Origin of the sequence: Agrobacterium tumefaciens, assembly GCF_009649785.1 — a bacterium.
GTDB lineage: Bacteria > Pseudomonadota > Alphaproteobacteria > Rhizobiales > Rhizobiaceae > Agrobacterium > Agrobacterium tumefaciens.
The window spans coordinates 56833-113686 of sequence record NZ_WJOK01000006.1; the positions used below are offsets into that span (position 1 = coordinate 56833).

Annotated in this window: 54 protein-coding genes (1 of these 54 cut by a window edge); 16 read left to right on the forward strand and 38 right to left on the reverse strand. The window is 60.1% G+C overall.

Features of this window, described 5'->3' with window-relative positions:
- Positions 1–24 precede the first annotated feature (24 nt).
- A complete protein-coding gene (locus GH784_RS08160; RefSeq protein ID WP_004430963.1) occupies positions 25–1047 on the forward strand; it encodes a LacI family DNA-binding transcriptional regulator in 1023 nt (340 codons plus the stop codon).
- Between the two features lie 33 nt (positions 1048–1080).
- Here the strand turns inward: GH784_RS08160 and GH784_RS27110 are convergent, their stop codons facing one another.
- Complete coding sequence (locus GH784_RS27110; RefSeq protein WP_162696553.1) at positions 1081–1299, reverse strand: hypothetical protein; 219 nt, start codon at positions 1297–1299, stop codon at positions 1081–1083.
- A gap of 48 nt (positions 1300–1347) precedes the next feature.
- On the opposite strand from GH784_RS27110, the gene GH784_RS08170 reads away from it, so the two are divergent.
- Positions 1348–2310: a 2-hydroxyacid dehydrogenase gene (locus GH784_RS08170; RefSeq protein ID WP_153793320.1), complete on the forward strand. Its 963-nt coding sequence runs from the start codon at positions 1348–1350 to the stop codon at positions 2308–2310.
- Positions 2311–2443: 133 nt separating this feature from the next.
- On the opposite strand, the gene GH784_RS08175 is transcribed toward GH784_RS08170, so the two are convergent.
- The 11 genes from GH784_RS08175 to GH784_RS08225 all read right to left on the reverse strand — a co-directional run bounded on the left by GH784_RS08175 (position 2444) and on the right by GH784_RS08225 (position 15038).
- A complete protein-coding gene (locus GH784_RS08175; protein ID WP_112291455.1) occupies positions 2444–3571 on the reverse strand; it encodes a Gfo/Idh/MocA family protein in 1128 nt (375 codons plus the stop codon).
- Positions 3572–3716: 145 nt separating this feature from the next.
- Positions 3717–4529 (reverse strand): 5-deoxy-glucuronate isomerase, encoded by an 813-nt coding sequence (gene iolB, locus GH784_RS08180; RefSeq protein WP_153793321.1) that lies wholly within the window; start codon positions 4527–4529, stop codon positions 3717–3719.
- A 100-nt stretch (positions 4530–4629) separates the two neighbouring features.
- Positions 4630–5538, reverse strand: coding sequence for a myo-inosose-2 dehydratase (gene iolE, locus GH784_RS08185; RefSeq protein WP_153793322.1), 909 nt, complete (start codon positions 5536–5538; stop codon positions 4630–4632).
- 1 nt (position 5539) lies between these two features.
- Positions 5540–7366, reverse strand: coding sequence for a 3D-(3,5/4)-trihydroxycyclohexane-1,2-dione acylhydrolase (decyclizing) (gene iolD, locus GH784_RS08190; RefSeq protein ID WP_065660226.1), 1827 nt, complete (start codon positions 7364–7366; stop codon positions 5540–5542).
- On the reverse strand, positions 7363–9279 hold the full coding sequence (locus GH784_RS08195; RefSeq protein WP_019566984.1) for a bifunctional 5-dehydro-2-deoxygluconokinase/5-dehydro-2-deoxyphosphogluconate aldolase: 1917 nt from the start codon (positions 9277–9279) through the stop codon (positions 7363–7365). The genes iolD and GH784_RS08195 overlap by 4 nt, the downstream gene beginning before the upstream one ends.
- 170 nt (positions 9280–9449) lie before the next feature.
- Entirely contained in the window at positions 9450–10265 is an 816-nt protein-coding gene (locus GH784_RS08200) for a MurR/RpiR family transcriptional regulator (protein ID WP_004430982.1), read from the reverse strand.
- A 187-nt stretch (positions 10266–10452) separates the two neighbouring features.
- Positions 10453–11169 (reverse strand): ABC transporter ATP-binding protein, encoded by a 717-nt coding sequence (locus tag GH784_RS08205; protein ID WP_004430985.1) that lies wholly within the window; start codon positions 11167–11169, stop codon positions 10453–10455.
- Positions 11150–11914, reverse strand: a complete 765-nt coding sequence (locus tag GH784_RS08210; protein WP_065660227.1) for an ABC transporter ATP-binding protein — start codon at positions 11912–11914, stop codon at positions 11150–11152. The genes GH784_RS08205 and GH784_RS08210 overlap by 20 nt, the downstream gene beginning before the upstream one ends.
- Positions 11911–12918 (reverse strand): branched-chain amino acid ABC transporter permease, encoded by a 1008-nt coding sequence (locus tag GH784_RS08215; protein ID WP_025595027.1) that lies wholly within the window; start codon positions 12916–12918, stop codon positions 11911–11913. Before GH784_RS08215 ends, GH784_RS08210 begins: the two co-directional genes overlap by 4 nt.
- A gap of 1 nt (position 12919) precedes the next feature.
- Positions 12920–13783, reverse strand: a complete 864-nt coding sequence (locus GH784_RS08220) for a branched-chain amino acid ABC transporter permease (RefSeq protein WP_013762353.1) — start codon at positions 13781–13783, stop codon at positions 12920–12922.
- Between the two features lie 82 nt (positions 13784–13865).
- The gene (locus GH784_RS08225) at positions 13866–15038 is read right to left on the reverse strand and encodes an ABC transporter substrate-binding protein (RefSeq protein WP_065688496.1); all 1173 of its coding nucleotides are present in this window, start codon (positions 15036–15038) and stop codon (positions 13866–13868) included.
- A 379-nt stretch (positions 15039–15417) separates the two neighbouring features.
- Here GH784_RS08225 and GH784_RS08230 point away from each other — a divergent pair, with 379 nt between their 5' ends.
- Entirely contained in the window at positions 15418–15789 is a 372-nt protein-coding gene (locus GH784_RS08230) for a hypothetical protein (RefSeq protein WP_019566989.1), read from the forward strand.
- A gap of 195 nt (positions 15790–15984) precedes the next feature.
- On the opposite strand, the gene GH784_RS08235 is transcribed toward GH784_RS08230, so the two are convergent.
- The 5 genes from GH784_RS08235 to GH784_RS08255 all read right to left on the reverse strand — a co-directional run bounded on the left by GH784_RS08235 (position 15985) and on the right by GH784_RS08255 (position 22976).
- Positions 15985–17718, reverse strand: a complete 1734-nt coding sequence (locus tag GH784_RS08235) for a M14 family metallopeptidase (protein WP_153793323.1) — start codon at positions 17716–17718, stop codon at positions 15985–15987.
- 5 nt (positions 17719–17723) lie between these two features.
- Positions 17724–18572, reverse strand: coding sequence for an ABC transporter permease (locus GH784_RS08240; protein ID WP_004430999.1), 849 nt, complete (start codon positions 18570–18572; stop codon positions 17724–17726).
- A gap of 6 nt (positions 18573–18578) precedes the next feature.
- Positions 18579–19502 carry an ABC transporter permease gene (locus GH784_RS08245; RefSeq protein WP_003499197.1) on the reverse strand — a complete coding sequence of 308 codons (924 nt, stop codon included), beginning with the start codon at positions 19500–19502 and terminating at the stop codon, positions 18579–18581.
- Between the two features lie 76 nt (positions 19503–19578).
- A complete protein-coding gene (locus tag GH784_RS08250; protein WP_153793324.1) occupies positions 19579–21114 on the reverse strand; it encodes an ABC transporter substrate-binding protein in 1536 nt (511 codons plus the stop codon).
- 41 nt (positions 21115–21155) lie between these two features.
- A complete protein-coding gene (locus GH784_RS08255; protein WP_111801971.1) occupies positions 21156–22976 on the reverse strand; it encodes an ABC transporter ATP-binding protein in 1821 nt (606 codons plus the stop codon).
- A gap of 522 nt (positions 22977–23498) precedes the next feature.
- On the opposite strand from GH784_RS08255, the gene GH784_RS08260 reads away from it, so the two are divergent.
- Positions 23499–23792 (forward strand): putative quinol monooxygenase, encoded by a 294-nt coding sequence (locus GH784_RS08260; RefSeq protein WP_153793325.1) that lies wholly within the window; start codon positions 23499–23501, stop codon positions 23790–23792.
- An 80-nt stretch (positions 23793–23872) separates the two neighbouring features.
- Here GH784_RS08260 and GH784_RS08265 read toward each other — a convergent pair whose 3' ends face one another.
- Positions 23873–25774: a bifunctional sugar phosphate isomerase/epimerase/4-hydroxyphenylpyruvate dioxygenase family protein gene (locus GH784_RS08265; protein WP_153793381.1), complete on the reverse strand. Its 1902-nt coding sequence runs from the start codon at positions 25772–25774 to the stop codon at positions 23873–23875.
- A gap of 121 nt (positions 25775–25895) precedes the next feature.
- Between GH784_RS08265 and GH784_RS08270 the strand changes: the two genes are divergently transcribed.
- A complete protein-coding gene (locus tag GH784_RS08270) occupies positions 25896–26591 on the forward strand; it encodes a TetR/AcrR family transcriptional regulator (protein WP_111801969.1) in 696 nt (231 codons plus the stop codon).
- Here the strand turns inward: GH784_RS08270 and aroQ are convergent.
- From aroQ to pcaD, 12 genes are all read right to left on the reverse strand, one after another.
- On the reverse strand, positions 26563–27006 hold the full coding sequence (gene aroQ / locus GH784_RS08275; protein ID WP_004431014.1) for a type II 3-dehydroquinate dehydratase: 444 nt from the start codon (positions 27004–27006) through the stop codon (positions 26563–26565). The two genes, GH784_RS08270 and aroQ, sit on opposite strands and share 29 nt — an antisense overlap.
- Positions 27003–27890: a shikimate dehydrogenase gene (locus GH784_RS08280; protein WP_410170278.1), complete on the reverse strand. Its 888-nt coding sequence runs from the start codon at positions 27888–27890 to the stop codon at positions 27003–27005. Before GH784_RS08280 ends, aroQ begins: the two co-directional genes overlap by 4 nt.
- A gap of 58 nt (positions 27891–27948) precedes the next feature.
- Positions 27949–28710 (reverse strand): amino acid ABC transporter ATP-binding protein, encoded by a 762-nt coding sequence (locus GH784_RS08285; protein ID WP_004431018.1) that lies wholly within the window; start codon positions 28708–28710, stop codon positions 27949–27951.
- A gap of 29 nt (positions 28711–28739) precedes the next feature.
- Complete coding sequence (locus tag GH784_RS08290) at positions 28740–29579, reverse strand: transporter substrate-binding domain-containing protein (protein ID WP_153793328.1); 840 nt, start codon at positions 29577–29579, stop codon at positions 28740–28742.
- A 34-nt stretch (positions 29580–29613) separates the two neighbouring features.
- Positions 29614–30450, reverse strand: a complete 837-nt coding sequence (locus GH784_RS08295; RefSeq protein WP_004431022.1) for a transporter substrate-binding domain-containing protein — start codon at positions 30448–30450, stop codon at positions 29614–29616.
- 43 nt (positions 30451–30493) lie between these two features.
- A complete protein-coding gene (locus tag GH784_RS08300) occupies positions 30494–31144 on the reverse strand; it encodes an amino acid ABC transporter permease (protein WP_004431025.1) in 651 nt (216 codons plus the stop codon).
- 10 nt (positions 31145–31154) lie between these two features.
- Positions 31155–31823, reverse strand: coding sequence for an amino acid ABC transporter permease (locus GH784_RS08305; RefSeq protein WP_004431026.1), 669 nt, complete (start codon positions 31821–31823; stop codon positions 31155–31157).
- Positions 31824–32191: 368 nt separating this feature from the next.
- Positions 32192–33253: a 3-carboxy-cis,cis-muconate cycloisomerase gene (locus GH784_RS08310; RefSeq protein ID WP_153793329.1), complete on the reverse strand. Its 1062-nt coding sequence runs from the start codon at positions 33251–33253 to the stop codon at positions 32192–32194.
- 18 nt (positions 33254–33271) lie between these two features.
- Positions 33272–33892, reverse strand: a complete 621-nt coding sequence (gene pcaG / locus GH784_RS08315) for a protocatechuate 3,4-dioxygenase subunit alpha (protein WP_112291436.1) — start codon at positions 33890–33892, stop codon at positions 33272–33274.
- Between the two features lie 2 nt (positions 33893–33894).
- Positions 33895–34635 carry a protocatechuate 3,4-dioxygenase subunit beta gene (pcaH, locus tag GH784_RS08320; RefSeq protein WP_060642656.1) on the reverse strand — a complete coding sequence of 247 codons (741 nt, stop codon included), beginning with the start codon at positions 34633–34635 and terminating at the stop codon, positions 33895–33897.
- Positions 34632–35054, reverse strand: a complete 423-nt coding sequence (gene pcaC / locus GH784_RS08325; protein ID WP_004431033.1) for a 4-carboxymuconolactone decarboxylase — start codon at positions 35052–35054, stop codon at positions 34632–34634. The genes pcaH and pcaC overlap by 4 nt, the downstream gene beginning before the upstream one ends.
- 3 nt (positions 35055–35057) lie before the next feature.
- Positions 35058–35855 carry a 3-oxoadipate enol-lactonase gene (gene pcaD / locus GH784_RS08330; protein WP_153793330.1) on the reverse strand — a complete coding sequence of 266 codons (798 nt, stop codon included), beginning with the start codon at positions 35853–35855 and terminating at the stop codon, positions 35058–35060.
- Positions 35856–35950: 95 nt separating this feature from the next.
- On the opposite strand from pcaD, the gene pcaQ reads away from it, so the two are divergent.
- Entirely contained in the window at positions 35951–36892 is a 942-nt protein-coding gene (gene pcaQ, locus GH784_RS08335) for a pca operon transcription factor PcaQ (RefSeq protein ID WP_153793331.1), read from the forward strand.
- Here the strand turns inward: pcaQ and pobA are convergent.
- Complete coding sequence (gene pobA / locus GH784_RS08340; protein ID WP_111804033.1) at positions 36889–38061, reverse strand: 4-hydroxybenzoate 3-monooxygenase; 1173 nt, start codon at positions 38059–38061, stop codon at positions 36889–36891. The genes pcaQ and pobA overlap by 4 nt on opposite strands.
- Before the next feature lie 119 nt (positions 38062–38180).
- Between pobA and GH784_RS08345 the strand changes: the two genes are divergently transcribed.
- Positions 38181–39128 (forward strand): helix-turn-helix domain-containing protein, encoded by a 948-nt coding sequence (locus GH784_RS08345; RefSeq protein WP_153793382.1) that lies wholly within the window; start codon positions 38181–38183, stop codon positions 39126–39128.
- Here GH784_RS08345 and GH784_RS08350 read toward each other — a convergent pair.
- On the reverse strand, positions 39074–39835 hold the full coding sequence (locus GH784_RS08350; protein ID WP_004431042.1) for an IclR family transcriptional regulator: 762 nt from the start codon (positions 39833–39835) through the stop codon (positions 39074–39076). The genes GH784_RS08345 and GH784_RS08350 overlap by 55 nt on opposite strands.
- Before the next feature lie 136 nt (positions 39836–39971).
- Between GH784_RS08350 and GH784_RS08355 the strand changes: the two genes are divergently transcribed.
- The 9 genes from GH784_RS08355 to GH784_RS08395 all read left to right on the forward strand — a co-directional run bounded on the left by GH784_RS08355 (position 39972) and on the right by GH784_RS08395 (position 49367).
- Positions 39972–40679, forward strand: coding sequence for a 3-oxoacid CoA-transferase subunit A (locus GH784_RS08355; RefSeq protein ID WP_112154176.1), 708 nt, complete (start codon positions 39972–39974; stop codon positions 40677–40679).
- Positions 40676–41371 (forward strand): CoA transferase subunit B, encoded by a 696-nt coding sequence (locus GH784_RS08360; RefSeq protein WP_004431045.1) that lies wholly within the window; start codon positions 40676–40678, stop codon positions 41369–41371. Before GH784_RS08355 ends, GH784_RS08360 begins: the two co-directional genes overlap by 4 nt.
- A gap of 10 nt (positions 41372–41381) precedes the next feature.
- A complete protein-coding gene (gene pcaF, locus GH784_RS08365) occupies positions 41382–42587 on the forward strand; it encodes a 3-oxoadipyl-CoA thiolase (protein WP_153793332.1) in 1206 nt (401 codons plus the stop codon).
- A 402-nt stretch (positions 42588–42989) separates the two neighbouring features.
- Positions 42990–44018 carry a LacI family DNA-binding transcriptional regulator gene (locus GH784_RS08370; RefSeq protein ID WP_038495107.1) on the forward strand — a complete coding sequence of 343 codons (1029 nt, stop codon included), beginning with the start codon at positions 42990–42992 and terminating at the stop codon, positions 44016–44018.
- 282 nt (positions 44019–44300) lie between these two features.
- A complete protein-coding gene (locus GH784_RS08375; protein WP_013762379.1) occupies positions 44301–45242 on the forward strand; it encodes a sugar ABC transporter substrate-binding protein in 942 nt (313 codons plus the stop codon).
- Between the two features lie 142 nt (positions 45243–45384).
- Positions 45385–46284 (forward strand): sugar phosphate isomerase/epimerase family protein, encoded by a 900-nt coding sequence (locus GH784_RS08380; RefSeq protein ID WP_004431052.1) that lies wholly within the window; start codon positions 45385–45387, stop codon positions 46282–46284.
- 10 nt (positions 46285–46294) lie between these two features.
- Positions 46295–47305: a Gfo/Idh/MocA family protein gene (locus tag GH784_RS08385; protein WP_111801961.1), complete on the forward strand. Its 1011-nt coding sequence runs from the start codon at positions 46295–46297 to the stop codon at positions 47303–47305.
- A 9-nt stretch (positions 47306–47314) separates the two neighbouring features.
- The gene (locus GH784_RS08390) at positions 47315–48100 is read left to right on the forward strand and encodes a TIM barrel protein (protein WP_076844714.1); all 786 of its coding nucleotides are present in this window, start codon (positions 47315–47317) and stop codon (positions 48098–48100) included.
- A 220-nt stretch (positions 48101–48320) separates the two neighbouring features.
- Complete coding sequence (locus tag GH784_RS08395) at positions 48321–49367, forward strand: LacI family DNA-binding transcriptional regulator (RefSeq protein WP_013762382.1); 1047 nt, start codon at positions 48321–48323, stop codon at positions 49365–49367.
- A gap of 10 nt (positions 49368–49377) precedes the next feature.
- Here GH784_RS08395 and GH784_RS08400 read toward each other — a convergent pair whose 3' ends face one another.
- The 6 genes in view from GH784_RS08400 to GH784_RS08425 are tightly spaced (at most 13 nt apart) and all read right to left on the reverse strand, a layout consistent with a single transcriptional unit that may run on beyond the window.
- Positions 49378–50436: a carbohydrate ABC transporter permease gene (locus GH784_RS08400; RefSeq protein ID WP_013762383.1), complete on the reverse strand. Its 1059-nt coding sequence runs from the start codon at positions 50434–50436 to the stop codon at positions 49378–49380.
- A gap of 2 nt (positions 50437–50438) precedes the next feature.
- Entirely contained in the window at positions 50439–51434 is a 996-nt protein-coding gene (locus GH784_RS08405) for a carbohydrate ABC transporter permease (RefSeq protein WP_004431062.1), read from the reverse strand.
- 1 nt (position 51435) lies between these two features.
- Positions 51436–52542 carry an ABC transporter ATP-binding protein gene (locus GH784_RS08410; RefSeq protein WP_004431063.1) on the reverse strand — a complete coding sequence of 369 codons (1107 nt, stop codon included), beginning with the start codon at positions 52540–52542 and terminating at the stop codon, positions 51436–51438.
- Complete coding sequence (pglB, locus tag GH784_RS08415; RefSeq protein WP_111801960.1) at positions 52542–53894, reverse strand: polygalacturonase PglB; 1353 nt, start codon at positions 53892–53894, stop codon at positions 52542–52544. The genes GH784_RS08410 and pglB overlap by 1 nt, the downstream gene beginning before the upstream one ends.
- Complete coding sequence (bglB, locus tag GH784_RS08420; RefSeq protein WP_013762386.1) at positions 53891–54985, reverse strand: beta-galactosidase BglB; 1095 nt, start codon at positions 54983–54985, stop codon at positions 53891–53893. Before bglB ends, pglB begins: the two co-directional genes overlap by 4 nt.
- 13 nt (positions 54986–54998) lie before the next feature.
- Positions 54999–56854, reverse strand: the 3' portion of a protein-coding gene (locus GH784_RS08425) for a hypothetical protein (RefSeq protein ID WP_153793333.1). It continues 670 nt past the right edge of the window; only the last 1856 of its 2526 coding nucleotides appear in the window; its start codon lies beyond the right edge, outside the window — the gene reads right to left on this strand; its stop codon occupies positions 54999–55001.

Here is a 56854-nt window from a genome sequence, read left to right on the forward strand (position 1 = left end):
GACATGGGTTTGGGGAGAAATGCCGTGGCACAAAAGATCAAACTGTCGACAATCGCCGAAAGCCTAGGTCTATCGACTGCCACCATCTCCCTTGCATTGCGCGACAGTCCGCTGGTCGCCTCTGACACCCGCGACAAGATCAAGGAACAGGCCCGAGCGCTCGGTTACATCTACAACCGCCGGGCCGCCAGCCTGCGCACCTCGCGCTCCGGCATCATCGGCGTGGTGTTCCATGATGTGATGAACCCGTTTTATGGGGAAATTCTCAAGGCCATCGAAACCGAGCTGGATCGCAGCCGCCAGACCTTCATTCTGTCCAACCATTATGATTCGGTTGAAAAACAGCGCACCTTCATCGAAACGCTGCTGCAACTTGGTTCTGATGGTATCATCATGTCGCCCGCCATCGGCACGCCGATCGAGGACATGACGCTGGCTGAGGAAAACGGCATGCCCGCCATTCTGGTGGCCCGCTCGCTCGAGGGCGTCGACATGCCGACCTATCGCGGCGATGACAGCTATGGCATTTCGCTTGCGACCAATCATCTGATCAGTCTTGGCCATCGCACCATCGCCATGGTTGGTGGTACCGACCAGACCTCGACCGGCCGCGATCGTTATCAGGGTTATGTCAACGCGCTGCGCAAGGCGGGAATCGAGGTCGATCCGAACCTGCGTATTCCCGGCCCACGCTCCAAGCAGGGCGGTTTCGAGGCCGCAGTGCATTTCCTGTCGCTGCCGCAGAAGCCCACCGCTGCCGTCTGCTGGAACGATCTGGTCGCCATCGGCCTGATGAACGGTATTTCGCGCGCCGGACTGGTGGCGGGCGTGGATATTTCCGTGACGGGTTACGATGATCTGGAAGAGGCGGCCATCGCCACGCCGGCGCTGACCACGGTGTCCAACGGACAGGCCGAGGTGGGGCGCCTTGCGGCGCGCGCGCTTCTGGACAGGCTGGCGGGCAGCCACGAGCCGGATGGCGTGCACCTCATCAAGCCGGAAATGCGCATCCGCCAGTCGACAGGGCCGGTGCGTCCGAGGGTTTGAGCAGCGTTTCCCTCTCTTTCGTCATTCCGGCCTTCAGCCTAAAGCCAGCCAGCCCAAGCCCTTGAGCTGGAAAGACTCTTTGCGCCGCGCCGACGCGCGCCTCAAGTGCGGCATGACGGAGGCGGGCGCGTTAAAAAAACGGCATGAAACTTCCGTCTGCCCCCATAGCTTCCCCTTATTGCCCTTTTCACGGCCGCCGTTGTTTGAAAAGATCGCGGCCCAGAAGAGCGGGATGGCGAGTGGTTCGCCCATGAATCCGTTCTGACGATATCGGAATGCAATCAGGAGGAATATCCACCCATGTCTGACAGACAAGCCGTCGTTCTCGTTCCCGGCAAGATCAACCCGCGCGTGCTCGAACGCCTCGAAGGCAAGGTCGAGATCGTGACAGTGCCCGCCGGTGCTGAGCCGGTTCTGCCTGATGGTGCGGCTGAGCGCATTAATGCCATCGCCGTTTCAGGCGTCGTCAACGCCAAATGGATCGATGCGCTGCCGAAACTCGAGATCATTGCCAATTTCGGCGTCGGTTACGATGGCGTTGATGCCAAACATGCCGCCACGCGCGGTATCGTGGTGACCAATACGCCCGACGTGCTGAACGACGAAGTTGCGGACACGACGATTGCGCTGCTGATCAACACGGTTCGTCGTCTCTATCAGGCCGAAACCTGGCTGCGTGAGGGTAAATGGGTTGGCGAAGGGCCCTTCGCGCTTTCGCCGTTTTCCCTGCGCGGCCGCAAGGTCGGCCTTTTCGGCATGGGCCGCATTGGCCAGGAAATCGCCAAGCGGCTGGAGCCATTCAAGGTGGAGATCGGCTATCATACCCGCAGCAAGCGCGATGGCCTGCCCTATACCTATTACGGTTCGCTAAAGGAGATGGCGCAGGCTGTCGACACGCTGATCTGCATCGTGCCCGGCACCCCGGAAACGCGCAAGGCGATCAACGCGGAAATCCTCTCGGCACTTGGTCCGCAGGGCGTGTTCATCAATGTCGGACGCGGCTCCAGCGTCGATGAGGATGCGCTTTTGCAGGCCCTCAAGAGCGGTGCGGTGGGTGCTGCCGGTCTCGATGTGTTCTACGCAGAACCGAAGGTGCCGGAAGCGTTCCTGTCACTGCCGAACGTTTCCCTGCTGCCGCACGTCGCCTCTGCGTCCATCCCGACGCGCAACGCGATGGCCGATCTGGTGGCCGACAATATTCTCGGCTGGTTTAGGGATGGCAAGGTGCAGACGCCGGTGCCGGAAACGCCGGTTAAGGGATAACACCTCTCCGCCGTCATCCTCGGGCTTGTCCCGAGGATCCAACCACGTAGCGTTAAATCAATCGGTTGCAGATGCTCGGGACAGGCCCGAGCATGACGAAAGAGGCGAAGTTCCGCGCTAACCCCGCCTCTGCCTATTCCGCAATCTCACTCGTCGCGACCCATCGTCCCTCGGCGAAGGACCGGGCCATGGCATGAATGCTGCGCTCGATCTTCAGGCCTTCCTCGAAGTCGATGATATGCGCCTTCTTGCCCTCGATGGCCGCGATCAGTTCCCGGCACTCGATCACCTTCAGATCGTTGAAGCCGAGCCCGTGGCCGGGTGCGGGGATGAAGCGGTCATACGGCTTGTGGTGAGGGGCGGCGAGAACGGTTCTGAAACCCTGCTCCTCCGGGCGCCCGTCCGTGGTGTAGAGCTGGAATTCGTTCATCCGCTCCTGGTCGAAAAGGATCGAGCCGGTGGAGCCGTAAATCTGGATGGCGATACGGCCCTTGCGACCCCAGGCCGAGCGGTTGGCGATCAGCACCGCCGAAATGCCGCCTTCGAGCTTCAGAAGCACGCTGGCAAGATCATGCGTTTCCACAGCGCGCTCGCCGCCGCCACTTAGCGGCCGCGTCTCGTAAGGCTTCACCATATCGGTGATCGCGCTTTCAGCATGGCCGAAAAGGGAAAACAGAAGTGACAGCGGATGAACAGCGAAATCATCCAGCGCGCCATAGCCGGAGGAGGCTTCGCTCTTCCAGTAGAAGGGCTGGGTGGCATCCGCCATGAAGTCCTCATCCATTTCCGCACGGACATGGTAGACATTGCCGATCGCGCCTTCGTCGATAAGGCGGCGCATATGGCGGATGACAGGGTTCTGGATATAGTTGTAGCCCATGGCCGCCGCCTTGCCCGAACGGCGGGCCGCATCGCGCATCTTCACGGCATCCGTGAAGGCAGGCGCCATCGGCTTTTCGCACCAGACGTGTTTGCCGGCATCAAGGGCGGCAATCGCCATTTCGGGGTGAAAGGCATTGGGTGTGGTGACCGAGATCACATCGATTTCAGGATCGGCAAGCAGATCGCGCCAGTCGCCGGTCGAGCGGGCGAAACCGAACTCGGCGGCTTTCTTCGCCGCAAGCTCGGGATTGACCTCTGCCAGTGTGACCATTCGTGGACGCTCCACATCGCCGAAAACGCTGGTGACGTTGTTCCACGCCAAAGCGTGGCACTTGCCCATGTAACCCGTGCCAATAAGGCCAACGCCAAGAGCGGCCATGGTCTCTTCTCCCCTAAATTATTACGATGAAATCAATACGTTCGATTGCTTTTTTCTCTACGGCAATCGCGACGCGGACCTTCCTCGCCCCTCATTCCTGTGACAGGTACAGGGATGAGGAGGGTGCCGTGGACGCTGGCGTGCCTCAGGGATTGTCGCGGTTGAAAATCCAGTCGTGATCGGGGTGGTTCTTGAAGCGCCATTTGCGCATCGGCCCGGCCATCACGTTCAGATAATACATCTCGTAGCCATAAGGCGCGCCGCAGGGGTGGTGTCCCTTGGGAACCAGCACTACATCGCCGTCCGCCACAGCCATGGTCTCGTCCAGCGACCCATCCTCGGTGAAAACGCGTTGGAAACCGAAACCCTGTGCCGGGTTGAGACGGTGATAATAGGTCTCTTCCAGATAGGTCATATCGGGGTAATTGTCTTCGTCATGCCGGTGTGGCGGATAGGACGACCAGTTGCCCGACGGGGTGAACACTTCCGTCACCAGGAGACTATCGGCGACATCGCGCTCTTCCATGGCGATGGGGAAAATGTAACGCGTATTGGCGCCTTTGCCGCGCTCGGTCAGTTGCACGCCATCGGGACCGATCTGTTGCGCTTCGCGGCTACCTTTTTCACCCGGTGCGGTGCAGACACCGACGGTGCAATCCGTCGTGGCCGTCAGCGACCATTCGGAGCCGGCGGGGACATAAACGCAGTGCGGCGGCTTGCGCTCGAACACGTTCATGCGGTCGCCGAGTTCACCGAACTCCTTGCCCCCGGTGGAAATCTTCGCCTTGCCTTCGACAAGCACCAGAATGACTTCCGTATCGCCAGTCTTCTCGGCTGCGGCTTCACCGGGCTTCAGACGATAAAGGCCGAAACCGACATAACCCCAATCCGCGCTTTGGGGCGTGATGTCGTGCACCTTGCCGCTTGTCGCGACCGGCTTGCGCAGAAGTGAGGTCATGGTGGTGTTCCTTTTTGGTCAGTCGTTCAATTTATCGGGCGGCTATTCCCGCGTTTCCCTCATCCCTGTGCTTGTCACAGGGATGAGGGAGTAAAGGGCCTCAAGCCGCCTGAGCCTTGTCCAGTCCGGCCTCACGGGCAAACGCCTTCAGCGATTTCAGGCCGAGGCTCTGATATTCGAAGGGGTTGCGCACATCCGGGTCCTGTTCGGCCTCGATGACCAGCCAACCGCTGTAATTGTGCTCGGCGGCAATTTTCAGAACCGGCGGGAAGTTCACGCCGCCTTCGCTGTCACCCGGCACGGTGAACACACCGCGGCGAACGCCTTCGAGGAAGGAAAGCCGCTCGTTCCGAACCTGATCGGCAATCACCGGCCGCACGTTCTTGGCGTGGATATGGCCGACGCGGTGCATGTATTTCTGCGCGACGCGCACGGGATCTCCGCCGCCGAACAGGCAATGGCCGGTATCGAGCAGCAGATGGGTCTTCGGCCCGGTATGCTTCATCAGAAGGTCGATCTCGTCTTCGCTCTCGACCGCGGTTCCCATGTGGTGATGGTAGACGAGGGTGATGCCCTGTTCGGCAGCATAGGCCGCCAGCGCCTCCACACCCGCGCCGAACTTCGCCCAATCTTCAGCCGCAAGGCGCGGACGGTCGACCAGCGCCGTGTCGTCGGCACCGTGAATGGCGTTCGAGGTCTCGCAGACGATGATGACTTTCGAGCCCATGGCTTTCAGCAGATCGAGCGCCGGCTGCATGGCCTTCTTTTCGGATTCGATGCTGTCGGTCAGAAGGTTCAGCGAATGCCAGCCGGAGACGAAGGAAAGGCTACGCGGCGCAAGCACACCCTTCAGGCCTTCCGGGTCAGTCGGGAACTTGTGGCCCTTCTCGATGCCGTCGAAGCCGATCTTGGCTGTTTCGTCGAGGCATTGTTCAAGGCTGATATTGGCGCCCAGTGTGCGGTCGTCGTCGTTGGACCAGGCAATCGGGTTGGTTCCGTAACGGATCATCTTACTGTCTTTCCTTGATATGGTTTTCGTAGCGCGCGCGCGCCGGTCCGATTTCGGCCCGGTCGGAAACTTCGGGTACCGCCACATCCCACCAGTGGCCACCGGCCTGCGGGGTCGGATAGGGGTCGGTATCGATGACGATGACAGTCGTGCGGCTGGATTCGCGAGCGGACGCAAGCGCCGCTTCCAGCTCGGCGATGGTGGAAACCTTGCGCGCATCCGCGCCCATAGAGCCGGCATGGGCGACGAAGTCGATGGCGATGGGGTTGACGTTGGTGTGGGCGTAGAGGTTGTTGAACTCCGCGCCGCCGGTTTCCATTTGCAGCCGGTTGATGCAGCCGTAACCCCTGTTATCGGTGATGACGAGCGTGATCTTGACGCCCATGGCAACCGATGTCGCAAGCTCGGAATTCATCATCATGTAGGAGCCGTCGCCGACCATGACGATCACGTCCCGGTCCGGTTCCGCCATCTTGATGCCGAGGCCGCCGGCAACCTCATAGCCCATGCAGGAGAAGCCGTATTCCATGTGATAGGAAAGCGGCAGCTTGGATTTCCACAACTGGTGCAGCTCACCCGGCATGGTGCCCGCCGCGCACATGACGACGGTATTTTCGCGCGACTGGCGCTGTACGGCGCCGATCACCTGCATGTCGGTGGGCAGGCTGTTGGCGTTTTCCTCACCCGGTGCCGCCGTATCGGCATCGGCCTTCTCGAACCATGCCGCCTTGAGCTTGGCATCCGGTGCCGTGAAGCGGTGGCTGCCAAGCGCGGCCGACAGTTTTTCGAGACCGATCTTCGCATCCGCCGTCAGGCTGATCGCATCGTGTTTGGCGCTGTCATAGGGCTGCACGTTGAGGGCGAGGATCTTGCGGTCCGGGTTCTTGAACAGCGCCCAGGAACCGGTGGTAAAGTCCTGAAAGCGGGTGCCGACGCCGAACACCAGATCGGCTTTCTCGCTTATGATATTGGCGCTTTCGGCACCCGTGACGCCGACCGGGCCGAAGTTGAGATCGTGATCCCAAGCCAGTGCCGATTTGCCGGCCTGGGTTTCGACGACCGGGATGGAATGGGTTTCCGCAAAACGCTTCAGCGTTTCGGTGGCGCCGGAAAAATGCACACCGCCGCCGGCAACGATGACGGGGTTCTTCGCAGCCTTCAGAGCGGCGACGGCCTCTTCGAATTCCACCACATCCGGTTCCGGGCGGCGTTGCCGCCAGACGCGCTTTTCAAAGAAGCTGACGGGATAATCATAAGCTTCCGCCTGCACGTCCTGGCAGAAGGCCAGCGTTACCGGGCCGCAATCGGCCGGGTCCGTCATGGTGCGCATGGCGCGGGGAAGGGCGGTCAGCAATTGTTCCGGGCGCATGATACGGTCGAAATAACGGCTAACCGGGCGGAAGCAGTCATTCACCGTCATCGTGCCGTCGCCGAAATCCTCCAGCTGCTGGAGCACGGGGTCGGGACCGCGATTGGCGAAGACATCGCCGGGGATGAGAAGAACCGGCAGGCGGTTGACATGGGCGAGCGCTGCCGCAGTTACCATGTTGGCAGCACCGGGGCCGATGGAGGAGGTGACCGCCATTGCCCGCCGGCGACGCAGCTGCTTGGAATAGGCAATCGCAGCATGCGCCATGGATTGCTCGTTCTGGCCGCGATAGGTCGGCAGTTCCTCGCGAATGCCATAAAGCGCCTCGCCGATGCCGGCGACATTGCCATGGCCGAAGATGGCCCAGACACCGGCAATATAGGTCTCGCCATGCTCATTCATCTGCGCGGCGAGGTAACGAACCATAGCCTGCGCAGCCGTCAATCTGATTGTCTTCACGCTGCCTCTCCCTTTTTGGCGCGCGCCTCATCCCATATGCGGCACAGGCTGGTATAGCGCTGCGCCATGTCCTTCACCGCTTCCTCATCGGTGATCTTGCCACCGAGCCAACCCCGCGCGGCGTCGGCGAAAATCGTGCGGCCAACCGCGAAACCTTTGACCAGATCGAAACCGGCGGCAAGGCGGAAGCTCTCCTCCAGCTCGCTTTGCGGTGCGTCGAGACCAAGAACGACGATGCCGCGCACGTAAGGATCGTTGCGATGCACGGCGTCGCAGGCATTTTTCCAGGCGGCTCTGGTTTTCATCGGCTCCAGTTTCCACCAGTCGGGATAAACGCCGATCTCGTAGAAGCGTTCGATGATGCGCGCGGCGGTCAGATCGTCGGTCGGGCCGACCTTGGAGGGAATGACCTCGAGCAGCATTTCCAACCGGTTGCGGCGTGTCGCCTGGAACAGACGCATCACCGTCTCCTCCTGCGCGGCGCGCATTTCGTCGGTATCATCCGGGTGATAGAAGCACAGAACCTTGACGACATTTTCCAGCGGCCATTCGGAAAGCCCGCCGAAATCCTTGCCGAGTTCCGGTTCCAGCGTCAGCGGGCGCGAACCCGGCCATTCCACCGGCCTGCCGATCCACAGACCGGAGCCGCTGGCTGCGAAAAGCGCATCGCGTCCGAGGCGGCCATCGCAGAGAATGCCGTAACCCGCCTTGCCACCGGCGACCGTTTGCGCGGCCTCGAGGCAGAGCTTCTTGAAGGCGCCGATGCGCTCATGTTTAATGCCGAGTTCGTCAGCGATCGCTTCCAGTTGCATGCGATGGTCGAAGGCGAAGACGCGCATTGTGTCCCATTCGCCCTTGCGATTGGTTGACCAATGCACCTGTTCCAGCGCCTCGTCCTTGCGCAGCGCCTTGTTGCGGATGCCGGCCTTGAAGAAATATTGCAGCTCTTCCCAACTCGGATAGGCGGGCGTGCAGCCGTGGCGGGAAACGGCAAAGGCGCCACAGGCATTGGCGTATTTCAGCGTTGTCGGCCAGTCCTCGCCGCGCAGCCAGCCACGGAAAAGCCCGGCCATGAAACCATCGCCCGCGCCGAGAACATTGAAGACCTCGATCGGGAAACCTTCGCCCGTCTCGCCATCGTCCAGGCTTGCCGGAATTTCGCCGGCGAAAACCGAAGCACCCATCGGGCCACGCTTGCACACCAGCGTCGCGTTCGACACCTTGCGTACGGCATTCAGTGCGGCCAGCGTATCGGTCGAGCCGCCGGCAATGTGGAATTCTTCTTCCGTGCCTACAATCAGATCGAAGAGATGCAGGGTGGATTGCAGCTTGGCGGTGACCTTCTGCGATTCCACGAAGCGGCTTTCGCCATCGCCATGGCCGGCAACACCCCAGAGATTGGGGCGATAGTCGATGTCGAGCGCTGTTTTCGCACCGTTTTCGCGGGCAAGTTTCAGCGCCTTCAGTACGGCCGCTTCCGTCTTCGGATGCGACAGATGCGTGCCGGTGGCGCAGACACAGCCTGCTTCGGCAATAAAGGCGGGATCGATGTCGTCTTCGCTGAGCGCCATGTCGGCACAGTTCTCGCGATAGAAAATCAGCGGAAACTGGTTCTGGTCGCGAATGCCGAGAAGCACCAGCGCAGTCAACCGCTCCGGGTCGGTTTTCACGCCGCGTACGTCCACGCCTTCGCGCACCAGCTGTTCACGGATGAAGCGGCCCATATGCTCGTCACCAACGCGCGTGATGACGGCACTGGCAAGGCCGAGCCGCGCAGCGCCGGCCGCAATATTGGTGGGAGAGCCGCCAATATATTTGGCAAAGGAGGCCATGTCCTCCAGCCGGCCGCCGACCTGCGAACCATAAAGGTCGACCGACGAGCGCCCGATCGTGATAAGGTCAAGTTTTTTCAAAAGCTTCCTCCTTCGGACCCCGCATTGAGGGAGCCTGATGCCAGTGGGCCTCCTCCGCCCACTTTCTGTCTCACCACCTTCGGGTGCATTCACGAGACGGACAATTATGGAATGCCCGTTTCATGAATTTGGATCATAAATTCTATTTTTTATGTTTTCAATAAAAATATTCAGGCTGTTTTGCGCGTTCCCACAGCGACAGCGAGTGTAATGGCGAGACAGAGCGTGGCGGAAAGCGAGCGGAATGCGCCAAAATCGATTTCCGTTACCGTGAGCAGCGTCGCGCCGGACTTGCGTAGCGGATTGACGGCCGAATCGGACATGGCGACAACGGGAATGCCGTTGGCGCGGGCCATCTCGGCCAATTCCAGCGTTTCCGCCGAATAGGGGGAGAAAGTGATCGCAATCAGCGCGTCATCGCGGGAGATGGCGCTTAGATTGCCAAGGCCACCGACGGCGCTGTGCAAAACCGCAGGTACCTTCATTTTTTCGAAGGCGTAAGCGAGGTAACTGGCAATGGGGAAGGAGCGCCGCAAACCGATGATATGCACGGTGCGCGCCTGTGCCAGCGCCGAGACCGCCTCGTCAAGCTGCCGTGTATCGACCGATTTCAGCAGCATTTCCAATGAGGACCGGCCAGCCTCCACGAACTCCGCCAACAGGCCCGACGCGCTCTCGTCGCCCTTTTCGCGCAGGTGGTCCAGCCGGGTCGCATAATCCGGCCAGCCGCCGACATAGGAATCGCGAAACAGGCGCTGCATCTCCGAAAAGCCGGAAAAACCCATGATCTGGCAAAAGCGCATGAATGCAGACGGCTGCACGCCGGCACCTTCTGCCATTTCGGCGACGGTGGAAACGGCAATGCGATCCTGATTGGACGCGACATAATCTGCACATTGACGTAATCGTTTCGGCAGGCCTTCCGCGACCTGAAGCAACCGCTCCTCAAAAGCCTTCACGGAGTCTGGCGCATCGATTGCCGTCATTGTCGTTCCTTTGTGCAGATTGAAATCGTGTGCACTTTAACTGCAATGGAATTTTTATTCCATTGTGTTTTTTACGAACGGATCAATGAAGCGGGATCGGGGTTTGTTGCGGTGTGTGATCGGGTTAACTTTCGTCATTCCGGCTCGAGGCCGGAACGACGAAGAGGGGATGATTGACGCTTTTGGGTCAGTGCAATCCACCCACGCCAAGATGCGTATCAACAATATCCGGGTTCGCCGCAAGATCGTCGGACGGTCCTGACCAGACGATGCGGCCGCGTTCCATGATGATGGCGTGGTCGGCGAAGTCGATGGCCATCTGGATGCGCTGTTCGATGAGAAGAATGGTCATTTCGCCCGATTGCGCGAGTTTCGAGAAGGCCGCCATCAGTTCCTCGCAGATAACAGGGGCGAGACCTTCGAGGGGTTCATCGAGAAGCAGCACCTGCGGCTGGCCGAGGATGGTGCGGGCGGTGGAAAGCATCTGCTGCTCGCCACCGGAGAGTTGCGAGCCGAGATTGCGGCGTCTTTCCTTCAGGCGCGGAAACAGCGTGTAGGCTTCCTCGATGGCCGATTTCGGCCGGCCCTTGAGGCCGACGAAGAGGTTTTCTTCGACTGTGAGTGTCGGAAAGACATCGCGGGTTTGCGGCACGTAACCGAGACCGGCGAGGGCGCGGGCAGCACTCGGCAGGGCGGTGATGTCCTGCCCGCCGAGATGGATATCACCGGCAAATCGTTTCGTCTGCCCGGCAAGCGTGGCAAACAGGCTTGTCTTGCCAACGCCGTTACGTCCGAGCACCGCGAAACGCGAACCGGCGGGAACGGAGAGCGACAGACCCTCGATGACACGGGTGGGGCCGTAACCGGCGGTCAGGTTGGCGATTTCAAGCGGCGCTGCGGGCATTGGCGTAACTTCCGAGATAGGCTTGGCGGACTTCTGCGTTGCTGGTGACTTCGCCAGGCGAACCGTCGAATATGACGGCGCCTGCGGCGAGCACGACCACACGTCTGGCGAAACGGAAGACCAGATCCATGTCGTGTTCGATCATCAATATGGCGAGGTCGGCGGGCAGGCGATCGAGCGCCTGTTCGATACGCGCCGTTTCCGTCGAGGGAACGCCGGCGGCAGGTTCATCAAGCAGCAGGATTTTGGGCTTGAGCGCCATGGCAAGTGCGATCTCGATGAGCCGCTGCTGGCCATAGGCGATTTCACGGACGCGGGTTTCGGCGATGGCAAGCAGGCCAAGCGTTCCGAGAATGTCGCGCGCCTCGCTCATCACCGTTGGCATGGAGCGGTAACGGCCGAAAATCCGGCCCGTCCTGCCTTCCCTTTGCAGAATGGCGAGTGCGACATGTTCCTCCGGCGTCATGTCCTGGAACAGTCGCGTCACCTGAAACGAGCGGACAAGTCCGCGCTTCACGCGCTGACTGGCGCTGAGCCCCGTCACGTCTTCTCCGGCAATCCGCACGGTTCCGGCGGATGGCTTGATGTTTCCGGTAACGAGGTTGACGAAGGTGGTCTTGCCGGCGCCGTTGGGCCCGATCAGCACGGTGCGATCTCCGGGCGAAAGCGACAGCGAGACATTGTTGGTAACGACGAGACCGCCGAAATTTTTCTGCAGGCCGGAAACTTCGAAAATGGCGCTCATTTGCGATCTCCCCTCAGGCGCGCGATGATTTGTTCGCCCGCGCCATAAAGGCCGCGCGGCGCAAACAGCACGACGGCGATCAGAAGCAGGCCGACGATTGTGAGCCAGTGGAACGGGTTGGCGGCGGAAACGACGTCCTCGAACCACATGAAGGTGACGGTGCCGATCAGCGCGCCATAAAGCGAGCCCGCGCCACCGAGAACCAGCATGACCAGCGCTTCGGCAGACAGCGTGAAGCTGAGGCTGTCGAGGCCGACCACCTGCGTGGAGATGGCGTTCAGCGCGCCGCCGATTCCGGCAACGATGCCTGATATCACGAACATCTTCAAAATCGTGCCATTGACCGAACCGCCCATGGCCTGAATGCGGATGCTGTCCTGCTTGACGCCGCGACACAGCATGCCGAAGGGCGAATTGACGACGACGCGAAGTGCCAGAAAAACCAGAAGCAGCAGGCATACGCCGTAGATATAGGCGGTGCGGCCGTAAAGATCGAATTCGAAGGTGCCGAACAGCGCATCGGGCGAGACGCCGGCAAGCCCGTCGCTGCCGCCCGTCCAGTCCGACGCCTTGTTGGCCGCCTCGTGGAAAAGATGAACGACGGCGATGGACAGCACCAGTTGCGGCAGGCCGTGCGCGCGCAACAGAATGGTGCCGGACAGCAATCCCGCGATGCCGCCCACTGCTGCGCCGATGAGGGTCATGAGAAGCGGGTCGGTGATACCGTAGTGGGCAGCGGCAATGCCGGCGGCATAGGCGCCAGCACCGAACAGGGCCGCATGGCCAAGTGTCGCCACGCCGCAATAGCCGGTAACGAGATCGATGGAGAGCACGAGAAGCGCTATCGCGATGATGCGCGTCAACAGCGCCAGATTATCCGGAAACAGGAAGTAACCGGCGATGGCGGCGATGATGATGAGCAGCGGACCGCCAATCGCGCGCAGGGGCGAGCGGGCCTTCGGCGGTTTTGCTGTTTCAGTGAGGTCGTTCATGAGCACCGCCATCTCATTTCGCCCTTCCAAGAAGGCCGCGCGGAAACAGCGTGATGATCACGATGACCGCCAGATAGAAAAAGAATTCGCCATATTCGGGCGCAAGATACCGCCCGGTCGTATCGATGGCGCCGAGCAGCAGACAGGCGATCAGCGCGCCGGGGATCGAGCCTGCGCCGCCGACGGATACGACCACCAGGAAGGTGACCATGTAGCGCAGCGCATAATAGGGTTCGACCGGCAGCAATTCTGCGCCGATGACGCCGCCCATTGCGGCAAGGCCGACGGCGATGGCGAAGCTTACGGCATAGATGATTTCGGTGCGCACGCCGAGGGCTGCTGCCATGGCCGCATTGTCCACGGCTGCCCGCAACTTGATGCCGAAGGCGGTCTTTTCGAACGTGAACCAAAGTGCCGCCGCCACCACGAGGCCAGCGACGATGGCGAAGATGCGGTGGGTGGCGATGGTGCGAAAACCGAGATCGGTAGGACCGGCCAGTTCCTGCGGCAGCGGAATGGTTTTGAGCGTTGGCCCGAACACGAAATTGGCTATGCCGATGATGCAGAAGGTGATGCCGATGGTCATCAGCACCTGCGTCAGTTCGGGTGCGCCGTAGATGCGCCGGTAGAGAAACCGTTCGAGCGGTATGGCGATCACGATGGTGCCGACAATCGCAACGAGGATTGCCGCCGCGTAACCAAGGCCGAGGCCATGGGCGGCATAGGAGGCGAGATACCCGCCGATCATGGCGAAGGCGCCGTGGGCGAGATTGACCACACGCATCAGCCCCATTGTCACGGATAGGCCGATGGAGATGATGAAAAGCACCATTCCATAGGCAAGCGCATCGACAAGGATGCTGAAGACCGTCTGCATGTTCGAAAGCTCCTCGTGATGCAATTGCACCCGTGCCGGAGCCGCCCGCAAAAGGCGGCGCCGGTCATTTCCGTCTCAATGCTTACTTGGCGGCGGCAAGGCCCGGATCGCCCTGTTTTTCGAAAGTCTGGACTTCCTTGTTGTAATAATTGCCGTCATCGCCCTTGGAGACTTCGCGCAGGTAGATGTTCTGCGTGATGTGACGGCTCTGCGGATCGATGCTGACAGGGCCGCGCGGGCTTGTCCAGGAAAGACCCTTCACCGCCTCGACAGCCTTTTCCGCATCCTGTTTGCCGCCGGTCGCCTCGATCATCTTGGTGATGACATACATGCCGTCAAACGCGCCGACTGCGGGGAAGGACAGTTCCTTCTGATTGCCAATGGCCTTGGTTGCGGCCTCCACGAAGTTCTTGTTTTCGGGTGAATCGTGGGAGACGGCATAGTGGAAGGTAGTCTGCATGCCGAGCGCTGCTTCGCCAAGGGCCGGCAGATCCGATTCCTGTGTAAGATCGCCCGGCGCGAAAAGCTTGATGCCTGATGATTTCAGGCCGTTGTCGTTGAAGGCCTTCACGAAGCCGAGCGTCGTCGGGCCGGAGGGCAGGAAGGCGAAGACGCCTTGTGCGCCGGAATCCTTCACGCGCTGCATGATGGGGCTGAAATCATTGGTGGAAAGCGGCATGCGAATGCTTTCCACAACTTCGCCGCCAGCGGCGGTGAAGGCTGCCTTGAAGGCGTTCTCCGCGTCAACGCCCGGGCCGTAATCGCTGACCAGCGAAATAACCTTCTTGACGCCGCCATCGAAAGCCACCTTGGCGATGGGCGTGGATGTCTGCCATGTCGTGAACGAGGTGCGCACCACGTAGGGGCTTTTGGTAACGATGGCCGATGTGGCCGCATTCATGATGACCATGGGCACATTGCCTTGTTTCAGCAGTGGCGTAACCGCCATGGCGTCGGGCGTAAAATAGAAGCCCGCGAGATATTGCACGCCTTCCTTTACAACCAGCTCCTGCGCCAGCGCCTTGGATTGCGCCGGATCGGCCTGCGGCACATCGCGGTAGACGACTTCGACAGTGTCATTGCCCACCTTGTTGCCGTGAAGCGAAAACCAGGCGTCTATGCCGGCCTTGAAGTTCTTGCCCTGCAGCGCGAAGGGGCCGGAGAACGGGCCGACCACGCCGACCTTGATCGTCTCGGCATAGGCAACCGAACTGAAGCAGATGGCCGCGATTGCGGCGGTGATCCGTAATTTCATGATTTCCTCCCAATTGATCCGTGGCTCCCTCCACCGATCCAGCCAGTCAAACTGGTAAGTGCGATGGCCAAAGTAAAATGAAAAAAAGGGGGCAATAAATAACCTGATGGTTATGGATCGCCGCCTTATCCGGTTCTGCCCGATATTGGATCATACAATAGGGATAGTCTGGCGATTCTCAATTGCCGCAGCCGCTGCAGCCATCACGAATGGTCCCGTTTCAGCATGCTGCTTCCAAATGTCGCCGTTATGAAAAATGCCCTGCGCCACGGGGCCGGAAAATGACGATAATATGCGCGTAATCCCGGTGCCTTAACCAGTTCTAAGGGGATTGCCCGTAGTCTCCCGAAGCATATTTTGAATTTCATTTGGTGTCTTGATGGGCGAATACCAGAATAAAGCCGTTGATCTTATGCGGAATCGCGTTGGCGACAGTATACTCAACAACAAGATCGAGCGCCGCGAAGCTTTTCTCCGCAAGGCGCTGGCGCTGTATCACGTCATGGGCGGCGAGGCGGATGGCATGCGCGCCGCGGTGGAAGATGTTGTGCACCTGCCGAAGCCGAGCGTCGATGTCGCTGTTGGCGACGTGATGCATGAACTGGCAGCAATCGGTCACGTCGCCGATCTCGATATTATTCAGGCCGGATATAACAAACTTGATGCCGCCAATCTGCATATTTTGAGCAAGGGCAAGCGGCTTTTGCAGAAGCAGCAGGAAAAGAAGCTTGCCGCCACGGCTGAGAAGTAAGCCGTACAAAGGGCAACTGAGGGTGATGACAAAGCTCCCTCACACCCGGCGTCATCCCTGGGATTGTCCCAAGGATCCAATCACGTCCAACTAGACCAAGACGTTGCAGCTGCTCCGGACAAGCCCAAGCATGACGGACGAGGGCTTCGGGACTTCGCCATCATTCTGAAGCCCCCAATCGGGGGCGCTTCGAAATCAGGCAACGTCCGCGACGAAAATATCCTGCCAGGCGTCGTAAGCGGAAAGAACCGTTTCCATCTGCGCCGTGTGGCCGGTGATGAAGTCATCGCCGTAGATCGTCTCATCAGGATATTCGGTAATCAGCGTCATCGGCACTGTGTGGCGGTCGTCGATGGACGACAGGCACGGGAAACCGTTGATGATGCGGAAACCGGTTTCACCGGCGTGAATCTCGTAAAGCGCGATCTGGCGGTTGTTGTAATCCAGCAGGCCCGGAATGGCGCCGAGATGGCGGGTAACCCGGTCGAGCAGGGCTTCCGCCTGCTTTTCCCAATCCGCATGGTGGCGGATGATCAGGAAAAAGCCCTTCGGCAGCGTCCACATGGCGAAATTGCGCGGCACATAACCGGAAAGCGGACGGGTCCATTCGTGCGAGGGATAACCGTGCAGGTTCACATGCAGGCTCGCGCCGCTCATCTCCTGCGCGCTGAAACGGATTGCCTTCTCGTTGAGATGGACGCCCGAATTTTCCCGCGTGCGATATTCGAGATCGTCGCCGAGCGCCGTGTACCGCGCCGCATGGTGCATGTGGCGTGGATTGTCGGCGCGCAGCCGCTGGTGCAGGGCATAACCATCGGGGTTTTCCAGCGGCGAAATGGTGAAATGCGCGCCCTGTCTTTCCGCAAGTTTGCGGGCGGCGCGGACGGCGCCAACGATGCCGGTGGTTTCATTGGGATGCTGGCCGCCGCTGATCATCACGGCGGCATCGCTGCCCGCGACATAACGGGCGGCAAGAACGCGGCCCGACCGCGAGCGGGCCTCGAACGCCTCGCCGCCGATCTCGGCAAGCATACGCGCGATCTGAGACGCCGCCACCGGTTCGCGGGCCTCGTCGATCCGCTGTTCGCCGCCATCCAGGAAAGTGGTGGTGAGTGCACGGGTCTCGATACGGACCGAAACGTCGCCGTTGCTTTTAACGACTTCCGGAACGATCTGGCCGGGTTTCAGGCCCCGGTCGCCCAGCGGCCGGCCGGATTTCTTCTGGAAGAATTCCAGGAGGGAGAAATAGAAATCCTCGTGCAGCGCTTCACGCAGGCTGATCACCTCGTCCCCGACCGGCAGCGCCATGTCTTCGGACGGGTGCGTGACGTGAATGTTCAATTCCTCGAAATAGGGTTCCTCATCGCCCCAGCCGTGGTTGGCGAAGGCATTGATTGCCGCTTCGAAAAGCTGCTCGTAATCCGTCTCCAGCCGCTCGCCCGTAGCGTCACCGGCCGGACGGAACCAGCCGGTTGGCGAGACATTGGTTTCGCCGACGATATCGGTATGAACCCGGTTGGGAGCGAGAACCTTCAGGGTTTCCTTCTTGCCGTTGCGGCTCAGCGTAACGTCATAATGAAGGGCGTCGTCGTCGCGGGCGATAAAATCGATCTTCGCGTCGCCGGCTAGTGCCGCCAGCGGATAGGCCTCCAGCCGGAAACGATTGGCGGGTGCATTGGCGTGCACCGGGTAATGCACCTCGATGGCATCGACGCCACCAAGATTGATCTCTTCCAGAAAGGTGAAGAGAAGCGGTTTGTAGGCGCTGCGGATGCGGGCACTGACGCCTTTTTTCTTCAGCCTTTCTTCGGCCTCGCGGCGGCTTTTGGCGTCATCGAACGTCCATGCCTCGAAGGACTGGCCGGGCGCGGAGTTGGCGAGAAGCACATCCAGAGTACGCTTGAAGGTCTGGTCGAAAATCTGGCTCATCACGATCACCTTGAGGTTCTGCCGGTGGGGTCGAGGCTGTCGCGCAGCCAGTCACCGAGAAGGTTGAGGCCAAGCACGGTCAGAAGGATGGCAAGACCGGGGAAGACGCTGACCCACCATGCCGTTTGCAGATAGGTGCGGCCATCCGCCAGCATGCCGCCCCAGCTCGGAATGGTCGGATCGACACCGAGGCCGAGGAAGGTGAGGCTGCTTTCCAGCAGGATGTTGTTGGCGACGTTGAGCGTCATCAGCACGATGACCGGGCCGATCAGGTTCGGCAGAAGGTGCTGGAGAATGATGCGCCAGTCCTTCACGCCAATGGCGCGGGCGGACAGGATGAATTCCCGTTCGCGCAGCGTCAGCACCGAGCCGCGCACCAGACGGGCATATTGTACCCATTGCGAGACGATCAGGAGGATGATGGTGTTGGTGAGGCTGCCGCCAACAATTGCGATGAAGGTGATGGCCAAGAGAATGAAGGGCATGGCGAGCTGGATATCGGCAAAGCGCATGACCAGCATGTCCCAGAAGCCGCGATAATAACCGGCGACCAGGCCGACGATCACGCCGAAGACCACGGCCCCGATGACCGAGGTGAAACCGACGAGCAGCGAAATCTTGCCGCCGGCCACGACACGGGCCAGTACGTCACGGCCGAGCGGATCGGTGCCGAGCGGATGGGCGGCGCTAGTGAAGGGCTTGGCAAGGCGCGCCATCAGGTCGATCTTTTCGGCACCGCCCGGAAACAGCACGTCGGAAAGAAGAACGGCAAGGCAGATGACGACGGTAAGTAGGGCGCCGAGGATGAATTCGAGATTGTTGAAGCGCGACAGGCGCGAGGTTTTGGCAGCCATCGTCAATTACTCCGTGCGGATGCGCGGATCGACCAGCCCGTAGGCGATATCGACCAGAAGGTTGATGCCGACGATCATCAGCGACAGCACGGTGATGACGGCCTGAAGCACGGGATAGTCGCGCGCGCCCACCGCATCGAAGGCGAGCGTGCCGAGACCCGGCCAGTTGAAGACGCGCTCGATGACGACGATGCCGCCGAGAAGTCCGCCGAATTGCAGGCCGAAATAGGTAATCAGCGGAATGGCGCAGTTACGCAGCGCATGCTTGTAAAGCACCTTGTTTTCGCTGAGGCCCTTGGCGCGCGCCACCATGACATATTGCGAGCGCAGCGTATCGAGCATGGCCGTGCGCACCAGGCGGACATTGGTAGCCGTCAGGATAACGCCCATGGTGACCGATGGCATGATGTAGCTTGCAAAGCCGCCCATGCCGCTTGGCGGCAGCCAGCCGAGCGTGATGGAGAAAAGCAGCACCAGCATGGTGGCCAGCCAGAAATTGGGGAATGACAGGCCGACGAGCGAGAAGATACGGATCACCTGATCGGCCGTCTTGCCGCGCGAGGTCGCGGCCTTGATGCCGAGCGGAATGGAAAGCGCAATCGACACCGCCATGGAGATGAAGGCGAGAAGCAGCGTGGCGGGCAGGGCATCGGCGATGAGCCGCGATACCGGCGTGCTGCCAGTGAAGCTGCGGCCGAAATCGAGCGTAACCAGGCCTTTCAGGAAGCTGAAATATTGCACGAAGAACGGCCGGTCGGTTCCAAGCGCCGCACGAATGCGCGCCAGATCGTCTTCCGTCATGCTGCCGCCGCCCTGGAACATGGTGACAGCCGGATCGCCCGTCAGGCGAATGGCGAAGGAAACGAGAAGGGTGATGGCGATGACGACGAAAATCGCCTGCAGCAATCGCTTGATGAGGAAACCGGCCACGTTTTTTACCTTGAAGAGAGACCCGACCTTGCCCGCGGGATGGCGGGCAAGGCGCTTTTAGGGAGGATAAGCCTGATTATTCGACGGTGACGTCGGTCAGCTTCAGGCGGTTATCCGGCGGTGCCACGAAACCCTTGACCCGCTTGTTGATGCCGTAAATGGCATTGGTGTTGTAAAGCGGAATTTCCAGCGCGCGCTCGGCGGCATAGGCGCCGACTTGCTTGAGGATCTTTTCGCGCTCGGCTCGGTCAGTCAGCGGGCGCTGCGATTCCAGCAGCTTGTCCAGCTTCTCGTCCTTGTCGTAAGGATTCCACTTTTCACCCGAGTGGTACATGGAATAGGCCGTGTTGTCGTAATCGAAGGTCCAGCCGCCCCATTTCTGCTGGAACATCGCGCCGGTCTTGCCCTGCGGGATGATGTCGTTCAGGAGCACGTTGGTCTCATAGGGCTTGATGGTGGCGGTGATGCCGACCATGGACAGATAGCTGGAGATGACCTGCGCGACTTCGTTCATCGTCGCATCGTTGCCTCTGATATCGATCTGCAGTGCCGCACCTGGCTTGACGCCGGCTTCCGCGAGCAGCTTCTTTGCGCCTTCCGGATCATAAGGCAGCGGCTTCAGATCGGCGTCGTAACCGAAGGACAGCGCGCTCTGGAAGCTGGCGATTTCCGAGGCCTGACCGGCAAGGATCGACTTGACGATCGTGCCGCGATCAACGGCCATGATGATGGCCCTGCGCACCTTGGGATCAGCGGTGATGCCGTCACGAGTGTTGAAACGCAGCGCATCCACCGTCGGGCCTGGAACGCTGACGATCTCCAGCTTGGAATCGCCTTCGATGACCGGGATCATGCCAATCGGGATGGTGGGCGGAATGACGAGATCGACGCGGCCGGCCTGCAATTCGGCAACTGCGGTCGCCGGCTCGGCGATGAAGCGGAATTCCAGTTCGGAGAGCTTTGGTGCGCCGCCCCAGTAATCCGGGTTGGCTTCCAGCTTGATGTTGGTCTTCGGCGCATAGGAGACGAATTTGAACGCGCCGGTGCCGACCGGGTTGAGGTTGAAGTTGTCCTCACCCTTTTCCTGAATGTATTTCGGCGGTACGATCATGCCGCCATAACCGGCAAGCTTGGTCAGAAGCACCGGATCGGGCGCCTTGAGCTTCATGTCGACGGTATAGTCGTCGATGACGTCGACGCTTTCGATGGCGACATAGTTGGAGCGCTGCGGGCCCTTGGCACCCTGTTCGCCGAGAAGGCGCTCGAAGGTGAACTTGACGGCGGCGGCGTTGAAGGGCTCGCCATTATGGAACTTGACGTTCTGGCGCAGCTTGAAGCGGATGCGCTTGCCTTCATCCAGCTCTTCCCAGGATTCGGCAAGGCCGGGCACGAGTTTCAGGTCCGGACCGCGATAGGTCAGGCCATCAAAGATGTTGGTGGCGACAGCTGCCCATTGCACCAGGAAGGTGTCGATCGGATCCCAGCTGCCGGGGTCCTGCGGGCTGGAAATGGTCATCTTGCCGGCGGCGAAAGCCGGCGCTGCGGTGAAGGCCGTGCCGGCCAGCGCAAGCGCGACGAACGTTGCCGTCATCCCCTTTTTGATTTTTGTCATCTACCTGTTCCTCTTCAGATGGTTACGGTTTTGGTTATTGTTCAGGCACTCTTCGCGATGAAGTGGCCTGGATTGATTTCCTCATGGGCGAGAATGGCGGGCTCATCGCCGACGCGGCGCACGGGATTGGGAATTTCGCCCTCGATCATGGCGATGCGGCGCTCGATCAGGGGGTCGGCAACCGGCACTGCTGAAAGCAGCCGGCGCGTATAATCATGCGTGGGCGTTTCGAAGACCTGCTGGCGGCTGCCCATTTCCATGATCTGGCCGAGATAAAGCACCGCGACGCGGTGGCTCATCTTTTCCACCACCGCCATGTCATGGCTGATGAACAGGTAAGCAAGACCACGTTCCGCCTGCAAATCCATGAACAGATTGATGATCTGGGCCTGGATGGAGACATCGAGCGCCGACAGCGCTTCATCGGCGATGATGAGCTTGGGATCGGAGGCGAGCGCGCGGGCAATGCAGACACGCTGCCGCTGGCCGCCCGAAAACTCGTGCGGATACCGCGATGCATGTTCCGAACTCAGACCCACCCGTTCCAGCAGTTCATCCACCCGGCGGCGCACCGCCTTGGCATCGTTGATCAGGCCGTGGGTATTGATCGGTTCGGCGATCGAGAAGCCTACCGTCTTGCGCGGATCGAGCGAGGCGAAGGGGTCCTGGAAGATATATTGCACTTCCTGCCGCATGCGGAAACGTTCCGCTGCCGACATCTCAGAATAGCTGCGGCCGTTGAAGGATATTTCGCCTGATACCGCCGATTGCAGCTGCTGGATTGTGCGACCGATGGTGGATTTGCCCGAACCGGATTCACCGACCAGCGCCAGTGTCTCTCCGGCATGGATGTCGAAGCTGACCTTCTGCACGGCGCTGCAACGGTGCGTCGCCTTGCCGAACAGGTTCTTGCGAATATCGAAGCGAACGAACAGGTCGCGAACCGAAAGCAGCGGCTTCTCGTCGTATTTTGCGGTGTTCTGCACCCGTTCCTCGCCCACCACGACCGGCTGGCCATCCTGCAGGACGGTGAGCGGAAGGCGCTTGGGAAACTCTTCGCCGGTCATGCTGCCGAGGCGCGGAACGGCGGAAAGCAGCGCCCGCGTATAGGGATGCTGCGGATTGGCGAAGATGTCCTTGACCGGGCCTTCCTCAACCTTCCTGCCCTTCCACATGACGACGACGTCATCGGCCATTTCCGCCACCACGCCCATGTCATGGGTGATGAAGACCATGCCCATGCCGAGCTTCTTTTGCAGGTCGCGCATGATGTTGAGGATCTGCGCCTGAATGGTGACATCAAGTGCCGTCGTCGGTTCGTCGGCGATCAGCAGCTTCGGCCGACAGGCAAGCGCCATGGCAATCATCACGCGCTGGCGCATGCCGCCGGAAAGCTGATGCGGATAACGGTGCAGAAGCTCGACCGCATCCGGCAACCGCACCATGTCGAGCAACTTTTTTGCCTCGGCCATGGCCGCCGCCTTGCCCATTTTCTCGTGCAGGACAAGCACTTCGCAGATCTGGTCACCGATGGTGAAGACCGGGTTCAGCGACGTCATCGGCTCCTGGAAGATCATGGCGATCTCCTTGCCGCGGATCGACCGCATTTCCTTCTGCGATGCCTTCAGCAGATCCTTGCCTTCGAACATGATGCGACCAGCGGGGTAAGTCGCGCCCATCATATCCGCAAGACGCATGGTCGAGAGCGACGTGACCGATTTGCCCGATCCGGATTCGCCGACGATCGCCACCGTCCTGCCGGCTTCCACGGCAAAGGAAATATCGTCCACGACGCGGCTGTCGCCGAACTCAACGCTCAGGTTTTCAACCGACAGGAGGGCGTTGCGGTTTGCGGCAGTCATATCAGCGTCTCCGGCTTGGCATGCGCGGCAATGCCGGCGCGGCCATCTGAAATAGTGAGGGGGCAAGGGCGTGGGGCAGGCGCGCGGGATGAAACGCTGTGCCGGAGGATGGGAGTGTCAAAAGAAAGCGCATGGCGTTTCAGGCGCGATGTAGATTGGCTGCTGCCGGTCGATACGGGAATTGCGACCTGGTCGAAGTGCTACGGGCGACCTCACCGGTGCCGGTAAAATGCCTGGTACCAGTCTCAGAATCGATGATGCGCATGAACTTGTATTCCCCACCCCTTGTTTTACAAAAAAGCTAACAAAACAGGACAATCATGTCCATAGTGTTGAACAATTTTTGTATACTGCTCTACAAATACGCAAGTGCATTTATTTTGGGCGCGGGTGTGCCGAAGGGCCGGACCCCGATTAAGGGATGTTTTTAGTCTGTATTGAGGATGTATCGATTTCAGTGGTTGCGGGTGCCGCTGCCCGTGATACAGGCCGGACGAAGACCATTGAAAAAGGATACCGGGTATGACGAATAGAACGGTTGCGGTCAGGCTATCCGGCTTCCTGCGTTGCGCATCGGTGCAGGATGTCCAACTTGTAGAAAGCCATCTACCCGATCACATTCGCCTGACCAGAGCGGAGCCGGGCTGTATTTCCTTTGAGGTATCGCAGACCGAAGACCCCCTGATCTGGAGGGTGGAAGAGCTTTTTGTGGACCGCGCTGCTTTCGATTTTCATCAGCAGCGCACGCGCGCATCTAAGTGGTTTGTTGCCACCTCCGCCATTCCACGGGACTATGAGATAGTGACGCTGGCGTAAATAAAGACAGGCCGCAGCGGCATTCCTGCCGGCTGCGGCCTGTTTGGATTTTTGGAGCACCAGTGGACTGGTGTCTGCGCCTATTCCTTCGGCATGCCGATCGGTGGCGCAAGACGCCGTTGCGCAGCGATGCGGAAGGGGGCGTTCATCGCGCCATAACCGCCGTAGGCACCGCGCCTTTCGACGATTTCGAAGAAGAACCCTTCGCCGAAGGTGCGGCTGTATATCTGGAAATATTCGCCGTTGTCGTCCCGGTCGTAGAGGATGCTTGCTTCCCGGAGTGCGTCGGAGAATTCCGGTTCCAGCCCGAAGCGGGCCTCCAGATCGTCATAATAATTGCGCGAGATCGGCAGGGCGTGAAAGCCGCGCGCATGCAGAGCCTTGGCGGTGGCGAAGATATCGTCCGTGGCGAAGGCGATGTGCTGGATGCTGGTGCCGAAACCCTCCGCCAGAAATTTGCCGGCAAAGGTCTTTCGGTTGTCGGCGCCGTTCATGGTCAGGCGGAAACGCGGGGAGGGCACGCTTTCTATGGCCTGACTGCGCACCAGACCGCCGGGATCGACCACATCCACCATCGGCGTGCGGCGCGTTGAAAACAGCGATGTGTAAAACAGAAGCCAGGTCAGCATTTCATCGTAATGCGTTGTTTGCGCAAGATGGTCGATGCGGGTCAGTCCGGTATTACCTGCCGGTGCCGTCGCATCGACCGGTGCGAATTCATTGTCCCAGATGGAGGCGAGCGCCGTGGACCCGTCGAGGAAATAGATGACGCCATTGCCCACGCCCTGAATGGCTGGAACCGCGACTTCGCCGGATTTGCGCGGTTCGGCGAATGTCGGCGCGCCCAGCGCTGCCGCACGCGCAAGCGCTGCCTGCGCATCATCGACCTTCAGGCCGAACGCATAGGCATTGGTGCCGTGGATGGAGTAGGATGCACCGGCGAAACTCTCACCGGTACCGCCGGTATTGATGACGATGCGAATGTCGCCCTGCGTATAGAGGTCGACATCGCGATTGCGGTGCCTCGCGGTTTTATCAAAACCGAGTGTGGCGAGCAGCGCTTCCAGATTGGCCTTTTCCTCCGGTGCCGTTGTGAACTCGACAAACTCCACGCCTTCCGTCTGCACCCGCTCAGGCATGGCGGGCGCCTCGATGCGGATGTCGGGCTCCAGACGGCGCACCTGATCCATGAGGTTGATGAGCGAACGATGGCCGTCCTCAGCCAGCAGGCGCGCCGAGCCACCGCGGAACTGGTCGTTGAAGATTTCGAGCGACAGCGGGCCGCTATAACCGGTTGCGGCGACAGCGCGCATGAAATCCACCACCGGCAGATCGCCTTCGCCGGGCATGTTGCGGAAATGCCGGCTCCAGTACAACAGGTCCATGTCAATCAGCGGTGCGTCGGCCAATTGCACGATGAAGATCTTGTCGCCGGGAATGGAGCGGATGGAGTTGGGATCGATCTTGCGCGACAGCGTGTGGAAGCTGTCGAGGATGATACCGACATTGGGGTGATCGGCGCGGCGCACCACTTCCCACGCATCGCGATGATCGCTGATGTGCCGGCCCCAGGCCAGGGCCTCGTAACCCACGCGAACGCCATGCCTGGCCGCAAGCTCGCCAAGCTCATGGAAATCGGCGGCGGCGCGGTCTATGCCACCCAGCGACACCGGCGAGACATTCGAGCAGATCAGCATCAGATCGGTCCCGAGTTCGCCCATGATGTCGAATTTACGCCCTGCGCGCTCGAAGGCGCGGGCGCGGTGCGGTTCCGGCATGCCTTCGAAATCGCGGAACGGCTGGAAAAGCGTGATATCCAGCCCATGATCTGCCGCAAGGGTCTTAACCTCGCGCGGCGAGGCGTCGTAGGTCAGGAAATCGTTCTCGAAAATCTCCACACCAGTGAAACCGGCCTTGGCAATGGCCGCCAGTTTCTCCGGGAATTCGCCGCTGATGGAGACGGTGGCGATGGAAGTACGCATTGGCACGCCCTGTTTGCCTGTGTCATAGCTCGCCATATTGCGTTCCTTTTCAGCGTTATGTACTAATTGGTTAATAATAGGGGTGCGGCGGCAAGCCGTATACCCTGCTGATGGATGGATCATGACAAAAAGCGCAACTTCGAACGGCACCAGCGAAACCCGGCAGGCGAAGCGCGATCCGGAAGGCGTGCGCCGAGACATTCTTTCCGTTGCGATGGAGGAGTTTTCGCAAAACGGCCTGTCGGGGGCGCGCATCGATGAGATCGCCGCCCGCACGCGTACATCCAAGCGGATGATCTATTATTATTTTACCGACAAGGAAGGGCTTTACCAGCGCGTTCTTGAAGAAGCCTATGCCAAGGTGCGTGGCGGCGAGAGCGATCTGGAGCTGGACGGTCTGGAGCCGGTTGCGGCGCTCGAAAAGCTCTGTCGGTTCACTTTCGATCACCATCGCCGCAACCCGGCTTTCATCCGCATGGTGATGATCGAGAACATTCATCACGGCCGGCACATGCAATCGTCCGGAACGATCCGCCAGCTCAACCGGCCGGCCATCGATGCCCTGGAAAGCGTGCTGCTGCGCGGCCAGAGGAGCGGCATTTTCCGCAACGGCATCAATGCGCTGGAACTGCACTGGCAGATCAGCGCGCTGTCCTTTTTCAACGTCTCGAACGTCGCAACCTTCTCGTTCATCTTCGGCGACGGGCTGTTTACCGAGAAGGGTCAGCAAACATTGTCGCATCACGTCAGCGACATGGTGTTGCGATATGTGCTGAGCCCGGACCATATCACGAAGATCGGGAAAGACGGCCGATGAGGTGGCTGAGCGCCACCCCGTAACCTTCGATGCCGAGACCGGCGATCACGCCTTCGGCGCGCGTCGAGATATAGGAATGGTGGCGGAAGATCTCCCGTTTGTGGATGTTGGAAATGTGAACCTCGATCACCGGTGCCTCGAAGGTATTGAGTGCATCGAGGATCGCCACCGAGGTATGGGTAAAGGCACCGGGATTGATGACGATCCCTGCCGATGTGCCGCGCGCCGCATGGATCCAGTCTATCAGCTCGTATTCCCGGTTGCTCTGGGCAAAGAATATCTCGTGCCCCGCCGCCTCGGCAATCGCGCGGCAATTGGCCTCCACATCGGCCATCGTCTCGTAGCCGTAGATTTCCGGCTGGCGTTGGCCGAGCAGGTTGAGGTTCGGTCCGTTAAGTATGGTGAAAAGGCTCACGTCACACCCTCTTTCGTGCAAATTTCGGTAAAATGTGCCGTCATGCGTTCGGCATCAGGTTCACGGCCGCAGAACAGCCGAAACGCGCCAACAGCCTGAAACACCGTCATGCCGCCGCCGGGCAGGGTGCGACAGCCTTTTTGGGCCGCCGTCGCCAGAAGCTCGGTCACCAGCGGCATATAAACGATATCGGCCACCCAGTGCCGTTGTTCAAGAAGGTCGGCCTTGACCGGCATGCCGGGATGGGCGGGCATGCCCATCGGTGTGGCGTGGATCAACCCATCCGCGAAGGGCAGGGAATCTGCCGGGTCTTTCACGGCAAAGGCGTGGCCTTCGCCAAAACGGGCGTTGAGTTCGGCAGCCAGATGCTCGGCGCGGCTGAAATCGCGGTCGCAGATATCGAGATGGGTAATGCCGAGTTTCAGCGCCGCATGGGCCACCGCGACGCCTGCACCACCAGCACCGACCAGCAGCGCCCCGTCGCGTTTCGCATCCGGCAGGCCGCGCATGAAGCTTTCGTAAAATCCGTACCAGTCCGTATTGTGCCCAATGCGACGTCCGTCCTTGAAGACGACGGTGTTGACCGCGCCGAGCATGCGGGCATCATCAGACAATTCATGCAGGTGCGGAAGGACCGCCTGCTTGAAGGGATGGGTAATGTTGGTGCCAGCAAAGCCGCGCGATTCCAGCTCATTGAGCAGATCGGGAAGCGCGCTTTCCGGCAGCTTGCGCGCCACGACATCGACAAGCTCGTAGGAATAGTCGAGGCCGTGGGCAGCCCCTTCGCGCATGTGCAGCGCGGGAGATTTGGAAAGCTGGATGTCGGCGCCAATCAGGCCGACCTTGAAGGATTTGGTGTCTGTCATGATCAGGTCATCGCTCATCGAACGTGGTGGGAGAGGCGGGGGTCATCCCCGCCTGCCTGTCGGCTCCGGGTGAGCCTTAGTGATGGGCGAGAATTTCGCCGAGGAATGTGCGGGTACGCTGGTGCTTGGGATCGCGGAAGAACTCGTCCGGCGGGCCTTCCTCGATGATTTCGCCTTCCGACATGAAGACCACACGGTCGGCAACCTGCCGGGCAAAGCCCATTTCGTGGGTCACGCAGATCATCGTCATGCCGTCGCGGGCAAGGCCGATCATCGTGTCGAGCACTTCCTTGACCATTTCGGGATCAAGCGCCGAAGTCGGCTCATCGAACAGCATGGCTTTCGGCTCCATGCAGAGCGCACGGGCAATAGCTGCGCGTTGCTGCTGGCCGCCGGAAAGCTGCGCCGGATATTTATCGGCCTGATTGAGAATGCGCACGCGCTCCAGATATTTGCGCGCGGTCGCTTCCGCATCGGCTTTCGACAGGCCCTTCACCCGCATGGGCGCCAGGGTGCAGTTTTCCATGATGGTCTTGTGCGGGAAGAGATTGAAGCTCTGGAACACCATGCCCACTTCACGGCGAACCGCATCGATGGCGCGGGTCGAATCCGAAAGCGTGGTTCCCTCGACCGTGATCTTGCCCTCCTGGATTTCTTCCAGATGGTTGATGCAGCGGATAAGGGTGGATTTTCCTGAACCGGACGGGCCGCAAAGAACGATTTTTTCGCCTTTGCGAACCGTCATGTTGACGCCTTTCAGCGCATGGAAGGCTCCATACCACTTTCCAACCCCTTCAAGGGCGATCAGCGGAGCCTGTGCGGCGGAGGATTGCGACATGGAACTTTCCTTCATGCTGCGAAGCAGCGTTAGTTAACGGTGTAGGGAATGTCAGGAAGCGAGGCCGGGAAGTCCGGAACCGGGCGCTTCATCCATTTGGCATAGACTTTTGCGAGCTCGCCATTGGCCTTGGCTTTGTCGAGCCAAGCGTTGAGTGCCTCGTTCCAGTCCTTTTCACCGGGGCGCGTGGCGGCGCTGTTGTAGAGGGTCACGAGGTCGAACTTCACCTCGTAATCCTTGCCGCCAGCCGCTGCGAGACGGTCACCATAAAACTGGTTGCCGCCGATTGCCTCGATCTGGCCCGACAGGATCGCCTGAATGGTGGCGGCGTCATCGTCGAAACGCAGAATTTTTGCCTTGGTGCCGGCACCTGCGGTCAAAGCCGTGTCCATCGGACTGGATTTCGGCGCGCCGACGGTCATTCCCGTGAGATCGTCGAAGTTGGCGATCTTCTTGTCCTTGGTGGCATAGACCGACATGACGTTATGCGCGTAAGGCTGCGCATATTGTACGTTTTTCGCGCGTTCCGGCGTCATCCCCATCGACGCGAACAGGGCATCGACCTTTCCGGTGCGAAGCGACGGGATGCGGTTGGCGACTGCAAGCGGTACGAACTCCACTTTCAGTCCAAGATAGTCCGCAAACGCGCGGGCCAAATCCGCATCATAACCTTCCTGAACACCAGAGGAATTTATGAAGCCCCAGGGCGCGTTGTCGCCCTGAATGCCGATGATGATCTTGCCGCTGGACTTTGCTTCTTCAAGTGTTCTGGCTTCTGCGCCTGCGGGTGTCAGGATTGGCAGCAAAGCTGCTGCCAATCCGACGGCGATGGCTGTTCGCCAACGCGTCTGTTTGTTAAAGATTCCCATTGGTTACTCCTCCCAATCCAGCCTCTTCCGGTCTTCACTTCACTGTGAAAGGAATATCCGGCAGGCTTTCCGGGAAAGCGGGAACTTCGCGCTTCATCCACTTGTCGTAGATCTTGGCAAGCTGGCCATCCGACTTGATCTTGTCGAGGAAGGCGTTGACGGTCTCGTTCCAGTCCTTTTCACCCGGACGGGTGCCGGCGCCGTTGTAAAGCGTCGTCAGGTCGAACTTCGGCTCGTATTTGCCGTTGGCAGCCTGATTGAGGCGGTCGCCATAAAACTGGTTGCCACCGACAACCTCGACCTGGCCGGAAATCAGCGCCTGAATGTTGGCGGCATCATCGTCAAAGCGCAGGATCTTGGCCTTGGAGCCTGCACCTGCCGTGATCGCCGTGTCCATGGCGCTGGACTTCGGAACGCCGACGGAAACGCCGGTCAGATCGTCATAGTTGCCGATCTTCTTGTCCTTGGGGCCGTAGACGGAAAGCACGTTACCGGCATAGGGCTTGGAATACTGGATGGTCTTGGCGCGCTCGGCGGTCATGCCCATGGTTGCGAACAGCAGGTCGACCTTGCCCGTCAGAAGGGCCGGAATGCGGTTTGCCACGGCAAGCGGTACGAATTCCACCTTGACGCCGAGATATTCGGCAAACGCCTTGCCGATATCGGCATCGAGGCCGTCCTGAACGCCGCTCGAATTGACGAAGCCCCATGGCGAATTGTCGCCCTGAATGCCGATTACGACCTTGCCCTTGGCCTTGGCCTCATCCACCGTGCCGGCGAAGGCGTCGACCGGTGCGATAAAGGGCAGGGCGACCGTAGCTGCGGCGAGCGCGAGCAGGGTGCGACGTGAGAATTTACCGTTGGATTTCATCTTTTGCTCCTCCTTACAAAGCTTGATGACATGTTGATGGGTATTAGCGGGAAGCGGCTTGCATCCGCTTTTCTACACTGGCGCCCCACAGGGAAAGCGGCCAGCAGATCAGGAAATACATGATGCCGACGATGGCAAAGACCGTCAGCGGACGGAACGTCTGGTTGGAGACGATCTGGCCGGCGCGGGACAGTTCGACGAAGCCGACAATGGCGGCAAGCGACGTGCCCTTGATGAGCTGCACCAGAAAACCGATGGTGGCGGGCAGCGAAATCTTGAAGGCCTGCGGCAGAACCACGTCCTTCATACGCGACACGTAGTGCAGGCCAAGCGCGTTGGCGGCTTCGGTCTGACCCTTCGGCACAGCCTGGATGCCACCGCGCCAGATTTCACCCAGAAAGGCGCTGGCATGCAGGGTGAATGCGATGGCGACCGCAATCCAGGCATCGACATTCAGGCCCGCAAGCGCCACGCCGTAATAAACGACGAAAAGCTGCATCAGGAGCGGTGTGCCCTGGAAAATCGCGATGAAGCCGGTGCTGGCGCGCTGGATCGCCGGGGTTTCGGCAACGCGGCCAAGCGCGACGCAAAGACCGAAAATGCCGCCGCCGATGAAGCCGATCAGGGTCAGCGCAAGGGTCCATTTCAGGCCCTGCAGCAGGAAGAACAATTCGTTGGAACCGATGGATGCCATTGTCTTTTCCTCACTTGACCGGATAGCTGAACGATGTGCGGGAGATGAGGGAAAATACCCCCATCATCAGCGAGGAAATGACCAGATAAAGCAGCGTGATCGAGAAATAGACCTCAAAGGAGCGGAAGGTGTCCGCTTCGATCTGCTGGGCCACCGAGGTCAGTTCGTAAGCCGCAATCGAGGTACAGACCGAAGTGGTCAGCGTCAGCATGATGAACTGGCTGGTGAGTGACGGATAGACCGCGCGAAGCGCCGGCTTCAGAATGATGTGCCGGAAGATCTGCGCCCGGTGCAGGCCAAGCGCCAATCCCGCCTCAACCTGACCCTTGGGAATAGAATCGACGCCGCCGCGAATGATTTCAATGGCATAGGCGCCGCCGTTCAACGCAAGCGCAATGATTGCCGTGACCGTGGGGTTAAGCTTGATGCCGATTTGCGGCAGGGCGAAGAAGATGAAGAATATCTGCACCAGAAACGGCGTGTTGCGAATGGCTTCCACGAATCCGATGACCAGACCGCGCAGCAGCTTGAAGCGCGAGCGGCGGGCCACGACGCCGAGAACCCCGATGACGGTGGCAAGCGACATGCCGGCGATTGCAAGGCCGATCGTTGCAAGACAGGCCAGAAGCAGCTCGGGCAGACGGTCTATAACCGCCGAAAAATCGAGACTGTAAGACATATTTCCTCCCAACCCGTTCGGGTCCGAACAGACGTTTCGCCTTGTTCGCATCGCTTTGGAAACCCTGTGGCTCCAAAGCCCTCCGTTTGTTTTTACCGTGCCGGGGAAGCTCCACACTTCTGTGCCAGCATAGCGTTAACCTGAATGTTTGTACCAGTTAGTTCAATTTTGTGTCAAGCGCCAACTCCGGTTAGAAACAGCTTAAAGATCACTTTTTCTTCATTCATCTTGTTCAAGAAAGTCGTTTTTTATCAACGACTAATGTGATTGGTCGCAAGCGTTTTCATCGCGCGCCCGCGCCATTCCCATCTCGCTGGCAAAAGCGCCCGAAGGCCGCTCAGTCCTCGCGAAAATCTGTCGTTCCCTCTTTATTCTTCGCTTGCTCCCAGCCGGTCGATCTGCCCCGCGAGGCGCTCGGCGATCAGGAGTGAGGACCCCGTTGCCGTCACCATTTGCGGCAGCGACAGCCATTCGAGCATCCAGCCCGCGCCCGAACGTTCCTGTTCGTGAACGAGAGACTGGTGCAATGCCGAAATCTGCACGGCGTTGAAGCGTGCCAGCGTCACCAGCGTTTCCGCATTGACCGGGTTCTGCTTGTGCGGCATCGCCGAGGAACCACCCCCGCCGCTCATGCGAATTTCGGCGCCGACTTCGGCCAGAAGCGCGATATCCTGCCCGAACTTGCCAAGCGTGCCGGTGACGAGCGACAGCAGATTGGCAAGCTCGGCGATACCGTCGCGCTGGCTGTGCCACTGCGGCCTGTCAGAAAGGCCGAGACGCTTTGCGAGATCGGCGCGGACAGTGCCGGCATTGTCGCCGAGCTTTTCCAGCGTGCCGACCGCGCCGCCGAACTGGACGGCAAAACCGTGCTGCAAAAACGTGTCGATCCGAACCAGATGCCGTTCCAGCGGATCGATCCAGCTTTCCACCCTGTCGCCGACCGTGATGGCGATGGCGGCCTGCATGCGGGTATATCCCGTCAGCGGGTTGCTGCCATCGCGGGCCGCAATATCACCCAGCGTATCGATGAGGCGGCCGAGCCGTGCCGCGATGATTTCCGCTGCCGCCTTCAGCCGCAGCATCAGGCTGGTATCGATGACATCCTGGCTGGTGGCGCCGAAATGCAGCTTTTCCGCCGCAGTACCGGCAACCGCCGCCCGCATCTGCCGGACAAGTTCCGGCACCACAACGCCGTCCTTGGCGACGCCATGGCGAAGCGCGGTGGTATCGGCGGCAAAATCGGAAAGGCGCGAGACGATCGCATCCGCCGCATCCGCTTCAATGACGCCCGCCCCGGCTTGCGCCTGCGCCAGCGCCGTCTCGAAACGGATCATGGCGTCGATATCCGCTCTGGCCGAAAACAGCTCAACGATTTCGCTGTCGCCAAAAAGGCCGGAGAGAAACGGATGTTCGAAGGGGGAAAGGCTCATCTCAGGTTACAGCTCCGCTCAGATATCGAAAAACACGGTTTCGCCCTCGCCCTGAAGGCGGATATCGAAACGATAGATGTTTCCTTCCTCCTTTTTGGCGACAAGGGTGGCGATGCGGCTTTTCTGCTCGACGCGGGCAAGGACCGGATCGGCGGCATTGGCCTCCTGCTCTTCGGGAAAATACATGCGGGTTTGCAGGCCGATATTTATACCGCGCGCCACGATCCAGAAAGTGATGTGCGGCGCCATCCACCGGCCGTCGCGAAAGGGCACCTTGCCGGGCTTGATGGTGTCGAAGATGAATTCGCCGGTATCCATGTCGCCGGGCGAGCGGCCCCAGCCGGTGAAATTCGGATCCGCCTTGCCGCGTGTTTCGCTGGGGCTGTTGTAATAACCGTCCGTATCCGCCTGCCAGATTTCGATCAGGGCGTCCTTAAGCGGCATGCCAGCGCCGTCGTAGACCGTGCCACGCACGCTTATGCGTTCGCCGCGAGCCTCGTCGTTATAGAGCGCGCCGGAGCCCAGGTCCTTTTCGAACACGCCCTCGATGCCAACGAAATTGGGGGTGCAGCCGATATGGACATATGGACCTGCCGTCTGCGACGCTGATTCCTTGAGATAACCGAGCGGCTGGACCATGATCAGTTGCCTTCCTTGCGATTTTCGAAAAACGTGGAGCGGCGGCCGCGAAGCACGATGTCGAACTTGTATGCCAGCATGTCCATGGGAATGTTTGAATTCATATCCAGCGGCGCGATCAGCCGCTTGATCGCATCCTCGTCCGGGATGGTTTTGACGATCGGACATTTCCAGATCAGCGGATCGCCTTCGAAATACATCTGGGTTATCAGCCGCTGGGCAAAGCCGTGGCCGAAGACCGAGAAGTGGATATGGGCAGGCCGCCAGTCGTTGACGCCGTTCGGCCAGGGGTAAGCGCCAGGCTGGATGGTCTTGAACCAGTAATAACCGTTCTCATCCGTGATCGTGCGGCCGACGCCGCCAAAATTCGGATCGATGGCGGCGAGATAGGTTTCCTTCTTGTGGCGATACCGCCCGCCGGCATTGGCCTGCCAGAATTCCACGAGCGCACCGTCCACGCCGCGGCCGCGCTCGTCCAGCACCCGGCCGTGGACCAGAATACGCGGGCCAATCGGCATTTCGCCAGGGCGGGCATAATTGAGGATCAGGTCGTTATCCAGCTCGTTCAGCAGGCTGTGGCCGAAAACCGGCCCGGTGATCTCGCTTTTGGTGCCTTCCAGCGAAATCAGGGCGCGCTGCGGAGAACGCAGGACAGAGGTCTTGTACCAGGGAGCATAGGCCAGCGGATGAATGTCGCGGTCGCGTGCGAAGAACGGCCCGGTTTCGGGCTTTGTATTACTCATTTCGTCTCCTCCTCGTCGCGGGAACTATCGGCTTTCATGCCGGCCAGAGCAAGCTTGGCGGTCTTGAAAGCGTGGTTGGCGGCGGGCACGCCGGCATAGATTGCGACGTGCAGCAGCGCTTCGCGAATATCCGCTTCGGTGGCGCCGGTATTGGCGGTGGCGCGCACATGCATGGCAAGTTCCTCGTCCTGCCCGAGTGCGGCAAGCAAGGCGATGGTGACCATCGAGCGCTCGCGCTTCGTCCAGTGGTTACCGGACCACACCGTGCCCCAGGCCGCTTCGGTGATGAGCTGCTGAAACGGCTGGTCGAACCCCGTCGTCACCGTCTGCGCGCGGTCGACATGCGCGTCACCGAGCACGGCGCGGCGTGTTTTCATGCCCTGCTCAAATCTCTCGTTCTTGTCGATATTGTCCGCCATCTGTCAGTGCTCCGGCAAGGTCTTCAGAAAATCACCGACCGCCTGCGCATAGGCGAGCGGTTGTTCAAGGCATGGAATGTGGCCGCAGCGTGCAATGGTGGCGAGACGGCTTGCGGGAATGAGGTCCGCCAGTGATTGCACCAGTGCTGGCGGTGTCGACCCGTCTTCATCGCCCGCCACGCAGAACGTCGGAACAGCGATGCGGCCCGCTTCGTGCGTGAAATCGGCATCGCGTATGGCGGCGCAGGTACCGCTGTAACCGGCCTCCGGCTGTTGGGAAAGCATGTTGCGTGCACCCGCATAAAACACGTTGTCCGGCTGGCGAAAGGCTGGTGTGAACCAGCGCTCCATCACCGGATCGATCAGCGAGGCAAGGCCATCAGCGGCGATCTTGTCGATGCGCGCGTTCCACATCTCGGCGGTGCCGATCCTGTGGGCGGTATTGCTGAGCACAAGGGCACGCACGAGATCGGGACGCCGGGCATAAATTCCCTGTGCAACCAGTCCACCGACCGACAGACCCCAGATGACCGCATTGTTGACGGAAAGATGATCGAGGATGGCAATCAGGTCGTCCGCGTGATCGTCTATCGAATAGGCAGGGCGGCCGATATCGGACAGGCCATGGCCACGTTTGTCGTGCAGGACGAAAGCATATTTGTCGCCAAGTTCCGCAATCACCGCGTCCCAGATACGGAAATCGGTACCAAGTGAATTGATAAAGGCGATGACCGGCTTGCCGCTTTCCAGTTCGTGCGCACGATAATGGATCGCGTTTTCGCCACAGCGCAGAAAATGCATGATGTACGTCCTCCTGTTGACGATATTGCAAGCACGTTCCGGTTAAGTAAAATGACATTATCGGTGAAAAATATAACCAATGGATTATATGTTCGATGGTCGAGCAGCGTATAAAGTTCCGGCATCTTCAGACCTTCGTGGAGGTGGCGCGCCAGAAAAGCGTCATTCGTGCGGCGGAAATCCTGCATGTCAGCCAGCCGGCGGTAACGAAAACCATCCGCGAACTCGAGGAGATTCTCGGCGTCTCGCTGTTCGACCGCGAGGGGCGCGGCATCCGCATCAGCCGCTATGGCGAGGTGTTCCTGCGCCATGCCGGGGCAACGATGACGGCACTTCGCCATGCGGTCGATTCCGTCTCGCAGGAGGCGGCGCGTGCCGGCCCGCCGGTTCGCGTCGGTGCCTTGCCGACCGTATCGGTGAAGATCATGCCGAAAGCCATGGCGGGATTTCTTTCGGAAAAAACCGGCAGCCCGGTCAAGATCGTCACCGGTGACAATGCCGTTCTTCTGGAGCAGTTGCGCGTCGGCGATCTGGATCTCGTCGTCGGGCGCCTGGCTGCGCCGGAAAAGATGGCGGGCTTTTCCTTCGAGCATCTCTATTCCGAAAAGGTGCGGTTCGTCGTGCGCGCCGGCCATCCGCTGCTGTCACCGGGCATTTCGGTTTTCGATCACCTGCACGAGTTCCCGGTATTGATCCCCACCCGCCAGTCGGTAATCGGTCCCATCGTCGAGCAGTTCCTGATCGCCAATGGGGTACCGGCCTTGCCAATCCGCATCGAAACGGTATCGGATGCGTTTGGTCGCGCGTTCCTGCGCACCAGTGATGCCGTCTGGATCATTTCGGAAGGGGTGGTCGCAGGCGATGTGGCGGATGGAACTCTGGCGATCCTGCCGGTCGATACCGGCGATACCAGCGGCCCGGTCGGATTGACGGTGCGGGCCGATACGCAGCCCTCACTGCCGCTGTCGCTACTGATACAGGCCATTCGCGAAGCTGCGCGCGAACTGCTCGACCCGAAGCCCGAAACTGTTTCCTAATAGGGAAGCCCGACATAGTTTTCCGCAAGCGCCGTGGAGGCCGCGCGGGAATGCACGAGGTAATCCAGCTCCGCTTCCTGAATGCGCTGGCCAAATTCGCCGGTATCGGGAAAGCGGTGCATCATTGTCGTCATCCACCAGGAAAAGCGCACGGCCTTCCAGACGCGGGATAGCGCTTTCTGCGAATAGGAATCGATGCCCGCTTCCGACCCTTCACGATAAAATTCGATGAGCGCCTCGCTGAGATAATGCACGTCGCTGGCAGCAAGGTTGAGGCCCTTGGCGCCGGTCGGCGGCACGATGTGGGCGGCGTCGCCCGCCAGAAACAACCGCCCGAAGCGCATCGGTTCGCACACGAAGGACCGAAGCGGTGCAATGGATTTTTCAAACGACGGTCCGGTCACCAGGGCATCGGCGTGGTTTTCCGGCAGGCGGCGGCGGATTTCATCCCAGAAGCGCTCATCGCTCCAGTCCTCCGGCCGGTCTTCCAGCGAACATTGCAGGTAATAGCGGCTGCGCGTGTGCGAGCGCATGGAACAGAGCGCAAAACCACTGGGATGGTTGGCATAGATGAGTTCGTGGCTGACAGGCGGCACTTCGGCCAGAATACCGAGCCAGCCGAAGGGGTATATCTTCTCGAATTCCTTGATCGAGCGCTCAGGAACGGATTTGCGGCTGACGCCGTGAAACCCATCGCATCCGGCAATAAAATCACAATCTATCCGATGGCTTACGCCGTCTTTTTCATAGGTGACATAGGGGCTGGCACCATCGAAATCATGAGGCTCCACATTCGAGGCTTCATAGATTGTGGTGAGCCCCGCTTTTTCGCGGGCATCCATCAGGTCGTGCGTCACCTCCGTCTGACCGTAGACCGTTACCCGTTTGCCGCCGGTAAGATCGAAGAGGTCGATACGGTGATCGCGCCCGTCAAAGGCCAGCGAGAAACCGTCGTGCGGCAGACCTTCCTTGTGCAGGCGTTTGTCGGCGCCAACCTTTTCCAGAAGGTGCACTGTGCCTTCTTCCAGCACCCCGGCGCGGACCCGACCAAGGATGTAGTCCTTGCCGGCCCGGTCGAGAATGACGGTATCGATGCCTTCATTGGCAAGCAGCTGACCAAGCAGCAGACCCGAAGGGCCGGAGCCGATGATGACGACCTTGGTGCGCATTAGTTTCCTCCCGGAATTGTCTCCTGTCAGGAAATTGACCAAAGCGCGCGACAAGCTCAATGGACTTTCTGATCCGTAAATTGCACAATTCGACCATGATGCGGGGAGCCGGGGGTGACATGCGGGTTGCAGCGAATGAAGGCCTATATGGCGAGGAGACAGCGCAAGGAACCGCTTTCCGCTTTCATTGCGAGACGCTTTTTTCCAGAAGCAGCCTGCATCGCTTTGAAATCGGCCTGCACCGGCATGCCGCGTTCCTGCAAATCTTGTACATTTGGGGCGGCGAGGGCGATGCATTGCTGGATGGCCGCACCGAGGCTATCCGCCCACCGGTCGCCATTGTCGTGCCGCCGGGTTTCGAACACGGCTTTCGTTTTTCGCGCGATATTGGCGGGGTGATCGTCACCGTGCTGCCCGGCGCGCTTGCCGCATCCGTACAGGCGCTGCTGCTGCGGAATTTCCAGCAGCCCGTGTTGTTGCCGTTGCAGGATTTCTCCGAGGGCGAGCGATTGCGCAGGGATTTCGAACATATCTCCGCGGAGTATGAAAGCCACGATATAGGCCGGGAGGCCATGATCGAAGGGCAGCTTGCCTCCGTGGCTGCACTTCTTGCACGAGCGGCGCGGCCTCTACTGGAAAGAACCGGGGAAGGTCCTGCGGAACAGCGCTTCGAACTCCTGCTGTCACTGATCGCCCGACATATTCGCGAGCCGCGCAAGGCGGCGTTTTATGCGCAGAAGCTCGGCCTTTCCGAGACCCATCTCAACCGTCTCGTCCGTTCCGTTTCCGGCCTCAGCCTGCAACGGCTTGTTGCCAGGCGCCAGATCGAGATCGCCCAGCAGGAACTGATCTTCACCGTATCGACCGTGCAGATGATTGCGGAAGATCTCGGTTTTGCCGACCCGGCCTATTTCAACCGCTTCTTCAAGCGGGAAACAGGCATGACACCCCGGGCATGGCGATTGGCTGAACGGCGGAAAATGGGAGATGACGGCGCGGCTTCGGCCTCACCTCAGGCAAGCATTCTTCCCAGTTCACGCTGGACGGAAAGCAGTGCCGGCAAATAACGTTCCACCAGATCGTCCATCGACGCTACCGAGGCGGCAAGCCCGACATTGAGTGCTGCGACCGTCTGCCCGCGCACGGTTTTCACCGGCACGGCAATGGAGCGAAGGCCGATCTCCACCTCCTGATCGATCAGGGCATAACCACGATTGCGGGTCGCCTCGAGTTCGTCGAGCAGGGCGTCGATACCGGTCATCGTCTTTTCCGTCCGTGCCACCAGCCGCGAGTGTTCCAGGACCTCGCGCTGCCGTTCCGGTGTAAGGGCTGAGAGGAGAACGCGGCCCATGGACGTGCAATAGGCGGGCAGGCGCGAGCCAGGCATGAGGGCGATGGACATGACCCGCTGCTGGGCGGCGCGCGCCACATAGACGATTTCGGTATCGTCCAGAATGGAGACTGATGTGCTGTGGCCGATCTCTTCCGAAAGACGGTCGAGAAGGGGCTGGACGATGCGCGGTAGCGGCATGGTGGCAAGACAGCCGGTTCCAAGCCGCAGAACCTTGGGCGTCACAGTGAAGAACTTGCCGTCATAGGCGGCGTAACCCATTTCCGACAGTGTCAGCAGACAGCGCCGCGTGGTGGCGCGGTCAAGGCCTGCGATGTCAGCGGCATCTGATATGGACAGGCGCGGGCGCTCGGCGCTGAACGCCTCGATCACCTTCAGCCCCTTGGCGAGACCGCCCATCATGTCTCTTTCATTGACGGCCATGTCACGCTCCATTTGTGCGATATACGAACAAAAATCATATAACGCACAAAATTGTTGCCGTCGAGGCGGATTCGGATTTAGCTCTGAGCCAAGCGGCCTTGCGAGTTCCCATTGCTGGGCTGGATGGAGGATTGATATGGACAAGACAATCAAGAGCGCGACTGATGCCATTTCCGGTATCGGCGACGGCGCGACGGTTATGATCGGCGGTTTTGGCGGCTCCGGCGCGCCCATCGAGCTGATCCACGCCCTGATCGACAAGGGACCGAAAAACCTGACGGTCATCAACAACAACGCCGGCAATGGCCGTATCGGCATTGCCGCAATGATCGATGCGGGCATGGTCAAGAAGATGATCTGCTCGTTTCCGCGCTCTTCCGATCCGCGCGCTTTCACCGACAGATATCTGGCCGGCGAAATCGAGCTGGAACTTGTGCCGCAGGGCACGCTTGCCGAGCGTATCCGTGCCGGTGGCGCCGGCATTCCGGCATTCTACACCCCGACTGCCTTTGGTACGGAGCTTGCCAATGGCAAGCCGATCGCCGAATTCGACGGCCGGTCGTATGTTCAGGAACGCTGGCTGAAGGCGGATTTCGCCATCGTCAAGGCTGAGCTTGGCGATACCTACGGCAATCTCACCTACAACAAGGCGGGGCGCAATTTTAACCCGCTGATGTGCATGGCGGCAGCCACCACCATCGCCCAGGTTTCCAAGATCGTCGCTGCCGGCGAGATCGACCCCGAGCATGTCGTCACGCCAGGCATTTTCGTCAACGGCGTCGTGGAGATCGCCGATCCGCAACAGGAAGAAGTCCTCATTCGCGCGGGAGTAGCCTACGCATGACTCAGCCAATCAACACTCGCGACGATATCAAGCTTTCCAACGCCCAGATCGCCTGGCGCGCGGCGCAGGACATCGAGGATGGCGCTTACGTCAATCTCGGTATCGGTTTTCCCGAAATGGTCGCCCGTTACCAGCCGCCCGGCCGTCAGGCTATCTTCCACACCGAAAACGGCATCCTGAATTTCGGCGAAGCGCCGCCGGAAGGTGAAGAGGACTGGAACCTCATCAATGCCGGCAAGAAGGCGGTGACGCTGAAGCCGGGTGCCTCCTTCTTCCACCATGCCGACAGCTTCGCCATGGTGCGCGGCGGGCATCTGGATGTGGCGATCCTCGGCGCCTATCAGGTGGCGCAGAATGGTGATCTCGCCAATTGGCGCGTTGGCTCCAAGGGCGTGCCCGCCGTTGGCGGCGCCATGGATCTGGTGCATGGCGCCAAGCAGGTTTTCGTCATCACCGAACATGTGACGAAGAACGGCGAGCCGAAGCTTGTCGAAAAATGCGCCTTTCCGCTGACCGGCGTCGGCTGCATCACCCGCATCTACACCAGCCATGCGGTGATTGACGTCGTGGATGGCCGTTTCGTTTTGCGCGAAAAGCTGGCGGCGATGAGCTTCGATGAATTGCAGGCCATGACCGGCGCGCCTCTCCATGTCGATGGCGAAGTCGCCGATCTTGTCGCCCCGGAACTTTGAGGAACAACCGATGACCAATGCATTCATCTGCGACTATATCCGCACGCCGATCGGCCGTTTCGGCGGTGCATTGTCTTCAGTGCGGGCTGACGATCTCGGTGCTGTGCCCTTGCGGGCGCTTGTCGAGCGTAATCCGTCCGTGGATTGGGAAGCCGTCGAGGACGTGATCTTCGGCTGCGCCAACCAGGCGGGCGAAGATAACCGCAATGTTGCCCGCATGTCGCTGCTGCTGGCCGGCCTGCCAGTTTCGGTGACCGGAACCACGATCAACCGGTTGTGCGGTTCGGGCATGGACGCTGTCATCGCCGCTGCCCGCGCCGTCAAATCCGGCGAGGCGGAATTGATGATTGCAGGCGGCGTGGAAAGCATGAGCCGCGCGCCCTTCGTGCTGCCCAAGGCCGAAAGTGCCTTTTCCCGCAATGCCGAAATCTACGACACGACCATAGGCTGGCGTTTCGTCAACCCGCTGATGAAGGCGCAATATGGCGTCGATTCCATGCCGGAGACCGGTGATAACGTCGCCGTCGATTATCAGGTCTCCCGCGAAGATCAGGACGCCTTTGCCGTTCGCAGCCAGCAAAAGGCAGCCGACGCGCAGGCCAATGGCCGCCTCGACAAGGAAATCGTCTCGGTCACGATCCCGCAGCGCAAGGGCGATCCGCTGGTAGTGTCTAAAGACGAACATCCGCGTGCTACGAGCCTTGAGGCCCTTGCAAAGCTGAAGCCGGTCAACAAGCGCGACGGTGCGACAGTGACGGCGGGCAATGCATCCGGCGTCAATGACGGTGCGGCGGCCCTCATCATCGCTTCGGCTGAAGCCGCAAAGAAATACGGCCTGACGCCGATTGCCCGCATTCTCGGCGGAGCAACTGCCGGCGTTCCGCCGCGCGTCATGGGCATCGGCCCTGCGCCTGCCTCAGCCAAGCTTCTGGCGCGTCTAGGCCTGAAACAGGAAGAGCTTGACGTGATCGAGCTGAACGAAGCCTTCGCCAGCCAGGGTCTCGCAACGCTTCGCCAGCTCGGCATTGCCGATGAAGATGCGCGGGTGAATGCAAATGGCGGGGCGATTGCGCTTGGGCATCCGCTTGGCATGTCCGGTGCGCGCATTGCCGGCACCGCAGCACTCGAGCTTTCTCTGACCGGCAAGCGTTATGCGCTCTCGACCATGTGCATCGGCGTCGGGCAGGGAATTGCCGTGGCGCTCGAGCGGGTCTGACGGGATCGCGGCATTCGGTTCTGTTGAACGGTCCGGATGCCGCTGCCGCCGTGTCTTCACCTATGTCGGCAGGTGCTCAGGAACTCCACGCATGATTTTCTCGCGTTGGTGCATTCCAACTCCCCTCATTCCTGTGCTTGTCGCAGGAATCCAGCCGACGCGCGCCTGCGCGGCGGAGGGAGTCTTTTCAGCCCAAGGACTTGGGCTGGCTGGATCTCTGTGACAAGCGCAGAGATGAGGGAAGTGGAAAAGCAGGCCTCGCACCGGACACCCCAGCCAACAATATTTATGCCGCGTGCCATGGCACCCCTCGCCGAAATCTCGGTATGCGTTGGATTCTATCATGATCCGTGACATGTTTTGCGGGATATGACAGGATTCTTTCCGCGCAGGGGTGTCTTCATGAAGCGTCCGACAATCACAGATGTTGCAAACGCCGCCGGCGTCAGCGTTGCGACTGTCGACAGGGTATTGAATGGTCGCCTGCCGGTGCGGGAGGAAACCTCGCGGCGGGTGTTCGAGGCGGCGGAAAAGATCGGTTTCCATGCCACCAACATCATCCGCCAGCGCATGCTGGCCGATCTGCCGTCCTATAATCTCGGAATCATTCTGCGGAAAGAACGGCACTCCTTTTACCAGGCATTTGCCGATGAGCTGGAGCTTGCGGCGCGCAACGTGAGGGATCGCCATCTGAACCTGCGCATCGAATTTGCGCAGTCGGGCGAGCCGAGCGAGCTTGCGGCCCTTCTGTCCGGCATGAAAGGTCGGGTGCAGGCCGTTGCGGCCACCGGTCCTGACCATCATGACGTTACGGCGGCCGTTGAGGCTCTGAAGGCGAAGGGTATTCCCACCTTTTCCCTGCTTTCCGATTTCGCGCAGGGTGTGCGGGAGGCCTATCTTGGCGCGAATAACATGAAGGTTGGGCGCACGGCGGCGTGGATGATCTCGCGGCTGGCGCGCAGCAAGGGCAAGGTGCTGCTATTGCTCGGTGGCCACCGTTTTCACGGCCATTCGCTGCGGGAAACCGGCTTTCGCAGCTATATCAGGGAATATGCGCCGGAATTCGAGGTGATGGATGCGCTGATCACGTTGGAAACGCGGCGGCTGACCTACGAGCTTGTCATGGACACCATCGCCAAACACCAAGATCTCGTCGGCATCTATTGCATCGGCGGCGGCATGGAAGGTGTGATCGAGGCCTTGCAGCAGGAGAACCGCCAGGAAACCATCGTCTGCCTCGTCAACGAGTTGACGCCGGAATCGCGTCAGGCGCTGCTTGAGCGGCGTATTACCGGCGTGTTCCAGACACCGCTTCGCGAACTATGCACGGACCTCGTTGCCACCATGGTTCACACCATCGAACACGGCATGGCGGAAACGCCGGGACAGAGATTTGTGCCCGCTCATCTATGGGTTCCTGAGAGCCTTTGATGGTTTGATAGATTCTATCATAAATGCCGCGTCTATTTCTATCAGCCATGATGGTTTTGCCCGCCGAAGACGCGTTGACGCCGGCCCCGGACTAGGATCATGTTGCCGGCATGTGGAGCGGGCAGGAGGCTGATCCACGACAATAACGATGTTTCAAGGTTGCCAAACGCCGCAGATTTCCATCTTCGGCGACGGGTATCCTTTTGCCGGCGATCGGCTGTGGCGCGATGCACTTGCGGCTGTGCGACCGGTTTCTTTTCAAGAGTTTCGGAGGAGGATGACATGAAAAGACATTTTGCGATTGCGGCTCTGGCCACCATGCTGGCGACCACGGCTTCGGCTCAGACCATTGGCGTTTCGATGGCCCTGTTCGACGACAATTTCCTGACCGTGCTGCGTAACGGCATGATCGACTATTCGAAGGGCATGAACGGTGTCTCGCTGCAGATCGAGGACGCCCAGAACGATGTCGGCAAACAATTGAGCCAGGTGCAGAACTTTGTCGCCGCCGGCGTCGACGCCATCATCGTCAATCCCGTCGATACGGATGCGACGGTGGCGCTTTCGCAGGCGGCTGCCGCAGCCGGCATTCCGCTTGTCTACGTCAACCGCCAGCCGGTCAATCTCGACAACCTGCCGGACAAACAGGCCTTCGTTGCTTCCGACGAAAAACAGTCGGGAACGTTGCAGACGCAGGAAGTCTGCCGGCTTCTGAAAGCTGCCGGCAAGACGGAAGCCAAGGCAGTGGTGATGATGGGCGAACTCTCCAACCAGGCGGCTCGCATGCGGACCGAGGACATCAAGGAGGTCGTCGCCACACCGGATTGCAGCTTCATCAAGCTCGTTGAGGAGCAATCAGCCAACTGGTCGCGCACGCAGGGGTCGGACCTGATGACCAACTGGCTCTCGGCTGGCGTTGAGTTCGATGCGGTGATTTCCAACAATGACGAGATGGCGATCGGCGCGATCCAGTCGCTGAAGGCGACCGGCCGGCCGATGGACGGCGTCATCATCGCGGGTATCGACGCGACCCAGGATGCACTTGCCGCGATGGCGGCGGGCGAACTGGATGTCAGTGTTTTCCAGAATGCCGCCGGCCAGGGCAAGGGCGCGGTGGATGCCGCGCTGAAACTCGCCAAGGGCGAGACGATCGACAAGAAGGTCTTCGTGCCCTTCGAACTCGTCACGCCCGCCAACCTCAAGGATTATCAGGCGAAGAACTGAGGCCGGCATTCACTTGGAATGCCAAGAATAAACCAGGGGCCGCTCATGGAAAAGCAGGCCCAAGGCCGCGGTCTCTTCTCCCGGACCGCGGCCTAACCTGTCCGCAACGACCTCAACAGATACCGACGACAAGGAAGCGTAAATGCGCATCGCCATCGACCCGTTCATGCACCGCCATCTCAGCCTCGAAGCCCTTCCCGCCAAAGTTAGGGAGCTTGGCTACGACTGGATTGAGCTCAGCCCGCGCGCCGATTTCCTCGAATGGTTCAAGGCGCCACGCGTGTTTCCCGAAAGAATCCGCTCGTTCAAGAAGGCGCTGGCGGCCGAAAACGTCAAGATTGCCTCGCTGCTGCCGATGTATCGCTGGGCCTCCAATGACGAGACCGAGCGGCAGGCGGCAGTGAAGCACTGGAAACGCGCCATCGAGATCGCCGTCGAACTGGAGGTCGACACGATGAACTCCGAATTTGGCCGTGGACCGCATCCCGACAAGGGTTCCTGCTATTGCTGCCATACTGGCTCGATGATCGAGGCCTGCGAGGATGCCTGGTGGCGTTCAATGGAAGAACTTGTGCCGATCTTCGAGCGCGAAGGCATCAATCTGCATGTCGAGCCGCATCCGGAAGACTGGTGCGAGACGCTTCAGCCGGCGCTCGACATCATCCGCACCGTCAATTCGAAGAATGTGAAGTTTCTCTATTGCGCACCTCACACCTTCTATTTCGGCGACGACACCAAGGCGATGCTGCGCGAAGCGAAGGATGTACTCGCCCATGTGCATGTCGGTGACACCTTCAATCACAAGGCCAGTTCAGGCCTGCGCTACATTCTCAACCCGCCCGGCACGCAGGCGCGCGTGCACCAGCACTTGAACATCGGCCAGGGTGAGGTGCCGTGGGACGACTTCTTCGGCACGCTTTCCGAAATCGGCTTCGACGGCATCATGACCTCCTGTGTTTTTGCCTGGGAGGACAGGGCCGATGAATCGGGCAGGTTCATGTGCGCCGAGATCAACAACTATATCGAAAAATACCGCAAGTGAGGTTTTTCCTATGACTGTGAGAATTGGTGTCATCGGCACCGGCGCGATTGGCCGTGACCATGCCCGCCGCATCAACAAGGTCCTCGGAGGCGCAAAGGTCGTGGCGCTGAGTGACGTCAACCCTGCATCCGCCGAGGCGGTGAAGAACGACATTGCTGCGGACGCCGTCATTTTCGCCACCGGCGAGGAACTGATTGCATCGCCGGATGTGGACGCCGTTCTGGTGACATCCTGGGGTGCAACGCATGAGCAATATGTGCTGGCGGCCATTGCCGCCGGCAAGCCCTGCTTTTGCGAAAAGCCGCTGGCGACAACGGCGGAAGGGGCAAAGCGCATCGTTGACGCCGAGGTGGCGCAGGGCAAGCGGCTGGTTCAGGTGGGCTTCATGCGCCGTTATGACGCCGGTTATGTGGCGTTGAAACAGGCCGTCGACACCAAGATCGGCGCGCCGATCATGGTGCACGCCGCCCATCGCAATCCGGCGGTTCCGGATCAATATGTGACTGCTATGGCTATCCACGACACGATGATCCACGAGATCGACGTGCTGCGCTGGCTGCTCGACGATGACTATGTTTCGGCGCGGGTCCTCTTTCCCCGCTCGGCGGCCAGAAGCCATGCGCAGCTGAAGGATCCGCAGATCGTCATTCTGGAGACCACCAGGGGCACGCTCATCGACGTCGAAATTTTCGTCAATTGCCATTATGGCTATGATATTCAGTGCCAGGTGGTGGGAGAGGATGGCATCGCCAGCCTGCCGGAACCGATGTCCGTCCAGACCCGCCTTGGCGCCAAGCTACAGAACGATATCCTGACAGACTGGAAGGATCGCTTTATCGCGAGCTATGATGTGGAGCTGCAGGATTTCATCCATGCGGCGGCGAAGGGGACCGCGGCCGGACCGAATTCCTGGGACGGTTACGTGGCCGCCATCACATCCGATGCCTGCGTCGCCGCGCAGGAAGCCGGTGGCGCTGCGGTCGCCATCGACCTTCCCGCGCGTCCTGCCCTTTATAAGTGAGGATATCTCATGCGTTTTGCCATCAACCACATCACCGCACCAAAACTCTCCCTCGAGGACTTCTTCGCGACAGCGCGCAATCTTGGCCTTAGCGAAGTTGAAATCCGCAACGACCTGCCTGACATCGTCGGCACGGTGGACCCGGCTGCCGTGAAGGCCGCGGCCGAAAAGGCCGGCGTGACCATCATCTCCATCAACGCGCTTTATCCATTCAACGTCTGGTCGGGCGATCTGCCAAAAAGGGCAGTCGTGATGGCTGATTACGCCGCCGCAAGTGGTGCGAAGGCGCTTGTCATGTGCCCGCTCAACGAGGGCCGACAGGTACCGTTCGACGATCTCGTGGCCGCGCTCAAGGCCATGAAGCCCATCCTCGAGGAACGTGGGCTGACCGGCCTTGTCGAACCACTCGGTTTCCCCGTCTCGTCGCTGCGCACCAAGGCTGAGGCCGTCAAGGCCATCGACGCGGCAGGCGGGGGCGATGTCTACAGGCTGGTGCACGACACTTTCCATCATCATCTGGCAGGAGAGACGGTGTTTTTCCCCGAACGCACCGGCCTCGTCCACATATCAGGCGTGACAGACCCCGCTGTCTCCGTCGCCGACATGCTGGACGCCCACCGCGTTCTGGTGGATAGCGACGACCGGCTGGAGAATCTTGCCCAGATCAGGACGCTGGAGGCAGCTGGCTACAAGGGGCCTTACAGCTTCGAGCCTTTCGCGGCTGAGGTGCATGAGTTGAAAGACCCGGCTGCTGCCGTCAGAGACAGTATCGACCATATCTCCCAGGCGCTATGACCGCCTCACCGCCTGCGGTTTGCTGCAGGCGGTGCTTGCGTTCGAATACAGGCTGATTGGTAGAAAACACAGAGAAATCAATTCCGCTTTTACGGATGATGCTGTAATCTTTGCGTGACAAAACAGAGCAGCAATCGGGCTCGGGTATTCTTGAAATCAACTGCTTTGTGCCGGTTTCTTGCCCGCCCCATCCTTAAAAGAGCGGGTGAATTTCCCTTTTATGAAAATAGACAGGAAAACGACGCTTAAGGATGTGGCGCAGCAGGCGAATGTTTCGCTTAGCACCGCTTCGCACGCCCTTAACGGCACGGCCCCCTTGACCACGCTGGTGCGCGAGCGGGTGCTGGAAGCGGCCCGTTCGCTCGGTTATCTCGAAAACCGCCGACAGAAGGCGACGATTGCGACCCTGCGCGTGGTGTTGCTGGCAATGACCAACGATGCGGCTCCGCAAAGTGATCTCAACATGGTCAGCTGGACGATGCTGAACGGCTTCCGGCGCGAATGCGAACGGCGCGGCATTCGCATCGTTCCCTTCGTCAGCGCCACAAGCCGGCTTGACCCTGTCGCGGTGGCGCAGGCGGCGGATGCCGACAATGTGGATGGCATCGTGGTGTTGAACGATGACCGATCGCAACTGGTTCAGGCGCTTTCGGCGCTCGGCAAACCGGTGGTGCTGATCAATGGCGAGGACCCGGCCATGATCGTAGATACGGTGACGGCCGAGAACCGTTTCGGCGCCCGCCTCGGCATCGAGCACCTGCTTTCCCTTGGGCATCGCAATATTCTGCACATTACCTGGAAGGGGCGCACGACGATCCGCCGCCGTTACGACGGTTATAGCGACGCATTTCTTGCGGCGGGGTTTCCCGTGCCTGCGGATATGGTCATTGAGGTGGAGAGTTATGAACCCCAATGGGGCGAAACCGCCATTCGTCGCCTGCTGGCCGAGGAGCGCCCGCTCAGAAATGCAACGGCGATTTTCTGCGCTGCCGACAATCTGGCGCTCGGCTGTCTGAAAGCACTGACGGAAGCCGGTGTCCGGGTTCCCGATGACGTTTCGGTATTGGGTTTTGACGATATCATGCCGGCGGCCTTCAGTGCGCCGCCGCTCAGCACCATTCAATTGCCCGCCGACAGGCTGGGTGGTGCGGCACTTTCCCTGCTGGAGCAGCGGCTTGTCGCCGCCGACCCGACCCGGCCTGCGCACCGGCTGGAACTTGGCTGTCGACTTGTGCTGAGGGGCAGCATCGCACCGCCCCCCAAGTGATACCGAGCTTTTACTTCATGCCCGTCCCAGCAATGCCTGTCGTGATATAGCGTTGCAGGAACAGGAACACGACGGTAACCGGCGCCAGGCTGAGGAAGGTCATGGCGAGAATATAGTGCCATTGCACCGAGAACTCGCCCTGGAAGGCGTTCAGGCCCACCTGCAGTGTGAAGTTCTCGCGGCTGCTGAGGACGATCAACGGCCAGAGGAAGTCGTTCCAGCGCCAAAGCACCGAGAAGATTGCGAGAACCGCTAGTGCAGGTGCCGTCAGCGGCAGGATGATGCGCCAGAAGATGCGGAACTCGCTGGCCGCATCGACGCGCGCTGCTTCGATCAGTTCGTCCGGGATCGTCAGCATATATTGCCTGAGCAGGAACACGCCGGTTGGCGTCGCGACGGTGGGAATGATGACACCCCAGAGATTGTCGACGAGGCCGACACCGACGATAACAAGATAGGCTGGCACCATGACGACGGTAAGTGGGATCATCAGCGTAGAGATGATCAGCACGAAAATCGCCTTCTCGCCGCGGAAGCGGTATTTCGAGAGAGCAAACGCCGCCATGGCGTTGACGATCAAGGTTAAAACGGTCGCGACAACAGTGACGAAGACCGAGTTTTTCAGGAAAGTCAGGAAGTTGAACTGGGTCAAGGGATCGGTGAAATTCTGCGTCGCGATCGTCAGTTTCTGGACGGGCGACATTTCGCGCGTGTCGACGCTGACCGGCGGGCCGGGATTGGCCGGATCCACCATCTGCGCCTTGATGCCAACGCGCCGAACCATGGCCATCTCCCGCTCCATTCCGTCGATGGTGACGGTCCAGAGGCTGAGCGGCCTGTCATAACCTGGAACTTCCACCTGCACGGCGGCGCGCGGCAGAAGGCTCGGCGGAAACCGTGTGATCTCGGCTTCCGGCTTCAGCGAGGACATGGCGGCCCAGACGACGGGTATCAACACCGCGAGCGTGCCGCCGATGAGCCACACCCAGGAGAGAATATCGGTGAGACCGATCCTGCCGGGGCGGCGGGTTCGCGTCAGGAAAGTGACTGCGTTTATATTGCCGGACATGATCAGGACTCCATCTTTTTGCCGAGGCGTAGTTGCACGAGCGTCAGCGCGAGAAGAACAAGGCCCATCAGAACCGATGCGGCGGATGCGAGGCCGAAGAGCCTGAGATCGCTGCCAAAGGCCATCTGGTAGATATATTGCACCACGAACGTGTTGGCCGTGCCCGGCCCGCCGCCATTGGTCAAAACCCAGGCTTCATCAAATATTTGCACTGAGCGGATCATCAAAAGGATCAGTACGACGAGAAGGTTGGGAGCCAGCAGCGGCAGGGTGATGCGCAGCAATGTGCGTCGGGGCGAAGCGGCGTCGATTGCGGCTGCTTCATAAAGGTCTTTGGGAATGGCCTGCAGCCCGGCCAGCAGGATGAGCGTGTAAAAGCCCATGTGGAACCAGACGGATACGACCACGACGAAGAAGCGCGACCAGCCGACATCCAGCAGGAAGATTTCCGGCGGCACGCCGAGCATCTGGAAGAAGGCGTTCAGCAGTCCGTTGCGGTCAAGAAACCATTTCCAGATGAGGCCGATGACGACAGGTGACAGCAGCACGGGATAAAAGAACATGGCGCGGAAGAAGCCGCGCGCGGCAATCGCCCTGTTAAGAATGAGGGCCGTGACCAGCGCGACGAACAGCGTGGCGACAACGTTGAAGCCGACAAACCAGAGCGTGTTCCAGATCGCTGTCCAGAACAGCGATTCCCGGCAGCTTCCGGGGTCCATATAGCTCTGGCAATCGAGTAGCTTGCCGAAATTCTCCAGACCGACAAAGGGACGGTCGGTGATCAGCAGCTCGGTGCCGCCGGTAAAGGCGTAACCGACGGCAATGGCAATCGGCAGGAAGGTGAAGATGCCGAAGAGAACGAGGTTCGGCATCAGGAAAATATAGGGCATGCGTCTTTTGCCGATCAGCCGCTCTATGAGGTTGAGCGGCACTTCGGCGATTGCCATCACGGCGTCGAGCACGCGGTCGGACAGTCTCGCAAGCGTCGGATTGGCCATGCTAGTCTCTCCCGTGGCTGTCAAGGCGCGGCAGCGCCAGTTCGGTTTCGGGGTCGAAGACATGCACCCTTTCGCGCGCCGGCATGATGTTCAGAACCGAGCCTGAAGCGGGTGCGAAGTGGCCAGCCTGGTGCACGATGATCTGCTCTTTCTGGCCCTGAAGATTGCCGTAGAGATAGGTCTCGGTGCCGAGGCTCTCGTGATACTGCACTTCGAAGGGCAGGCCCTTTTCCTGCGTGATGACAAAATGCGAGGGGCGGATGCCCGCCAGAACTGCCTTTCCGGGGGTAGCCACGGCGGGATCGACGAGGCAGGGCAGGGACACGCCGTATCCGGAGTCGATTGCGAAACCGCCGTCGCTGCCGGCGACGAATGTGCCCTTCAGTATGTTCATGCGCGGTGAACCGAGGAAGCCGGCGACGAAGAGGTTGCGCGGATTGTCGAAAAGCTCGAGCGGGCTGCCAACCTGTTCGATGCGGCCTGCACGCAGCACCACGATCTTGTCGGCCATGGTCATGGCTTCCACCTGATCGTGGGTCACATAGATCATCGTCGTCTTGATATCGCGATGCAGCCTTGTGATTTCGGCGCGGGTCTGCACGCGCAGCGCCGCATCGAGGTTCGACAGCGGCTCGTCAAACAGGAAAATGTCAGGCTCGCGCACGATGGCGCGGCCGATGGCGACGCGCTGGCGCTGGCCGCCGGAAAGCTGTTTCGGCTTGCGGTCGAGATAAGGTTCGATAGCCAGCATGCGCGCCGCCTCGTTGATGCGGCTTTCGATTTCCGCCCGCTTGAAACGCAGGTTTTCAAGTCCGAAGGCGAGGTTTTTGCGCACACTCATATGCGGATAGAGCGCATAGGACTGGAAGACCATGGCGATCTTGCGCTCGGCCGGCGAGAGCGCGCTGACATCGCGTCCGCCAATGCCGATGGTGCCTGACGTCACATCCTCAAGGCCGGCGATGATGCGCAGCAGCGTGGATTTTCCGCAGCCGGAAGGACCGACGAAAACGACGAATTCCCCGTTCTCGATCTGAAGATCGATATCATGCAGGACATGAACGGCACCGAATGCCTTGTTGAGGTTTTCCAGCTTTAGACTTCCCATTACCTGCTCCCTTCGGGCAAGGTCGTCTCTGCGACGATCTCTTTTGCATTCCAGCCCTCGGGTAAGGGCATCGTTCTTCCAATGGCAACGTCGCGCGCAGAAAATCCGTGAACGCCGGACAGATACACCGCAGGCATGCCGCCGGGGTAATCTTCAAGTCCGACGATCCTGCCGTCGGCGCTGCGTGTCCAGGCATTGGCGCGGCCGGCAGCCTCCGGACTTGGCGCAATGTCCGCATTGGTCGGACGAAGATCATATTGCAGGCCGGTGCCGAGTTTGCCGGGCTGCTGCGACAGTGAAATGCGCGCGAGCGTGACATTGTGGATGCCGGCGCTCGAGGTGGCGACGAGGTTTATCGCGCCTTCCATCGAGCCGCTCAGGTCTTCCACCACAAGGTTTTCAACCTTGCCAGCCTGACGTTCCGGCCGGCGGTCTACCACGGTGACAGTCACGGCTTCGCCCGATCCCCAGAACCCGCCCGGCGTTTCGTGGCACTCCGCCTCGATCCGCGAAAAGCGGATATTGCGCATGGCGCCGCCATCGCGGGAGAAAAGGCCGATGCCGCGATTGGATGCGATGACTTTGCAGTCCTCGAACGCCACATCGGTGAAATCGCCGAAGGATTCCGTGCCGAGCTTCAAGGCGCAGCTCATGCTTGAGACAGTGCAGCGGCGAACCGTGATATCGGCGCAGGCGCCAACAGCCTTGCCATCCGGTCCGGCGCTGGTCTTCAGGCAAATACCGTCATCGGCGGTGGAGATGGAGCAATCCTCGATCAGTGCGCGCCGGCAGGCATCCAGCACGATGCCGTCGGTGTTGGGCAGGCGGCGATCGTTTTCGACACGGATGTTGCGGAAACTCAGATCTTCGCAATCGACCATGTGCAGGGTCCACATTGGTGAACCGCTGACGACGAGGTTTTCAAGGCGAACGTCGCGGCAGGATTCCAGAACCATGACACGCGGCCTCTTTTTCGCGGGCACATAGGTTCCCATGGCTTCGTCGTCACCGATGATGAAGTTCTCACCGCCAGCCTCGATACGGCCGGGGCCGGTGACGGCGATGTTGCTCGCGCCCTTTGCGACGATCATGCCGCGATCGGAATCCTCGGCGATGACAGAAACGGACGTATGGGCAAAGGCGTCGTAGTCGGAAATCGGCGCTAGCACAGCGTCTTGTGCAAGGTGAAGTTCCACGTCGCTTCTAAGATGAAGGCCGCCGCTGACATGCCGTCCGGCCAAGAGCGACACGACGCCGCCGCCTGCGGCCGATGCTGTATCGATTGCCTGCTGGATATCGGTAGTGGCGTCACGTCCCTCAGCGGCAATGGTGATATTGGTGTGAGCACTCATGATGCCTGCGGCCTTTTCAGAAAGACGTCGATCAGCAGCAGCATCGTCAGCGCCTGCCCATAGGGTGTCGGCAAATTGGGAATGCGGCGGTAGAAATCGAGGTCGTGGCCCATGGGCGTCCCGTCCGACACACCGTGCACGACGCCTTCGTCATCGATATTGCCCAGCACCGCCTTCAGCGCCCGCTCGGCATGGGCGCGGTTTTCTTCGCCGAGAATACCTGCCTCGATGCCGCGCAGAATGCCATAGGCGATGCCAGCGGTTGCCGACGTCTCGACCGGCGAAGTCGGATCGTCGAGGAGCGTGTGGAACATGCCATCCTCGCGCTGATACTGGCGCAGCGAACGCACCTGGCTTGCAAGCACATTGGCGAGGAAACGTTTGTCCTTTTCGGCAAGCGTCGGCACCAGTTCGAAGAGTTCGGGGATTGCAACGGTGATCCAGGAATTGCCGCGTGCCCAGAAGGCATGCGCAAAATTGTGGCGTCCGATGAAGGTCCAGCCGTGATACCACAGCCCGGTCACGGGGTCTGACAGGTAACGCGCATGGATCATGAACTGGTAGACTGCCTCATCGATCCAGTCCTGACGTTTGCAGACCACACCGGCGCGGGCAAGGAACAGACAAGCCATGAACAGCGTGTCGTCCCAGAGTTCACCCTCGTTAAGCCGCTCCTTTACCACGTGCTGGAAGCCGCCATCTTCGGTTTTCGGCAATTTGTGCACAAGCCAGTCGGCCCAGTCTTCTACCAGCGCCCGGAAATCCGGCCGGTCGACATGTTCGGTGAGGATGACGAGCGGCAGCATTGGCGCGGAACTGTTGATCTGGCGTGGCGGCAGGCCACGATCGATCTGCCAGCCGTACCAGGTCACGAGATCGTCCAGAGCTTTCTGGTCGTTTGCGGCAAGCGCCCGGCGCAGGAAGCCGTAAAGGCCAACGCCCACTTCCCAATCCCATTCATCGAACTGGATCTTGCCGTCGGAACTACCGCTTGCCAGGCCTTCCTGTATGCCCTTGAGGCGGCTGAAGGCGGCGGCGACGCTGTCGATCGTCGTTCTGAGAGTGTCTTTCTCGATGCTTTGCTGGTTCATCTGGTCATTCCGCTTAGGAGTAAAATGGCTGTGCCACGCCGTTGCCTGCGGCGGTTTTGGCACTGTCGAAGGTGATCTGTGGCTGTGGCTGCTCGTGGTCGAAGGCCATGGCTTGCCCGCCGATGGTGAAGTTGCCGTCCCAGTTGAGGGAGAGTTCGGGGCCACCGGGCGGTGTGACAGACAGCAGGCGCCTGTCGGCGTCGAACATGACCTGCGTGGCGAGAATTCTTTCGCGGAAGTGCGCGAATGCGTTCGTATCTCCGCAGCCGATAATGCCGAGCCAGCCAGCGCGGCGGCCAGGTGATCTGATCTCGCGGTCGGCGGTGGCACCCGCTGTTACAGGTTCAAGCCCATTGGTCGCGTAAAGTGCTGCGAAGCCGCGGCCCGCGCGGGTGATGAGCCAGTTACCCTTCGTCACCACCTCGTCCAGCCCGTCGCGACCGAGATAGGCATGGGTCCAATCATTGCGGTGATCATCCGTATCGAAGATCATCATGGCGATATCCCGGTGCTGCGCCACGCGCGGCAGGATGCCGCTGCCGGCCCAATAAGAGGGGCGCTGTGTGCCCCACGGATCATCTTCGCCGGGATGGTTGACCCACAGCCGCGCCATCGGATGGCCGGCAAGCTTGATGTCCATGACGTGCTGCTGGTGGCCCTTGCGACCTGTCTTGTGGTCCACCACAGTGGAAAGCTGGGCTGCTTCGTTCTTGAAAAGCACGAGTTTGCCCGGCTCCAGTCCCTGCGCATAACGCGCCTCGACCATGCGGCCGCCTGCCAGTTGCGACAGGGCGGCAAGATGCGGAGGCGGCAGGTAATCTCCACAGCAGAACATCGGCAGCGAGGCGACGCCATTGTTGAGCCAGCCCTGACCGAAGGCAACTTGCGCAAAAGGTGCAAGTTCCGTCAGCGGCCCGGCGCGCAGCTCCTTGTCATAGGCTCTGCCCTGGGAACCGGAGGGAACGCCACCAAGCGTGTGCAAAGCGATCATTTCGAAAATGAGATCGAGCTGGTGGCGGGCGCGGGCGGCAAGTCCCGGTTCGGCCCAATGTTCGATGGCGAGAAGGCCGATGAAATCCACCGGGTAATAGGCGGCCGAATTCCATTCGGCGAGACCGTGCGCCTCGACGCTGTCGAACCAGCGCTGCAGCCGGTCTGCGGCCAGCACCGCCTGCTCCCTGCCGGTGCGCCCGGAGGCGCTGAAGATGGCGTCCGGCAGATAGTCTCCCGCGAGCAGCTGGCTGGTATGGAAGCACAGAACGTGGTTTTCGCTCCAGAACCACATGACGTCGTTGCCGGGTTCGTCCACCCAGTATCGATAGGAGAGAATAGAAGAGTGGATCCGCTCAAGCATCTGAGGGGGAAGCCGGTCACCATAGGCGCGCACCAGCCAGAGAAGTGGCACCAGCACGAAATCGGAGCAATCCTCGCGCCGGTCGATGGACCGCAGCGTTGCGTCGACGATGCCGGAAATCGTCTTCATGTCACCGCTGCCGGTAGCGACCATGGCCAGCGCACGGCCGATGCGCCATGCACCAAAGCGGGCGCTGAAGGACAATGCCGCTTTCTTTCGCTCGGCAATATCGGTGGCGGCCGGTTGTGGCGCCATATCGCCCATGAAGGCTGCGTCGATGACGCGCGTTACCGTTCCGGCACCTGAACCGATGGTGATCCTGACGCCATGATATCCGTCCGAAATGCCTGCCGTCTCGGGGATCGTCAGGGTCGATTGCCCGGCTTTCAGCACGGTATCGACCTCGGCAAGGGCGGCGCGCTCGTGGCCGTGGCTTTTCACCGCGATGTGGACGGGAAGGTCGCTGGCAGGTGCTGCCCCGAAAACCAGCTCGAGGGCCGCGCTGGAAAAAACGT

What these genes read in the sequence shown, in the direction of transcription:
- GH784_RS27110 (WP_162696553.1), bottom strand. Translation starts at nt 1,299, where the DNA reads ATGGGCGAACCACTCGCCATCCCGCTCTTCTGGGCCGCGATCTTTTCA.
- GH784_RS08170 (WP_153793320.1), top strand. Translation starts at nt 1,348, where the DNA reads ATGTCTGACAGACAAGCCGTCGTTCTCGTTCCCGGCAAGATCAACCCG.
- GH784_RS08175 (WP_112291455.1), bottom strand. Translation starts at nt 3,571, where the DNA reads ATGGCCGCTCTTGGCGTTGGCCTTATTGGCACGGGTTACATGGGCAAG.
- iolB (WP_153793321.1), bottom strand. Translation starts at nt 4,529, where the DNA reads ATGACCTCACTTCTGCGCAAGCCGGTCGCGACAAGCGGCAAGGTGCAC.
- iolE (WP_153793322.1), bottom strand. Translation starts at nt 5,538, where the DNA reads ATGATCCGTTACGGAACCAACCCGATTGCCTGGTCCAACGACGACGAC.
- GH784_RS08200 (WP_004430982.1), bottom strand. Translation starts at nt 10,265, where the DNA reads ATGACGGCAATCGATGCGCCAGACTCCGTGAAGGCTTTTGAGGAGCGG.
- GH784_RS08205 (WP_004430985.1), bottom strand. Translation starts at nt 11,169, where the DNA reads ATGCCCGCAGCGCCGCTTGAAATCGCCAACCTGACCGCCGGTTACGGC.
- GH784_RS08210 (WP_065660227.1), bottom strand. Translation starts at nt 11,914, where the DNA reads ATGAGCGCCATTTTCGAAGTTTCCGGCCTGCAGAAAAATTTCGGCGGT.
- GH784_RS08215 (WP_025595027.1), bottom strand. Translation starts at nt 12,918, where the DNA reads ATGGCGGTGCTCATGAACGACCTCACTGAAACAGCAAAACCGCCGAAG.
- GH784_RS08220 (WP_013762353.1), bottom strand. Translation starts at nt 13,783, where the DNA reads ATGCAGACGGTCTTCAGCATCCTTGTCGATGCGCTTGCCTATGGAATG.
- GH784_RS08225 (WP_065688496.1), bottom strand. Translation starts at nt 15,038, where the DNA reads ATGAAATTACGGATCACCGCCGCAATCGCGGCCATCTGCTTCAGTTCG.
- GH784_RS08230 (WP_019566989.1), top strand. Translation starts at nt 15,418, where the DNA reads ATGGGCGAATACCAGAATAAAGCCGTTGATCTTATGCGGAATCGCGTT.
- GH784_RS08235 (WP_153793323.1), bottom strand. Translation starts at nt 17,718, where the DNA reads ATGAGCCAGATTTTCGACCAGACCTTCAAGCGTACTCTGGATGTGCTT.
- GH784_RS08240 (WP_004430999.1), bottom strand. Translation starts at nt 18,572, where the DNA reads ATGGCTGCCAAAACCTCGCGCCTGTCGCGCTTCAACAATCTCGAATTC.
- GH784_RS08250 (WP_153793324.1), bottom strand. Translation starts at nt 21,114, where the DNA reads ATGACAAAAATCAAAAAGGGGATGACGGCAACGTTCGTCGCGCTTGCG.
- GH784_RS08255 (WP_111801971.1), bottom strand. Translation starts at nt 22,976, where the DNA reads ATGACTGCCGCAAACCGCAACGCCCTCCTGTCGGTTGAAAACCTGAGC.
- GH784_RS08260 (WP_153793325.1), top strand. Translation starts at nt 23,499, where the DNA reads ATGACGAATAGAACGGTTGCGGTCAGGCTATCCGGCTTCCTGCGTTGC.
- GH784_RS08265 (WP_153793381.1), bottom strand. Translation starts at nt 25,774, where the DNA reads ATGCGTACTTCCATCGCCACCGTCTCCATCAGCGGCGAATTCCCGGAG.
- GH784_RS08270 (WP_111801969.1), top strand. Translation starts at nt 25,896, where the DNA reads ATGACAAAAAGCGCAACTTCGAACGGCACCAGCGAAACCCGGCAGGCG.
- GH784_RS08280 (WP_410170278.1), bottom strand. Translation starts at nt 27,890, where the DNA reads ATGAGCGATGACCTGATCATGACAGACACCAAATCCTTCAAGGTCGGC.
- GH784_RS08285 (WP_004431018.1), bottom strand. Translation starts at nt 28,710, where the DNA reads ATGTCGCAATCCTCCGCCGCACAGGCTCCGCTGATCGCCCTTGAAGGG.
- GH784_RS08290 (WP_153793328.1), bottom strand. Translation starts at nt 29,579, where the DNA reads ATGGGAATCTTTAACAAACAGACGCGTTGGCGAACAGCCATCGCCGTC.
- GH784_RS08295 (WP_004431022.1), bottom strand. Translation starts at nt 30,450, where the DNA reads ATGAAATCCAACGGTAAATTCTCACGTCGCACCCTGCTCGCGCTCGCC.
- GH784_RS08300 (WP_004431025.1), bottom strand. Translation starts at nt 31,144, where the DNA reads ATGGCATCCATCGGTTCCAACGAATTGTTCTTCCTGCTGCAGGGCCTG.
- GH784_RS08305 (WP_004431026.1), bottom strand. Translation starts at nt 31,823, where the DNA reads ATGTCTTACAGTCTCGATTTTTCGGCGGTTATAGACCGTCTGCCCGAG.
- GH784_RS08310 (WP_153793329.1), bottom strand. Translation starts at nt 33,253, where the DNA reads ATGAGCCTTTCCCCCTTCGAACATCCGTTTCTCTCCGGCCTTTTTGGC.
- pcaG (WP_112291436.1), bottom strand. Translation starts at nt 33,892, where the DNA reads ATGGTCCAGCCGCTCGGTTATCTCAAGGAATCAGCGTCGCAGACGGCA.
- pcaH (WP_060642656.1), bottom strand. Translation starts at nt 34,635, where the DNA reads ATGAGTAATACAAAGCCCGAAACCGGGCCGTTCTTCGCACGCGACCGC.
- pcaC (WP_004431033.1), bottom strand. Translation starts at nt 35,054, where the DNA reads ATGGCGGACAATATCGACAAGAACGAGAGATTTGAGCAGGGCATGAAA.
- pcaD (WP_153793330.1), bottom strand. Translation starts at nt 35,855, where the DNA reads ATGCATTTTCTGCGCTGTGGCGAAAACGCGATCCATTATCGTGCGCAC.
- pcaQ (WP_153793331.1), top strand. Translation starts at nt 35,951, where the DNA reads ATGGTCGAGCAGCGTATAAAGTTCCGGCATCTTCAGACCTTCGTGGAG.
- pobA (WP_111804033.1), bottom strand. Translation starts at nt 38,061, where the DNA reads ATGCGCACCAAGGTCGTCATCATCGGCTCCGGCCCTTCGGGTCTGCTG.
- GH784_RS08345 (WP_153793382.1), top strand. Translation starts at nt 38,181, where the DNA reads ATGCGGGTTGCAGCGAATGAAGGCCTATATGGCGAGGAGACAGCGCAA.
- GH784_RS08350 (WP_004431042.1), bottom strand. Translation starts at nt 39,835, where the DNA reads ATGGCCGTCAATGAAAGAGACATGATGGGCGGTCTCGCCAAGGGGCTG.
- GH784_RS08355 (WP_112154176.1), top strand. Translation starts at nt 39,972, where the DNA reads ATGGACAAGACAATCAAGAGCGCGACTGATGCCATTTCCGGTATCGGC.
- GH784_RS08360 (WP_004431045.1), top strand. Translation starts at nt 40,676, where the DNA reads ATGACTCAGCCAATCAACACTCGCGACGATATCAAGCTTTCCAACGCC.
- pcaF (WP_153793332.1), top strand. Translation starts at nt 41,382, where the DNA reads ATGACCAATGCATTCATCTGCGACTATATCCGCACGCCGATCGGCCGT.
- GH784_RS08370 (WP_038495107.1), top strand. Translation starts at nt 42,990, where the DNA reads ATGAAGCGTCCGACAATCACAGATGTTGCAAACGCCGCCGGCGTCAGC.
- GH784_RS08375 (WP_013762379.1), top strand. Translation starts at nt 44,301, where the DNA reads ATGAAAAGACATTTTGCGATTGCGGCTCTGGCCACCATGCTGGCGACC.
- GH784_RS08380 (WP_004431052.1), top strand. Translation starts at nt 45,385, where the DNA reads ATGCGCATCGCCATCGACCCGTTCATGCACCGCCATCTCAGCCTCGAA.
- GH784_RS08385 (WP_111801961.1), top strand. Translation starts at nt 46,295, where the DNA reads ATGACTGTGAGAATTGGTGTCATCGGCACCGGCGCGATTGGCCGTGAC.
- GH784_RS08390 (WP_076844714.1), top strand. Translation starts at nt 47,315, where the DNA reads ATGCGTTTTGCCATCAACCACATCACCGCACCAAAACTCTCCCTCGAG.
- GH784_RS08395 (WP_013762382.1), top strand. Translation starts at nt 48,321, where the DNA reads ATGAAAATAGACAGGAAAACGACGCTTAAGGATGTGGCGCAGCAGGCG.
- GH784_RS08400 (WP_013762383.1), bottom strand. Translation starts at nt 50,436, where the DNA reads ATGTCCGGCAATATAAACGCAGTCACTTTCCTGACGCGAACCCGCCGC.
- GH784_RS08405 (WP_004431062.1), bottom strand. Translation starts at nt 51,434, where the DNA reads ATGGCCAATCCGACGCTTGCGAGACTGTCCGACCGCGTGCTCGACGCC.
- GH784_RS08410 (WP_004431063.1), bottom strand. Translation starts at nt 52,542, where the DNA reads ATGGGAAGTCTAAAGCTGGAAAACCTCAACAAGGCATTCGGTGCCGTT.
- pglB (WP_111801960.1), bottom strand. Translation starts at nt 53,894, where the DNA reads ATGAGTGCTCACACCAATATCACCATTGCCGCTGAGGGACGTGACGCC.
- bglB (WP_013762386.1), bottom strand. Translation starts at nt 54,985, where the DNA reads ATGAACCAGCAAAGCATCGAGAAAGACACTCTCAGAACGACGATCGAC.